The organism is Mesorhizobium sp. WSM2561 (assembly GCF_000513915.1).
In the GTDB taxonomy this organism is placed as follows: domain Bacteria; phylum Pseudomonadota; class Alphaproteobacteria; order Rhizobiales; family Rhizobiaceae; genus Mesorhizobium; species Mesorhizobium muleiense.
The window spans coordinates 112277-169177 of the sequence record NZ_AZUX01000006.1; the positions used below are offsets into that span (position 1 = coordinate 112277).

Genomic DNA, 56901 nt, shown 5'->3' on the forward strand with positions numbered 1-56901 from the left:
GGGTCGTGTGGGGCAGCGACTGGCCGGTCTGCACGCTAGGCGGCGGGCTTGCGACCTGGATTGCGGCGACGCATGCGCTGCTTGCCGGAGCAAGCATCGATGAACGGCAAAAGCTGCTCTCCGCCAATGCGAAGCGGCTTTGGCGTTTGTAGAGAAGTTAGCGAACTCTGCCTCAGCTCGGCGCCGGGCGCCGGAAACTCTCCAGAAACAGCCGATTAAGATCGGCGACGACGCGGCCCGCATCGTGCTTTTCGGTCAGGCCGAGATTGATGCGATCGGACGCCGCCTGCTGGAAGGCCATGTAGCCATCGTGGCGTGGCCTGACCCAGGCACCCTCGAGCGTGGCGCGGGTGTCCATGTAGAAATTGCCGGCGGCTGCATTGACGGCTGCATCGTCCCAGGCTGCGGCATGGCCGGGCTGGCCGCCGGCCAACGCATAGGGGCCACGCTGCACCTCGCCGCTGGCGATCCAGTAAGCGAAGTCGATGGCCTCTTGCGTGGCCTTCGAAAAGGCCGACACGGCAATGCCGGTTCCGCCGAGCGCCGACCCGACTACACCGGTGTCGCCGGCAGGCGGAATGTCGGCGAAGGCAAGGCGGCTGCTGCGGAATCCGGCGATGGCATAGGAGACATAGCCGTAGATCAGCGGCGCACAGGCGATCCGCGTGCCGGAGCTGGCCATTTCCTCCAGGACGTCGATCGGGTCCATGCCAAGGCAGGCCGGCGCCGCGATCTCGCGCATCATCTCGAAAACGCGGCTGCCGATGTCAGGGTTTACGTGGTCGCCAGGCTCTTCGACGGCGGGCCGGCCGAGATTGCCGGCAAGCGTGTAGAACATCATCAGCGAATGCGGCGGCCTCAGCGGCAGCAGCACGCGGCCTTGCCGCGCCAGATCGAGCACCTTGGCCCAGTTCGCCGGCGCGGCGGAAAGCATGTCAGGCCGCCACGCCTGCACCTGGGCGGCCGTGTCGATCGGAAACGCCCACTGCCGGCCTTGCCAGTTGTAGCTCGGATAGGACTGGCCGACGCTGCCCGCCGCCAGAGCGGCGCGCTCCGCTTCGCGGCCAGCGACATCGAGCGGCGCCAAACAAGTCTCGGCGGTGATCTGGCCGACATGCGGATGATCGATGACGATCAAATCGTAGGCGCGGGCCAGGTCCCCGACCGCAAACGATTCGAAGTCCTGCAGCGAGCGCTTGTCCCATTCGATAGTAACGCCGGTCTGCCGCTTCCACAGTCCCGAACAGGCGACCATCGGGTCGTAGCCGCGCGGATGGCTCCAGGTCATGCCTTTGAGCGTCACGTCGCTCACAGCCCGAACTCCTCGCGGATCTTTGCGCTGTGCTCGCCGATGCGCGGCGCCGCCCGCTCGACCTTGGCGCGGACGCCATCGACCCTCAGCGGCGAACGCGTGGTGAGGATCGAGACGTCATCCTCGCGCGTCACTGTCTGCAGCATGTCGAGCACCTGAAAGCCTTCGCTGGCCATCATTTCCGGCCAGGTCAGCACCCTGGCGCACCAGATGTCGGCGGGCTCGAGGATGGCAAGCCATTCGTCGACGGTTTTCGTCGCGATTGTTTGCGCAATGATCGCCTTGATCTCGTCGCGGGCGGTGAACCACGTCGACGGCTGATCGCGATAGGGCGCAAGCTGTTCGAGTTCCAAAAGGTCGGCCAGCTTCGGGATCGGCGTCATCGCGATCGCCAGATAGCCGTCCTTGGCCGGATAGACGCCGTAAGGCGCCGACAGATAGGCATGGGCGCTGCGCAAGTCCGATCGCCGCGGCAGGCGGCGGCCGTCATTGAGATGCGTGGTCAGCACCTCGAACTGGAAATCGACCAGCGCTTCGAGCAGGCTGGTCTCGACATGGCTGCCGTTGCCGGTCACGCCGCGTCGCACCAGTGCGGCAAGGATGCCTTGCGCGGCGGCGGCGCCCGCCAGCATGTCGGCAATCGCCAGGCCGAACGGCACCGGTCCCTGGTCCTCGTCGCCGTTCAGCCACATCACGCCGGAACGCGCCTGCGCCAGCAGATCCTGGCCGGGCCGCTTGACCCAGGGACCTTCCTCGCCATAGCCGCTGATCGAGGCATAGACCAGGCGCGGATTGATCTTGCGCACCGCCTCGTAGTCGAGACCCAGGCGCTCGATGACGCCGGGGCGGAAATTCTGGATCAGCACGTCGGCCTTGGCCAGCAGGCCGCGCAGCGACGCCAGATCCGCCGCGTCCTTGAGGTCGATGGCAAAGCTTTCCTTGGCCCGGTTGATGGCGTGGAAGATGGTGGAATCGCCGCCGATCTCGGTGTCACTGAGATAGAGCCGGCGCGACAGGTCACCGCCATCCGGTCGCTCGATCTTGATGACGCGGGCTCCGAGGTCGAGCAGCCGCAGCGAGCAGTAGGGCCCTGACAGGAACTGGCTCATGTCGACGACGACGAGCCCGGTCAGCGGCAATTCGGCAATGGCAGCCATCGCCTATTTCTCAGTCTTGCCGGCGAAATCGGCCGGAATCCGGCACTTCACCGTCTGCAGGTGCTCGCAATAAAGCACGAGTTCTCCTTCACCCTTGAAGACTTCATAGCTGGCGCGGATCAGCCCCATCGCCTTGTACTGGGTTTCGTGTCGAGATTGGATTGCACGATCGGTCCCGCGTTCGATCTTCTCTAGTGAATAGTATTTTCACATATGGGATTGCGTTTCAAGCGTGAACAGGCGAAATTTGCCGCTCCGCTGCGGCTGGGTGCCGGCGGAACAAGGGGGATTTCGATGCAGGACGCCTGTCTGGTCTTCGTCGGCAGCCTCAACCGCGAGGCGCCTTATTTTCAGGGCGCGCGCGGCGTTGGGCTCTGCGTCTACAGTTTCGACGAAGAGACGCTGGAGACGAGGAAACTGGCCGAGACGGGAGACGTCGACAATCCGACCTTCCTGTCGGTGACGCTGGACGGCTCCCATGTCTATGCCAATTCCGAAGTGTTCACCTGGCGCGAAGGCGTGGTCTCGGCCTACCGCTTCGACAGGCAAACCGGCACGCTTTCCTACATCAACAAGCAGCCGACGCTTGGCAGCATCACGGCGCACAATAACCTCACGCGCGACGGGACGAAGCTGCTGGTCGCCAATTATGGCATGGGCGAAGGCGGCCCCGATCGCTCAGTCGTGGTTTACGGACTGCACGACGATGGCGGCCTGACTGCGCCGTTGTCTAGCGTCGCCCATCGCGGAACTGGTCCCGACGCAGTTCGTCAGGAACGTCCCCATGCCCACAGCGTCACCGAGACGATTGCCGGTGGCGTGGCGATCGTCGCGGATCTCGGCATCGATCGGCTTGTCTCGTACCGCATCGGGCCCGACGGCGGCCTGACCAGACTGGCGGAGTCGGCGCTTGCGCCCGGCGCTGGGCCACGTCACGTGGCGCTGCATCCGGGCGGGCGCTTCGTGTTCGTTATGAACGAACTGGATTCGACGGTCGTCTCGCTTGCGCTGGACGAAGCGTCAGGCAGGCTCACCGAGATCGACGGTAAGCCGGCCGTGCCGGCCGCGGCGCGCGACGGCAATCATTGCGCCGACATCCAGATATCGCCCGACGGCCGCTTCCTCTATGGCTCCAACCGCGGGCATGACAGTGTCGCCGTGTTTTCTGTCGACCAGCAGACAGGCACGCTTGCGCTGGTCGACCATGCGCCATGTGGGGGCGCTACGCCGCGCAATCTGGCACTGACGCCCTCAGGTCGCCATCTCTTCTCGGCCAACCAGAACGCCGACCGCATCTCGATTCTTGCACGCGACGCGGCCACGGGGCGGCTGGCCGACACCGGGCGGTTTATCGAAATCGGCACGCCAATGTGCGTGAAGATCGTGCGTTGAAAGCCTTGGTCTCCCTTCCAGCAGCGAGGGCGTGCACGGTCCTGTGATTTCGGCTGAGCCATCAGCGTGGTAGCTTCCAGTCGTTCCGCTGCGGAGTCGTCATGCGTACCAAGCTGCTAGAAATCACCCTTGCTATGCTGCTGCTGGTTAGCGGCCCTTCAGCCGGCCACGCGCAAGTGGCCGAGCGGACGTCGCCTTCGGGCGGCGTTCTGTCGCTGCTCCCGCCGCCCCAGGTCTCAGATCATTCGATCGTGATCGCGGGGCGCACACTCAACTATCAGGCAAGGGCCGGCACGCTGTCGTTGCTATCCGGCAATGGCGACGTCACCGCGGAAATCTTTCATGTCGCCTACACGCTGCGTCCCGAGCCAAGCCGGGAACCTGATCCCCGGCGCCCGATCACTTTCGTATTCAACGGTGGTCCCGGAGCAGCTTCCGCCTATCTGCATCTTGGCGCGCTCGGTCCACGGGTGATGGCGACAGCGGCCGATGGAGGTTTTCTCCCACCGCCGCAGAGGCTTTTGGACAACTCGAACACCTGGCTCGACATGACCGACCTGGTCTTTGTCGACCCCGTCGGAACCGGTTACAGCCGCGAAGCACCCGGCACCGAAGCACGCAGCTTCTGGGGCGTCAATCAGGACGCCGCCGCGATGGGCGCCTTCATCCGGCTCTATCTGGCACAGGCGGGCCGCACAGCGTCGCCGGTGTTTCTTGCCGGCGAAAGCTATGGCGGGTTTCGGGCGGCACTGCTTGCCAAGACGCTTCAGGAAGATATCGGCGTCAGTCCTCGCGGCATCGTGCTCATCTCGCCAGCGCTCGAATTCACACTGGTGCGGCCCGACGAGTTCCAGCCGCTTCACTGGGCGCTTGAGCTGCCGTCGCTGGCGGCGGTGCGCCTGCGCAGCGAAAGCGTCACCGGTTCCGAGCTGCAGGAGCGGTTGGCCGATGTCGAACGCTATGCGCTTGGCGACTATCTCGTCGCGCTTGCCAGCGGACTCGAACAGGGCGGGCGTCTGGCGAGCCCGCGCGTTGCCGAAATCACCGGCCTGCCGCTCGAACTCGTCAAACGAAACTTTGCACGCGTTTCCACCGCACTCTTCGCCAAGGAGTTTGCGCGGGCAAGGGGCAATGTTCTCAGCGTCTATGACGGCACGATCGAAACGGCAGACGTTGCCCCGGAAAGTCCAAGGCCCAGCGGTCCTGATCCGGTGCTCGACCGAAGCGTGCCCGCGCTCACTTCCGCCTTTGTCAGCTATGTCAGGGAGGAACTGAAATTCCGCACCGATCTGAGCTATCGGCTTCTCAACCGTGAAATAAGCGGCAATTGGGATTACGGGACGAGCCCGACGCGTCAGGGCTATGCCGGCGTGATGGATGACCTTCAACAGGCGCGCGCGCTAAATCCCGGCCTCGGTGTTTTGATCGTCAACGGCTACACCGACCTGGTGACACCCTATATGGCGTCACGCTACCTTGTCGGCCAGGTTCCTTCGCTGCCCGGCGCAAAGCCCATCCGCGTCGAGCTGCTGGAAGGCGGCCACATGATGTATTTCAGGCCGGAGAGCCGGCGCACGCTGAGAGAGGCCGCGTCCGAGCTTTACCAAACGCCGAAATGAAACGGTTGAAGCGGGTAGTACAAGAGACAAATCCGCTTCGTCGCATGAGCGGCGGATGACGCAACATGAACCGGCGAGGCGAACAAGTCGATGACATCTCAGCCTGCAGAACTGACCTGGCTCAACCCGCCACCGCATCATGCTTTCGGCGACAGCACCGTGCATGTGCGGACCGGCAAGGAGACCGATTTCTGGCGCGAGACTTTTTATGACTTCTGGCGTGACAATGGCCACTTCCTCTACCGGCAGGTCGAGGGCGATTTCAGCGCCGAGGTCACCGTCAAGGGCGACTACAAGGCGCTCTACGACCAGGCCGGTTTGATGGTCCGGCTGAGCGAGACGCACTGGGTCAAGGCCGGCATCGAGTTCACCGACGGGCTCGCCTATTTTTCCGTCGTCGTCACCAATGATGCCTCCGACTGGTCGTTGGTCAGCATCCCGGCCGGTCCGGACGGCGTCAGGATCCGGCTGACCCGCCATGCCGAGACAATCCGCGTTCAGTATCTCGATGCCTCCGACCATCGCTGGAAGCCGGTGCGGCTCGCCTACTTCCCGCCCTCGAAAACAGTCGATGTCGGCATGATGTGCTGTTCGCCGCAACGTGAAGGTTTCGAAGTCACATTCAGCGATTTTTCAGTCGGCCCGGCGATCTCGAGGGAACTCCATGACTGACGCGTCTGTCAGCGGATCGGGGCGCCGCTTTCACAGCGGTATCGTTCCGACAGCCGAATTGCGCGGTCGAAGAAGCTACCGGGCATTCACCTCATCCCGGTCGAACTTGAAATCGCCGGGAAGGCGGCCGCGGAAGGCGCGAAGCCGCTTCAGCAATTCCTCGCGCGCAGGTTTGCGCGCGACTACTGCAGGAATACGGATAGCGAGGCTGTTGCCTCACTGGCGACCTTCATCAGACTCTCCGATGTATATGCGCTATGGTAGGAGCCTTGCGCAGGCGGCCGACCTCCTGGCCGGCCGATCCAGAAGCATCCGTCAGCCCGGATGCTTGAAAGTTTCGCCAAACCAGTTCCGCCACTTGGGCTCGCCCTCGGCGGCGCGCTGTTCGGCGTCGTCGCCATAAAGATACAGGGCCATGCTGGCGTTTGCGCTGCCATCGATATCATAGGTTCCGACCAGGGCAATGCCGGGAGCAGGTGCAGTCAGGCGCAGCGCGATGAAGCGCTGCTTGTCGTCCTGCCGCACGCGTTCGACTATGCCGGATAGTCTCTCCGGCTGCTGCGGGCCATTCCGCTGCTCGCCGACATTTGCGCCGGCCAGACCGAGCGTCTCGGTAAGCCGTCTCCAAATCGAGAGCTGGTCGGCCTTCGTGCTGGCCATCACGCTGAAGCTGGCGGCGTTTTCGCCGGCGAAATGCGAAAGGTAAATGCGCAGCACCTCGAAAAAGCCGGGCCAGCCGCTCTCGAATCCTTCCAACTGATCATCCCAATCGTCGGTCGAGGCAAACAGCGAATGGACCATGCGGACAACGCAACGATCACCCGACCGGCTGGTCACGGTGATCTCCGTTGCGACAGGCGGCGCGCCTTCGCTCCAGTCGCGTTCGACATAGCCGAAACGGAACGGCGGCTCCCAAATCGTCACTTCGCCGGTGGACGCGCCATTGGGACCGAAGTCGAAATGAAGCCTGCCGCCGACATGGTCGTCGATCGTGGTTTTTGTGAACCAGGCAGTGTTGCCGGGACCCGTCGCAATGGCCCGCCACACCTGCTCGGGTGTGCCGGGCGTGATGAACTCCATCTCGACCCAACGCTTTCCGGTTTCATCTTTCTTGATCGGCATGGGAACTCCTTTCAGGGTTTAGCGTCCTCACGGTCGGGGCCGGGTGCGGTACGACGCCACTACGAGCCGATGCGGCCGCCCGCCAAAGCTCAAGCATACTCATTTTCGTATTGACAAAATATTTTGTCAAGACGGGGCGCTGATGGCTGAAAGCGGCTATGGCGCGTCGTCGCCGGGTCGTGTGATCTGAGCGTTCGCAATCAAGCCGAATTCATGAAGAGATGGCGAACCTGAGACCGCAGAACTTTTAATGCAATGACATTGCAGCGCCTGGGCGTGAGTGTGCCATGGAACAGCCGTTCGGACGTCATTTGCCTGCCGGCCGCCAAACGCAGCGCTGACTTTCCGCCAATGGCATCGAGATTGGATCGAGCGTTGCTTTGATCGCAACAACCTGCGTGTCACCGTAAAAGCCTGATCCAAGCCTGAGGCAGGAGGAAGTTGATCATGGCCAGGATTGTACCCGTGCTCGATCTCAACCGGCTCGAACAGGGCGCATCGGAGCGTCGGACCTTTCTGTTCGATCTGCGCACGGCGGCCCGCGATGTCGGCTTCTTCTATCTCAGCGGCCACGGAATTTCGGGTGTGGAGATCGATGAGGTGCTCGACGCCTCGCGCCGGTTCTTTGCCTTGCCGGAAGCCGACAAGCTGGCCATCGAAATGGTCAGGTCCCCGCAATTCCGCGGCTACACGCGCACCGGTGGCGAACTGACCAGGGGCAAGGCCGATTGGCGCGAACAGCTCGACATCGGCGTCGAGCGCCGACCCGTCCCGCAAGGACTCCGCGTTCCCGCCTGGACGCGGCTGCAAGGGCCGAACCAATGGCCTTCGGCCCTGCCGCAACTCAAACCGGCACTGCTGGCATGGCAGACCAGGGCGACGGCGGTGGCAGTCCGCCTGCTGAAGGCCTTCGCGCTGTCGCTCGACCAGGCCGAGGATGCTTTCGATCCGATCTATTGCGGTGAGCCCAACCATCGCATGAAGATCGTGCGCTATCCCGGGCGCGACACAACCGGCGGCGACCAGGGCGTCGGCGCACACAAGGACGGCGGTTTCCTGACGCTCCTGCTTCAGGACGACAACAAGGGGCTACAGGTCGAATATGACGGAAGCTGGGTGAATGTGGATCCGATCCCCGGCACGCTGATGGTCAACATCGGCGAACTCCTCGAACTGGCATCGAACGGCTATCTCAGGGCAACGGTTCACCGGGTCGTGACGCCGCCGGCCGGTGTCGAGCGGATTTCCGTTCCGTTCTTCTTCAGCGCCCGGCTCGACGCAACGATCCCGCTGCTCACCCTGCCTGAAGAACTGGCTGCCGAGGCGCGCGGACCGGCGAGCGATCCGGACAATCCGCTGTTTCGCGACGTCGGCACCAATGTGCTGAAAAGTCGCCTGCGCTCGCATCCCGACGTGGCGCGCCGGCACTATGCCGATCTGCCAGAGACAAGGGTTGAGACAAGGGCGTCACCCGTCTGAACAGGTCGGAGCACATAGAACAGGAATTTTCGTCGTCGCCCCGGCTTTTGGAATTTTGTTCGTCGCCAATGCGCCCAAACAGGCTCAAACAGGGCAACACCGTTCGGCGGTTTCCTCCCATTCCGCTGGACGGCGTTCCCCTCTGAAGGTTGTAACCTTCTTTTGGCCGGGCCGTATTCGAGCCCGGCCATTTTTCCGCTCCATTGGCGAAGGCGTCAGGGCGATTCTTCAGGAAGCGTCGCGTCAAAGCAATTCGCGAGACGCGTTAAGTTCCTGCTTTTGTGCATGTCGTTATCCCAAACCGCTGCGCACCCTCGAGTCAGGCTCGAGGGCATGCTTTTGGGCGACATGCATCAGCCTCCCGCCAACGACAATCCGCGGGCGCGTTCGCACAGCAGGGCAAGCAATTCGCTGCGCCGCGCTTCCGCTGTGTCGACTGGCAACACGAAGCAAAGGGTCTTGCTGACGGCGCCGTGGCCATCGCGGATGGGCGCGGCCATGCACCACGTGAAGCGGTCGGCGAGGGCGGTGGTCTCGCTGAAACCTTGCTGGCGGGCGAGAGCGACATCGCTGAAGAATTCGGCCGGCGCAATGATGCGGTCGTCGGGAAGCTTGTAGTCGCCAGGCGGGATGAAGTCCTTCACTTCTTGCTCGCTCATATGGCCGAGCAGGAGCCGCCCGGACGCCGTCCACGGGATCGGCACCTCGACCCCGACATCGCTTGAAATCCGGAACGGGCCGGAAGAATCACGGCAATCGAGAACGATGTATTTGTTCCCGCGCAGGCCGCACAACTGCACGGTCTCGCCTGTCTCCGCGGCCATCCTGTCCAGCGTCTCTATGATGCGCCGATAGTGGGCGTTGTGATGCGAATAGGCCCAGCCGAACAGATGCATGGCCCGACCGAAATAGACGTAGCCTTCCGTCCCGACGTTTTCGAGCATTTCGGCTTCGAGCAGGCTGTTGACGATTTCGTAGGTGGTCGAACGCGGTGCGCTGATCATCTTGGCGATGTCGCCGACGCGCATCGGCGCGCGGTGCCGCACAAGCGCTTCCAGCAGCACGATCACGCGGTCGATGCCACGGCGGCGTTCGCCATTGCGCGGCCCGGCGCCGGCTTCCGTTTCGATCAGACCAGTGGCGCCATCGCTCATGTCGGCCGCATCCCCAAAAAAATCAATTCGGCCCTCGTCTCAAGACGCTTGAAAGATGTCAAGGCTCAGTCTAGCATCCCATTTGTCCGATATACAGACACATTGTCTGAAATATCAGACAATAATGAGCCTGGCGCAGACAGTTCTGACGAGAAAACGGGCGGTTTCCGGATGCGGCAACCGGAGGGTTTTCTCGTCCCGATCCCGCACGTCCGGCATAACCTCAGAAGGGAACAATCATGACGAAATCATCGTTTTTCGCATCCGCCAGTGCCCTTTGCCTCGGTCTCCTGCTGAGCTTCGGCGCCGATTCGCAGGCCAATGCCGCCGCCAAATGCATCAAGGGCGACCGCAAGGCGCCGTACACGATCGGCTGGGCCAACATCTATTCCGTGCCGACCTGGATGAAACAGACACAGGGCACCATCGAAGCCGAAGTCGAGACGCTGAAGAAGCAGGGGCTGGTCGACAAGCTTGTCGTGACCACGCCCAGGGCGACGCCAACGTCCAGATCCAGCAGATCCAGTCGATGATCGATTCCGACGTCGACGCCATCATCCTGATTGCCGGCTCGTCGACCGCGCCGGCGCGTGTGCTGGCGGACGCCTGCGCCAAGGGCATCGCCATCATCAACTTCGACAGCCTCGTCGACACCGACCAGGTCACAGCCAAGGTCAACACCGATTCCGCGCAGTGGGGCGATCAGGCGGCCAAGTTCCTGATCGACTCCATCGGCGGCAAGGGCAAGATTCTCGTCCTCAACGGCCCGGCCGGCGTTTCGGTCAGCGACGATCGGCGCAAAGGCGCTGACGCGGCGCTCAAGGCCCATCCTGAGGTGACGGTCCTTGCCGAGACGAATACACCCTATAATGTCGCGCCTGCACAGGAAGCCGTCACCAGCCTGCTGTTCGCCAAATCCGAGATCGATGGAATTCTGTCGCTCGGCGGCGCCTTGTCTGCGGGCGCGGTACTCGCCCTCGACAAACAGGGCCGCGAACAAGTGCCGATCACCGGCGAGAACGCCCGTCAGTTCCTCGAGCTCTGGAAGGAAAAGGGCCTCAAGAGCTGGGCGACCATGCAGCCGAACTGGCTCGGCGCCTTTGCCACCTACACCGCCGTCCAGGCGCTGGAGGGCAAGGATGTGCCGGCTTTCGTCAAGATCCCGCTGCCGGTGATCGACAATTCCAACATCGATCAGTACCTCGCCCGGGCGGCCGATTTTCCGGCTGACGGCTACATCTATTCGCCCTACGACGAGGAATTGTTCAAGAAGCTTCTGGCTGAACAATAAGCCTGGAAGGTCGCAGAAATTGGTGGCCACGGCTCCGCTTCTTGCCGCGCGGGGGGTGTCGAAATCCTTCTTCGGCAACCCTGTCTTGCGCGACGTTTCCATCGCTCTCCAGCCAGGCCGCGTGCATGCGCTGCTCGGCGAGAACGGCGCCGGAAAGTCGACGCTGATCAACCTGTTGTCCGGTGCCTTGCGCCCTGACGGCGGGGCGATCGAGGTCGATGGTCGCCCAGTGTCGCGCATGACCCCCGCCTATGCCCAACAGGCCGGCATCGCCGTCGTCCAGCAGGAACTCAGCCTGACGGCCAGCCTCTCCATCGCCGAGAACATCGGCCTTGGCGCCTATCCGCGCCGGTTCGGCTTGCTCGACTATCCCGAACTCGCCGTGCGGGCCAGGGCAGCATGCGATCTTGTCGGGCTTCACGAACCGCTCTCGATACCAGTCGGACATTTGTCGCTAGGCCGCCGGCAGATGGTGGAGATAGCCAAGGCGCTTTACCGCCGGCCGCGCGTTCTCATTCTCGACGAACCCACTTCGTCGCTTTCGGCAACCGAAACGAAAGTCCTGACGGACTTGCTGGAGAGGCTGCGCGGCGAGGGTATCGCTATTCTCTACATTTCGCACAGGCTGAACGAAGTCATGGCGCTGTGCCAGCATGTCACCGTCCTGAAGGACGGTACCTGCACGGCGGATCGCAGCCTGGAAGGAACCGACGCCGGCGGGCTGGTACGGCTGATGGTCGGCCGCGACCCCGGCGACCTTTTTCCACAGTGGCAGGCTTCGGCATCGGCTGCCAACGCCATCTCGGTTCGCAATTTTTCGGCCGGCCTGATGCGCGACGTCGATCTCGACGTCAGGACGGGCGAGGTGCTCGGCATTGGAGGCCTGGTCGGGCAAGGGCAGGAAGATTTGCTGCTTGGCCTTTACGGCGCCATTCCGGCCAGGACGGCATCCGCGACCGTCAACGGTGCTTCGGGTCTGCCCAGCGGTGTGCCGAAAGCCAACGCGCTTGGCCTCGCCTATGTCCCGGCCGACCGCAAGCGCGAAGGCCTGCACCTGATCCATTCGATCATCACCAACATGATGCTGCCCGCTTTCGCAAGACTGCCGGCGCTGAAGCTGCGCAGCCGCCGTGCCGAACGCGAGACGGCAAGAGGTCTCGCTGCCCAGCTTGGCATCAAGGGCGACCTCGACCGGCCGGCGCAGGCCCTCTCGGGCGGCAACCAGCAGAAGGTGGCGCTGGCGAAATGGATGCCGCACCACCCGCTTGCGCTTCTCCTCAACGACCCGACACGTGGCGTCGATGTCGAGACCAAGCGCGAAATCTACATGATGCTTCGCAACTTCGCCGCCGCCGGCAAGGCGGTCGTGCTGCTCAGCTCCGACACACCCGAACTGGTGCACCTTTGCGACCGCGTCGCGGTAGTCCGGGATGGCCACATCGTTGCCGTGCTCGAGCGCGGCGTATTGAGCGAGGAAGCGATCGTTTCCGCCGCGATGGGCGCCGAACAGCGGAAGGTGGCGGCATGAGCATGGTGGCATCGCCAAGGCAAGCCGGCGCTCTCTACTGGCCGGTTCAGCTGCGCCGCAATGTCGGTGTGCGCGGCCTATTCGCCGTGGTCATGGCGTTCCTCGTCGCCTACGGCTTCCTGTTTCCCGGCCTGTTGACCGCTTCCGGCTTCGCCAAATTCACCCAGAGCTGGTTTCCGCTGGCGCTGGTCGCCATGGCCCAGGCGATCCTCATGCTTACCGGCGGCATCAGCCTGGCCATCGGCGCAATGGTCAGCCTCGGCGCGGTGATCGCCGCGACGACGATGACTGGACCGCTTGGCGTAGCCGGCGGTGCCGCTGCGGTGGCGCTGACCGGCATCGGCATCGGTGGCGCGACCGGGTTCATCGTCGTAAAACTTCGCTTGCCTTCTATCGTGGTGACGCTCGCCGGCTCCTTCGTCATCGGCGGTGCTGCGCTGCTCATCCTGCCGCGACCCGGCGGCGCCATTCCGGAGTGGCTATCGGAACTGCTTGCCGGCAACACGCCCGCGGCTTTCGTGCTGATGGTGCTCATCGTCCTTCTGTGGAAACTCTATCTCGCCACACCGCTTGGCTTGAGCCTTTATGCCGCCGGCGAGAATCCGGTCGGCGCCTATCGCTCCGGCGTGCCGGTCGATGGTGCGCGGGTAGCGGCTTACGCGATCAGCGGTCTGCTTTGTACAGGCGCCGGTCTGTTCGTCGCCGCGCAAACAGGTTCGGGCGATCCGGTCATCGGCACGGCCTTCACGCTGAATTCCATCGCCGCCGCCGTGCTCGGCGGCATCGGCTTCCTCGGCGGTCAAGGCACGATGCGCGGCGCGCTTGCCGGTAGCCTGCTGCTCAGCCTGATGATCAGTGTCATGTTCTTCCTCGGCTTCACGCCGGTCGCCCAATATGTCGCGCAGGGCCTCATCATCATCGGGGCGGTCGCCGTCCCGCAATTCCGCAAGGTGCAGCAATGACAGCATGGAAAGAGACCGTGAGCGGCAGGCGCGCCCTGACGATCCTGCGCAGCCGGCCCTTTCTCACCCTGGCCATCGTCGCCGCGGTGTGGATCGCGGCGAGCTTCGTCTCGCGCGGCTTCGGCGCCTATGGCCACTTGCGCTATCTGGTCGAACTGGCCGCGGTCATTGGCCTGGTCGCAGCGGGGCAGACCTTTGTGGTCATCGCTGGCGGCATCGACCTTTCCGTCGCGGCGATCGTCACGGTGAGCGCCGTCAGCCTGCCGCTGCTGTCGTGGCAGGCGGATCCGACCGGGCTCACCGCCGTCCTTGCCGTCCTTGCGCTGACGACGGCAATCGGTCTGGTGAACGGGCTGGGCGTGGCGCTGTTGCGCGTTCATCCTATGATCATGACCCTGGCCATGGCGACATTCCTGCAGGGCCTGCTGATCATCATCGCCGGCGGCAGTGCCGTGACCGCCGAAAACCCGCTGGTGCGCTGGCTCGGCAATGCGCGGCCGGCCGGTATACCCGCTGGCGTGCTTTTGTGGGTGGCCGTCTCCGTGATCGTTCTGATCGCAATGCATGCCACATCCTTCGGCGCTCGGCTCTTCGCGATGGGCGCCAACCCGCTCGCCGCGACACTCTCCGGCGTTCCCGTCGCTTCGACCACCATGGTGGTTTACGGCATCAGCGGGTTCACTTCCGGGCTTGCGGGCGTGCTGGTGCTCGGCATGAACGGACAAGGCTATGTCGGGATCGGCGATCCCTATCTGCTCGCCTCGATTGCCGCCGTCGTGCTCGGCGGCACCTCGATCCTCGGCGGGCTCGGCACCTATGCCGGCACCATCCCCGGCGCCGTCCTGCTGGTCACGATCACGGCTCTGATCACCGTCGTCAACGCATCGCCCGGCTGGCGCAGCATCCTGTTCGGTTCGCTGATCCTGGGGCTGCTGCTTCTCTCAGGCCGGGAGCAGGCCCGCCGATGACATATCGTCCAGCCGGTAGATGCGCCTCGCATTGCCGAAGAACAACGCCGTCTGCTCGTCTGCGGAAAGCTCCCCGGCAATGGCCTTGAAGCTGTCATATACCCCATCGAACGACGCGTGCAGACCGGCCACCGGGAAGTCACTGCCGAACATCGCGCGATGCGTGCCGAAGCAGTCGATGCAATGCATCACAACCGGCTTCAGGCTGTCGAGCGTCCAATCATGATCGTAGGCGACCAGATCGGACATCTTGATCGCGACGTTGTCGCGCTCCGACAAAAGCCGAAGCGTTTCGCGCCACGCCCGCATACCGTCGGCGTCACGGTCGATCGGGCTGCCGCAGTGGTTGAGGACAAAGGGCTGGTTCGGATAGGCGGCTGCGAGCCGCGCGGCATCAGCGAGCTGGCGCGGAAACACCATGAGATCGAAGACCAGCCGATGGCCGGCAAGCAGGGACAGGCCGGCGCGCCAGGCCGGATCGTTCATGATACCGTCACGGGCCGCGAAACGGCGGGCAGGATCTGGATCCCAGCTCAGTATGTCGCGCACGCCGACGACACGTTCGAATGCCGCCTGCGCCTCGACCAGCGCCGGGGCTTGGCGGTTCGCCAGCGGAACGTGAACGACGTAGCGGGCCGCCACGCCCTGCGACTTGCCGAGCGTTTCAAGCCACCGCGTTTCGCCGACGCAGTCGTCCCCGGCCCAACCGGCTTCGACATGAACTGTGGCGACGACATTGTGCCGGCTGGCGTCGCGCAAATAATCCTCAGGAAGATAGTTTCGCCGCAACATGCCAAGCTCGCCCAGGCCGCCGCGCTCGCCAGCCGTTGTGGCGAGCCAGGGATGGCGGCCGAGGCCGAGATCCCAAAGATGATGGTGGGCATCGATGATCGGTCCGGAGTAAGGCTTTGACACGCATCTCTCTCATGCTGTGGCCGGCATCGGAAATCGATCCGGGCTTCATCCTGCGAAGGCGAAAGGACTAGCATCGGATGACCGAAAACTCACCCGTGCCGGCGCTCGCGACTCGTGAAAATTTCCTGCTCGACGATCGCATCCGCGGCGTGCCGCCCGGCACCTTCGGGCTGGACAGCAGACTTGTCACATCTCAGCGCTGGCATCCGGCTGATGGGCGCATGTCGTTGCCGGTGCTGACCCTCGACGAGGAGGCCTTCGTCGCCAATCGTGACCTGTTTCTGCGCTACGCGCGCGAACAGGGCGCCATGATCGCGCCGCATGCCAAGACCCCGATGGCGCCCGACCTTGCCCGATCGTTGGTTGAGGCCGGAGCATGGGGCACGACCGTCGCCGATGTCAGACAAGCTGCGGTGATGCTCAGGGCCGGCCTCACACGGCTGATCGTCGCCAACGAGGTTGGTGGATCAGGCGGTGCGAACCGGCTCGCGGCGCTGGTTGGCGCCTGGCCAGGCGTCGAGCTCTTCGTCTTCGCCGACTCTATCGCCGCCGCGCATGCGCTCGCCGAAGCTTGGCGGGGCAATGCGAAGCTGCCGCCATTGCGCGTGCTCGTCGAACTCGGTGCTGGGAGGGCAGGCGCGCGGACTACCGGTGAGGCCGAGGCGATCGCCGATGCAGTTGATGCCGCCGGCGGACGGCTGCTGATTGCCGGCGTTGCGACCTACGAAGGTGCCGCGGCGCAACCCGACCCCGGCCGCACCGAGGAGGTGATCTCGGCTCTGCTGGCGATGACCGCCGACATGTTCCTGCGGCTGCGCGCCCGCGTCGGCGGCGACGTGCCGCTGATCGTCACGGCCGGCGGCTCGGTGTTCTTCGACAAAGTGGTCGCCGCGCTTTCGCCCGCCGTTTCCGGGAACGGCAATGCGACGCTGGTATTGCGCAGCGGCGCCATCTTCTTCCACGACCATGGTGTCTATGATAGCTCGCTTGGCGCACTTGACGCCCGCAACGGCTTTGCGGTCGGCGGCGTCAGCGTTTCCGCACGAAATTCGTTTCGTCCGGCTGTGCGCCTGTGGGCCGAGGTGCTGTCGCGGCCGGAGCCCGGCCTGGCGATTTGCGGCATGGGCATGCGCGACGTGTCGTTCGATCAGGGCTTTCCGGTGGTGCTCGCGGTCTTCCGGACCGGCAAGCCGCTGGCGGAAGCGCGCGCCGAGGTCTTCAAGCTGAACGACCAGCACGTCTTCCTGACAATCGCGCCGAGCGACGACATTGCGGTTGGCGACATCATTGAGTTCGGCATCTCGCATCCCTGCACCTGCCTCGATCGCCATCGCATAATCTTCGGCGTCGACGCGGCCGGGCATGTCCGCCACGCCTTTCCCACCTACTTCGGCTGACCGGATCTTGCGGCGGCCCCAAGAGAACCTCGAAAGGATCCAATATGATCAAGTATTTCCAGTCCGGCTCCCGCATGTCGCAGGCGGTCGTCTATGGTGGCCTCGTCCACATCGCAGGCCAGGTCGCCGACAATCGCAAGGCCGGCATCGAAGGCCAGACCAGCGATGTACTCTCAAAGATCGAGGCGCTTTTGGTCGAGGCCGGCAGCAGCAAGTCGAAGCTTGTGGCGGTCAATATCTTCCTGCCGCAGATCGGCGACTTCGACGCCATGAACAGCATCTACGATGCCTGGGTGGATCCCCAACGCCTGCCGGCGCGGGCCTGCGTCGAGGCGCGTCTCGCCGATCCCGACCTCCGCATTGAGGTCACGGCGATCGCCGCCAGCTGAGTCTCCGCCATGCACACCGGCCTCACCCATACGCTCGACTTCGACCGGGACGGCAAGACATCAGGCCATCTCAGTTTGCCCTTCTCGACAGACCGTTCGCCTTATTTCCAGGTCAAGGTTCCGATCTGCCTCATACGCAACGGTGAACGGCCGTCGCTGCTTCTGATGGCCGGCAATCACGGTGACGAATATGAGGGCGAGCTGTCGCTGGCAAAGCTGATCCGCCGGCTCGATCCCAAGCAGATCAAGGGCCGCGTCACCATCCTGCCGATGTCGAACGCACCGGCGGTCATGGCCGCCAAACGCTGTTCGCCGCTCGATGGCGGCAATCTCAACCGAGCCTTTCCAGGCGATCCGTTGGGCACACCGACAAGCCGGCTTGCCAGTTTCCTCGAGACGGAACTGTTCCCTCGCCACGACGTCGTCTTTGACATCCATTCGGGGGGCACCTCGATGGAACATCTGCCTACAGCACTCGTCGAGCGCAATACCGATCCCGATCGCCACAGGCGCGGGGTGGAGCTGATGCGGACGCTCGGCATGCCGTATGGCTTCGTGGCAGACAATGGTCAGGCCTCGCCGACTTCGATGGGCGCAGCCCGCCGGGCTGGTGCCATTGGCATCAGCGGCGAATTCGGCGGCGGCGGCACCGCCACAGTCGATACGATGGCGATTACCGCTCGCGCTATCGACAATCTGATGGTCGCCGTCGGCGTGGTCGAGGCGCCGGTTCTTTCGCCGGGACCAAAGCCTTCAGCGCCGACGCGATTGCTCGCGCTTTCCCGGCACGGTCAGGGCCTCTACGCCACCCGCCGCGGCTGGTTCGAACCCGCCGTCAGGCTCGGCGACGGCGTGAGCGCCGGACAATTGGCCGGCTGGTATCACGACCTCGAACGGCTCGATCTTGCCGAGGAAGCCCTGCATTTCGCCGAAGGCGGTATCGTACTTTCGCGCCGGCTGCACACGATGTGCGAGGCAGGAGATTGCCTTTTGCAGGTCGCCGAACCGGTGGAAGGCTAACAGGGAACCAACTGGCGTTGCTCACGCGGCATTGCAGGAAACTGAGGATATTTCATGCAGCTTTCGATGTGGACCTATCCCTGGGACGTCCAGGATCTGGGCTTGGAGACGGTCGAACGCGATCTCGTCGAGCGCGCAGGGCTCAACATGATCAGTCTCGCGACCTCCTATCATGCCGGTCGCTTCCTGCAGCCGCGCAGCCCGCGCTGCAAAGCCTATTTCCCGGAGGACGGCACGATCTACTTCAAGCCAACCGCCGCGCGATGGGCCGATCTCGTGATCCAGCCCAAGGTGGCGGACGTAGTCACGGAAGGTGGCGACGTTCTGGCCGAACTCGTTCAACGGCGCGAGGCAGGCGGACTCCGAGTGTCGTGCTGGACGGTCTGCCTGCACAACACCCGCCTCGGCATGCTTTATCCGCAAGCCGTCACCCGCAACGCCTTCGGCGACCCCAATTATTACAATCTTTGTCCGTCACATCCGGATGCACGCGCTTATGTCCGTGCGCTGGCCGCGGATATCACCCATACTTACAAGCCGGACAGGATCGAACTTGAAAGCCCGTCCTTCATGGGCTTCGCCCACGAATATCATCACGAGAAGGACGGTGTCGGGCTGACGCCGGAAGACGACTTTCTTCTGTCGCTGTGCTTCTGTCCGTCCTGCCTCGCCCGCGCCGCTGCTGCCGGCATCGAAGGCCAGGCGGCGCGTGAGCTCGTCAAGCAGTGGATTGCCGAAGCGTGCGAGCGCGCGGTGCCTGAACGGCGCTTTCCCGAATTTCCCGCAAGTGGCCTAGACGCCTTTCTGCCCTGGCCGCAACTCCACGCCTATCTGTTGTGGCGGTTCGAGCCGGTGACCAGCCTTGTCGCCGAGCTGCGCGAGGTCGCCGATCCGGGGACACGTGTTCTCATCATCGACCTGAAAGACGGCTGGCTCGGCGGCTGCGATCTGGCAGCGCTCGGCAAGGTCTGCGACGGGGCGATCCTGTGTGCCTACGACATGCAGGCCGGCGACGTGACGAGCCTGATGGCGGCTGGCCGCACCGCGCTCGGGGCAGAGAAATTCCTCGGCGCCGGCTACCGGCTCTTTTATCCGGAAATGGCAGGCCCTGAAATTCTCGCCGCCAAGGTGAAGCCAGCGCTGGCGCCGGACGTCGACGGTATCAATTTTTACAATTACGGCCTTGTCCCCGCAGCACGACTCGATTGGGTGCGTGCAGCACGACCTGGCTGAACAAAACGATCCGTGTGCCGCAGTCGAAAGCGCGTCGCGGCCGAATGGACTCATGCGAGGCGCTTTAAGTCATTGTTATGCGTGACAGCGCTGTCCTGCCTCGCGACCTGTCATTTCCCTCGGCTCCATCACCTCGTGCTATCCAGGCGGGGCTGACGCGCAGCGAGCGAATGGACGCGATCGCCGGCCTCGTTCTGATACTGGCAGCCCTTAGCAAACACCCTGCTCGGAGCTTGAGGGGTGGCTGCCAGACCGACGATAGCCCGGTGTTACGCCAGACAGCGCAAAACACGTCGTCAGCGCGTGTGCCGCACAAGATAGGGTTCGACCAGGGCGCGTATTTCGGCAGCGGGCGCCGCTTCGCCGGCAGCACGCAGCGCCCGTTCGTAGCGTGCATAGTCGTCGACCGCGGCTTCGAAATCACCGCGCGACAGCCGCTCCCTGATCAGCGCCCTGCAGACGGGTCCGGCATCCGGATAGAGGTCCAACGCCCTCAGATAGGTCGAGCGCGCTTCCTGGACGTTGCCGGTTGTCTCCAGCCGCTGGCCGATTCGCAATCCAAGATCGATCAGATCGCGACGCACTTTTTCAGCGGCGGCGAGCGACCAGAAGCTGGCTCGCTCGTGCAGAAACAGCGGACCGGGGAATGCGAGGAACAGCGCTTCCGCTTCGGGTCGCAGCCCGGCCGCCTCGCCATTGGCTGTCGTCACGGATTTGAGCCGTCCATCCCAGTCGGCGAGGTCGACCCAGACCTTGTCCGACGCGAGGCGAAGCTTGCCTTCGCGCTGGACGATGAGGTCGATTCGCCCGAGCAGCTTGCGCAGCCGATGCAGCGCCTGCTCGCACGCCGCCCGCGCCTGATCGCCGTCGAGATCTGGCCACAGCCAGTCCTGAAGGGTCTCCAGCGAGCAGGTGTTGTCTTTCGAGATCGCCAGTACCCGCAGGATGTCGAGAGCCTTCGTCGGCGGCTTGGCGCCGAGATTAACAGGGTTACCATCGAGTTCGATCCGAAAGCCTCCGAGGACGTGGACCTTGAGCGGCCATGGCCAGGCCGTGGGCCGCCGTTGCGGTGCGTCCAATCGGCGTTCCCGGATAAGCGACCGGCAAAGCTTGGGCTCGATGCCGCGCTCAAGCGCATCGCCAAGCAGCTCGGCGAGCAATTCCGGAACGTTGAGAAGCACCATTGGCCAGGCGATGTCGCGCAGCGCCTCCATAAAGAGCTTCAGCCGATCGCCGTAGCGTGGACCCTGGTCCCACAGGCTCTCCAGCGCGGCCGCTGCAAGAACGCATATCTGGGTTCGCTTGCGGGCGCCGCCGTCCAGCCGCGGCAGCAGCTCGCTGAGTAGCGCGGCGGCTTCGCGCGGCTTCCTGTCGGCGAGCAGCACCTGGAACTTCGTGATGCAGTGGGCCCAGCGCTCGACCATCGGCTCGTTGGCGGCCTCGCTCGCCGCCATGAAGCGCTCGCAATCCTCATAGGCGGCCGCGAAATCGCCTTGCCTGGCATGAAGCGCGGCATAGCAATTGGCGACGATGGCGACCTGTGTGCTGAAACGACTGTCGGCGATCTCGGCGAGGCGCTCGACCACCTGGTCGAGCTCGGCAAAGTCGTTTCGGAACTTCATCTGCATCTGAAGATGATACAGGCCACCGAACTCCACACCCTTGAGCGACTCGCTCTCACCGATCGCGATCGCCTCCCGCAACGCCGCTTCGGCCGACGGGTAGGGAAAACCCCGTCTCTTATACGGGAAGTAGCGGCCGCTCTTGGCACCAAACTCGACCAGCCACATGCCGAGGACCCAAGGCAGCACCTCCTTGTCGGTCAAATCCTCGACAACGCTGTCGACGGCCTTGGTGAACAGATCGGCCCGCATGACCGATACCGAATGCTCGATCAGCGTTTCGCTGGCAAGCAGCCGTAAGCCGCTTGGGTCGTGCTCGGGATTTCGGGTCAGCCGCTCCAGCAGTTCCGTTTCCAGCGCCTGCCCGGCCGGGCTGTTGCGGTAGTAGTCGTCGCCGAAGTTCAACGCCCGCACCATGCCGATGCGCACCAGCATCGCTTCCTCGGAAGGCAGTTCCGGCAGGCCGCGCTCGATGATTTCGAACGCCCGGCGGGTCCAGGCCGAAAGACCCTCATAGGTGCGCCAACTGTCCGTCTTGACCAGAACCGCGCGCGACACCGTAAGACAAAGCCCGCGCTGATCGTCGGCCTCGCCAAAGGCATGCCATGCCTTCGACAGCCAGTGCTCTGCCGCGGCGTCGTTCGGCATGTGGGCCACGCCCAGCCAATAGAAATGCCAGCCATTCATGAACGCTTCCGGCAACCGGCCCACCCATTCGGTGAAGGTCGTTCGATGTCCCTGCGCCAGCACGGCCTCCGCCCGGCTCAGCATGAGCCCGCTCGCCTGGTCCCAGTCCTCTGCCTGCAAGGCGAGGTGTATGGCTTCGTCATATAGACCGGCGTCGGCGAGCACCTTTGCCGCCCTTTGTTTGAGCGACTTCTGCTCTTCTGCCGTCACACGCTGTGCGAAGCGTCGGTCGAGGAAGTCCCGCAAGAGGTCGTGCAGGTGGAAAACGCCGCGGCTGTTTTCCGTTCGCGTGACCAGCAATTGCCGCTGGTAGAGCCTGTCGAGCAGCTTGCCCGCTTCGCCCGACCCGATCATCACGTCCGCCAGTTCGGTGCTGATCTCGGGCAGCAGATTGAGTTTCAGCAGCATGTCCTGGTCGGCGGCGGGAAGGGAAAGGAAGAAATGGCGGCCGAGAACGTCCGACAGCGCGTTCTGCCCGCCGGCTGCTGCCCCGCTCGTTTCGTCAGGTCCGACCGCCGAGCCGTGATCGGCGAGGAGAACCAGCCCGATCGCCCAGCCGCGCGCCGCTTCGACATCGACTGGAAGGGCGCCGTCCTTCGAACGCAGCTTGACGAAATCGCGTGCTTCCGATGTCGAGAATTCGAGCGCCGATCGATCGATGACGGCCACTTGGCCCTTGAGGACGAGGTCGCCCAGTTCGTCGTGGGGCAGCGTGCGCGAGACGCAGATGCAGCGGACCGTGTCAGGAAGTTCACGGAACATCACGGAAAGCACCGCCCGGAATTCGGGCGTGTCGGCGTCGTGCAAGTCGTCGAGGACCAGAATGGTGCCGGGCTTCAACCGCGCAAAATACGCTCTGAAGAAGCGCCTGGCGAACTCCTTCGGCTGCTCGACATATTCGACCCCAAAGACCGGCAAGTTTCCAACTGCGGGTGAGGCGAGTGACTGCGCCAGATATTGAAAGAAGCGCGCGATATCCTGGTCGCCCTCGTCGATGCGGAACCACACATGCGGTGCCTCGACGCTTTCGAGGTAGTCGATGACCGCCGTCGTCTTGCCGTAGCCGGCCGGCGCGGCCACCCAGCATACGCTCGAACGCGATTTCAGGCCGATCGCTTCGAGAACGCGGTTCCGCCTCAATATCCTGGCGCTGCGCGGCGCCGCCAGCTTGGCGATCCTGCCTGTGCCCGAGAGCGGGCGCCTCGCATCGGCGTCAATGGCGTCTGGGGCGGTCATCGGGCTCCCGCTCAACCAATCATCGAGCGTCAGGTCGTGCCATGATGACCGTCCCGCAGCCCAGATTGACCTTAGGGTAGCGCAATCGTGCGACAATTCGTAGGGGCTTCGCAGATGAAGCGGCAACGGCCAAGTGCAAGCGTCGACTGGATGCCTGCGCGACCTCGAAATCAGGCAGCAGACGCGGCCGAATTGCGAGCGGCAATGAGCAACCGGTGAATCCCGCATTCCATCTTCGACAGTCCGCTCCAGCGGCCCGCGCGCGGATCGTCCGCACCGCCGCACGCGGATCGCTTACGGCGTTCGGCGTGCTGGCTCGCCGTACCAACTGCAAGCCGAGCATCCTGCTACGATTTGAGCGCACGCTGACGTTGCCGGTGCGAACGGCCGGTCGTTCAATCAGCCGGGACCCTTTCCTGTCGCTCTCCGCTGGCTTTTGCGATGAAGCTGCGCCAACCGCCATAGGCCGAAATGTCGATCGCTCGTGACAACCCGGCGGTTTCGACCAGGAAGCCCTTGGCCGATGTCCCGTCATCGAGCTCGATCGTGCCGATGCCAAGCGGCGGCGGGATCGCGGCCACGAAGCGTCCGAACGCGTCTGGTGAAAGCCGCCAAACCTCGACATCGATCGACGTCCCTTCGCCATCGGCAACACGCACGAGCCCCGGCTTCGGCACGGACTGGCCCGCGAGCGCATAAAGCTGATAGGAAGCAACCGTCCTGGCGGCTCTGCTCAATCGCGCGCCAAGCGCGCAGAGTTGGCCGTTGAGCGGCATTCCCGACAAATGCGCGCCGACAACCACGAGCTCGATCAGGTCGTCAGTAGGGTCGAAGCTTTTGGCGGTGAAGACAGGCATCGCCCAGCCTGTCGCGCCAAGGCCGAGACCGCTCGCCGCATGCAACTCGCTGGCCAGCGTCGCCGTCAGTGCATCCTTGCCGGCAGCGGCAAGCAAGGTAACGCTCATCGGCAGATCGTCGTCGCGCTTCCCGGTCGGCACGGCGATGCCGCACATGTCGAGCAGATTGACGAAGTTGGTGTAGGTGCCGAGCCGGCTGTTGGTGACGATCGGATCGGCCAAAACAGTCTCCAGCGAATAGTGCGTCGGCGCCGTCGGCAAGCAGAAAAGGTCGACCGAGGCGATGACAGGCGCGAGCCTGGCCTTGTGGGCCTGCAGCGCATAGAGGCCTTTGAAAGCATCCGCCGCGGAAAGCTTTCGCGCGCCGCCGATGATTGTGCGCGTCACCGGGTGCATGGCTGCTTCGTTCACGTCCATGAAATCCGCAATCGCCGCATAGCGCTCGGCTACCCAGGCGCCTTCGTAGAGCAGGTTGGCGGTAGCGTAGAAATCGCCGAAGGGAATTTCGATCAGTCTGCAGCCGAGCTGTTCCAGCGTCCGCAGCGCCGTTTCGAATCCAGCCTGCATGGCCACGTCGCCAAAAAATTCCCGGTCCGCTTTTGCGGGAACCCCGACGGTCAACACGGGTGGACGCGGACCAAGCGGCGGCGCCGCGATAGCGCGCGAATAAGGATCGACGTCATCTTTGGCCGCCGCGGCCCTGAAGACGCTGTAGGCGTCATCGACGGTGAGCGCGAAGACGGAGACGCAATCGAGCGTGCGGCAGGCCGGCACCACGCCGGTGGCCGACAGCGCGCCGACGGTCGGCTTCAGCCCGACGATGTTGTTGAGGCCGGCGGGAATGCGGCCGGATCCTGCGGTATCGGTGCCGAGCGCGAAAGAAAGAATGCCGTGCGCCGTCGCCACGGCCGAGCCGCACGAGGAACCGCCCGGCACCAGTTTCGGATCGATCGCGTTTCGGGGGACCGGATAAGGTGTGCGCACGCCGACGAGGCCGGTGGCGAATTGGTCGAGATTGGTTTTTCCGACGACCAGCGCGCCGGCCGCCCTCAGACGCGCGACGACGGTGGCGTCTTTCGCCGGCAAGTAGGCATATTCGGTGCAGCCAGCCGTGGTCGGCATGCCGGCAACATCGATGTTGTCCTTGACCGCGAACGGTACGCCCCACAGCGGCTTTGCCACGGGATCGAATCCGCCGAGTGCGTCGGCCTCGGCGAGCATTTCGGCCTTGCTCGCCAGATGGATGAAGATGCCTGGATCGTCCGCTTTCGCTATGCGCTGAAACACGGTTTCAATAATGGTAGCGGCCGACATGCCGGAGGCATAGGCCGCGTGCAGGCTGCCGATATCGAAGCGGATGTCGCTCATTTCGTCTCGTCCAGAATGACCACGGGCAGATTCCACTGGATCAGTACGACGCAGCCGTGTTTCGTCCACACCGAATGCTCGGTCCCGACCGGGTTCAGGATCACGCTTCCGGGAAGATAGTCGCCAGTCTCGTCGCTCTGGGTGCCTTCCAGCACAACGATGGTTTCCAGTGCGACATGACGATGGCGCGGCACGCCGGCGCCGGGCCGATAGTTCAGGATCGCGACGGAAGGTTCGGCCGGTCCGCCCTTGAGCAGCCAATGCACCGTGATGCCGTCGCGAAAATGCTCGAATGCCAGATCACGCCAGCCCCCATGGTTGAGAGCCGGGTATGCAATGTTAGGCATCGGCAATTCCTTTGAGCACCTGGTCCGTCATCGCCGTCCAGCCGACGATCGCGCCCTGCGCCCTGATCATGGCCAGCGCGGCCGCCTTGAATTCCGGAAAATAGCTTTCCGTCGCATCCTCCGCCAGCAGGCATTCGTAGCCGCGGTCGTTGGCTTCGCGCATCGTCGTCTGCACGCAGACTTCCGTCGTGACTCCGGCGAAGACGAGCTGCTGCACGCCCAGCCGCTTCAGGTCCTCGCCGAACCTGGTAGCGTAGAACGCGCCCTTGCCGGGTTTTTCGATGACGATTTCGCCAGGCAGCGGGGCCACCTCGTCGAGGATCGCCGTTCCCGGCTCGCCGACGACCAGCACGCGGCCCATCGGGCCGGCATCGCCAATGCGTATCGGCGGATTGCCGCGATTGCGCTTGGCCGGCGGCAGGTCCGAAAGGTCTGACCTGTGGCACTCCATCGTGTGGATCACCGGCAGGCCGGCGGCGCGAAATCCCTCGATCAGCCTTTTTACCGTCGGCACGATCGCCACCACCCGGCTGACGTCGTTGCCGAGGCTGGCCCCGAAGCCGCCCGGCTCGGCGAAATCGCGCTGCATGTCGATGACGACCAGCGCCATCGCCTCAGGCTTGAAGGCAAACGGAAACGGCAGCGCGTCGATCTCCGCCATCAGTGATGTCCCGCCATGTGCTCGCCGATCGTCTGCACACTCGCCTGTGCGATCGGCGTCTCATAGACCAGCGCGCCGTCGGACATGACGAAGATGCGGTCCGAGAGCTCCAGCAATTCGTCGAGGTCCTCCGACATCAACAGCACCGCGGCGCCGGCGTTGCGCGCCTTCATGATGCGCGCGCGGATTTCGGCGACGGCGGAGAAGTCGAGGCCGAAGCAGGGGTTCGAAATAATCAGCAGATCGACCTCGCCGGTCAGTTCGCGGGCGAGCACAGCGCGCTGGATGTTGCCGCCGGAGAGTGACGAAATCGGCGAGGCGAGCGAGGCTGTCTTGACCTTGAACTGCTCGACCAGCCGCGTCGCATAGTCCCTGATGGCGCTCATCCGGATCCAGCTTATCGGCTTGCCGGCCTCGTTCAGGTCGAAGGTCCGGAATGCCATGTTTTCCGCCACCGTCATCCTCGGCGCGCAGGCATTGCGCAACGGTTCCTCCGGGATGAAGCGCACATTGAGCGTGCGGGCCTCGGCGCGGCTGGCGCCGTAGGGCGTTCCCTTCACCAGAACGTCGCCGGCATCACGCGTACGCTGCCCGGCAAGGACTTCTAGAAATTCCTTCTGGCCGTTGCCGGAAATGCCGGCGACACCGACGATCTCGCCGGACTTCACATCGAGCTCGCCGATATTGATGGTTTTCAGGCCGGTGCGGTCGGGCGCCTTCAGTGCCTTCACCGTCAGGATTTGCCTGGCGCCGACCGGCACCGGAGCGCGGCTGTCGAGCGCGGCGATCGGCTGGTCACCGATCATCATCGCCGCCATCTGCTTGTGAGACAGCTCCGATACTTTCCCCGTTCCTGTCAGTCTGCCCTTGCGCAACACCGTGATGTCGTCGGCAAACGCCGTCACCTCGTGGAACTTGTGCGAGATCATCAGCACGGTGAGGTCGCCCGCCTTGGTCATGCCGCGCACAAGGCCCAGCACTTCCTGCGCCTCGCCGGGGGTTAGCACCGACGTCGGCTCGTCCAGCACCAGAAAACTGCGGCCGAGATAAAGCTGCTTGATGATTTCGAGCTTCTGTTTCTCGCCGGCGGCGAGTTCGGCCACCTTGACGTCGAGTGGCAGCTTGAACGGCATCCGCTGCATGAATTGGGCAAGTGCGGCGCGTTCCTTGCGCCAGTCGATAATCCCTGGCACCTTCTCGCGGGAAATGACCAGGTTTTCCGCACCCGTGAGCGACGGGACGAGGGTAAAATGCTGGTAGACCATGCCGAGGCCGAGCGCCGAGGCGTCCTTCGGACTGGCGATCCCGACCTCGCGGCCGTCGACCAGAATTTCGCCGGCGGTCGGGTGATAAAAGCCCATGATGCATTTGACCAGCGTCGACTTGCCCGCGCCGTTTTCGCCAAGCAGCGCATGAAACGATCCCGCCGGCACCTTGATGGAGACGTCGTCCAGCGCGGTGAAGGCGCCGAAACGCATGCTCATGCCGATCGTCTCGACGCCAACCGCTCTTTTGCCGCGATCACTCATGATCGAACCTCATGGCAACTGGGCGACGAAGGACGCCGAATTGGACACCGCGCCGAACACGCCGCCTTGCATCTTGATCATCTTGATCGCAGCGAGATGGTTGCCGTAGTCGGTCGCCCCGCAGCAATCCTCCAGCATCACGCATTCGAAGCCGCGGTCGTTGGCTTCGCGCATCGTCGTGTGCACGCAGACGTCGGTGGTGATGCCGGTCAGCACGATGTTTTCGATGCCGCGCCGGTTGAGGATCAGCTCCAGGTCGGTGGCGCAGAACGAGCCCTTTCCCGGCTTGTCGATGATCGGTTCGCCTTCGGCCGGATAGAGGTCGGGGATGATGTCCCAGCCCGGCTCGCCGCGCACCAGGATGCGCCCGCAGGGTCCGGGGTCGCCGATGCCGGCATTGATGCGGCGCGAGCGCCAGCGCTTGTTGGCCGGCAGGTCGGCGAGATCGGGCCGGTGGCCCTCTCGCGTATGAATGATGGTGTAGCCCTTCGCCCGCATGGCAGACAGCACCGATCTGATCGGTTCGATCGGCGCCCGCACCAGCGAGAGATCGTAGCCCATATGATCGACATAGCCGCCCGGCCCACAGAAATCGGTCTGCATGTCGATGATGATCAGCGCCGTGTTGTCGGGCCGAAGCTCGCCATTGTAGGGCCATGGATAGGGATCGGCATCGATGTAGCGCTGCGTGACCTCGGCTCTGGCGTTCATTGAGAAAAACTCCAGTCTGGAAACGTCATTTGGTGATCGACAGTTCGCCCGGCGCGCCGGCCAGCGAACGGCTCGGCGACGAGGTGGCGATCATGATGACGAGGGTGAGAATGTAGGGTGCGGCGTAGAACAGATAGTAGCCTTGCGTGACGCCGACCGATTGCAGCGCCGGCCCCAGCGCGCCGGCCCCGCCGAACAGCAGCGCGGCGGCAAAGCAGCCGAGTGGGTTCCAGCGCGCGAAGATGACCAGCGCCACTGCCATCAGCCCCTGGCCCGACGAAATGCCTTCGGTCCAGCTGCCGGGGTAATAGAGCGACAGATAAGCGCCACCGATTCCGGCCAGCGCGCCACCGATGCCGGTGGCGATGAGGCGCACCGTATTCGGGTTGAGGCCCATGGCGCGCGCGGCGTCGGAACTGTCGCCAACCACGCGCAGGATCAGGCCGGCCCGGGTGTTGCGGAAAGCCCACCACAGGAACACGGCAAGTGCTGCACCGATCAGGAACAGCACATTGACGTTGAGCGCCGCCTGCACCTGCGGAACATCGGACCAGCCGCCAAACGGGATGGCCGGCAGGTCGGGCGCCGAGGGCTGGATGAACGGTTTGCCGAAGAAGAAGGCGAGACCCGAGCCGAACAGCATCAGCGCAATGCCGATGGCGATGTCGTTAACGCCACGGAATCTGCAGATCCAGCCGTGGAACAGGCCGAAACAAAGACCGGCGGCTGCGGCGGCCAGCAGACCGAACCATGGTGAGCCGGTCATCACCGCGACGGCATAGGCGGTCATCGCGCCGAACACCAGTGTGCCTTCGAGACCGAGATTGATGCGCCCCGAGCGTTCGGTGATGGCTTCGCCCAGCGACACGAAGATGAAGGGCGTCGACACCCGGATGGCGCCGCCGAGCATGGCGAGCGGAACGCCCCAGAGGCCGATCTCGCTTGCGTCCATCAGGCAGTTCCCTTCAGGAGATCGGGCCTTTTCAAGAGATCGCCCCTCTGCCAGAGGTCGGGATTGAAAGCCTTGAAGCGGCCGTAGAAGGTTTCGCTGAACAGGATGACGACGAAGAGCATGCCCTGCAGCACCAGCACGGTGGCGTCGGGCAGGTCCATGCGGCGCTGGATCAGCCCGCCGGAGGCGTCGATGCCGCCAAGCAGGAAGGCGACCGGGATGATGGCGAGCGGATTGTGGCGGGCGAGGAAGGCGACCAGGATACCGGTATACCCATAGCCGGCGGCGAGCGAGGCGTTGGCGCTGCCTTGCACGGCGGCGACTTCCAGCATGCCGGCAAGGCCGGCAAAGCCGCCGGCCAGCGCGGTGAAACCGACAATCAGCGGTCCAACGGCAAGTCCCTGCACCTGGGCTGCCCTGACATTGCCGCCAGCAATGCGGGCGGCGAACCCCCAGCGGGTCTTTTCGATCAGCAGCCAGGACAGAATGCAGGCGATGATGCCGACGACCAGGCCCCAATGCACGTCCATGCCGGGAATGTTGCCGATGCGGTAGGCCTCAGCCAACGGCTCGGTCGACGGTTTGTTGAGCGAGGCGGGATCGCGCAGCGGTCCTTCCACCAGATGGTTCATCAGGGCGATGGCGATATAGGCCATCAAAAGGCTCGATATGGTTTCGTTGACGGCACGGTAGTGGCGTAGCGCGCCGACGGCACCGATCCAGATGCCGCCGGCGGCCAGGCCCGCCACGCCCATGATAAGAATAACGAAAAAGGCGGGGGCGCCGCTGGCGGCCACGCCCATGGCAGCCGCGGCAACGCCGCCCAGCACGATCGCGCCTTCGCCGCCGATGACGACAAGGCCGAGCCGGGCCGGCAGCGCCACGCAGAGCGCCGCAAGCAGCAAGGGTGCGGCCCGCGACAGCGAGTTCTGGACCGAGAACCACGAGCCGAAGCCGCCGCGCCACATCATTTCATAGAGCTGCGCCGGCGATTTGCCGACCAGCGCGATGAACAGGCTGAACAGGGCCATGCCGACAATCAGGGCCGCGAGCGGGATGACGAGGGCTTCCGCCCGCCGGGCGATCCATTCGAGCGCCGTCGGATAGCTTTTGGCGCCGAGCATCACTGGCACGCTCGCGCTGCTCACGGTGTCTGCCATGGCCCCCGTCTCCGATCCATGCTCAAGCGGTCGAGCCGACGACACCCTCGACGAGATAGTCCATGCTTTCCAGTTCGATCGCGGCTTCGACGAAGGTCTGGCCCTCGGTTGCGACGACGTCGCCCTTGTTGTTCTTCAACGGCCCCTTGATCACCGAAAAGCCGCCCTTCATCATTTCGGCGAGCGTGCCGTCGAACTGTGCGCGCGCCGCCTCGCTGACGGCGGGGCCGAGCGGGCTCATCTTGACGAAGCCGTCGGCCAGTCCGCCGCGCGTGAAATTGGGCAGCGGCTTGCCGGCCACGAGGTCGTCGACGAACATCTTGTAGACCTTCGCCCAGTTCCATTCCGCGCCGGTCAGGTATTTTTCGGGTGCCAGCGGGCTCTGATTGGCATGGTAGCCGCAGATGAAGGCGCCGCGCCCCGCCGCCGTTTCGACCACCACTTTCGGACTGTCGACATGGCAGGTGATGACGTCGGCACCCTGATCGACCAGTGCATTGGTGGCCTCCGCCTCCTTGACCGCCAGCGACCATTCGCCGGTGAAGATCACCTGGCAGGTGATTGCCGGGTCGACCGAGCGTGCGCCGAGCAGGAAGGAGTTGATGTTGAGCAGGACCTGCGGAATGGGCTTTGCCGCGACGAAGCCGATCTTCTTGGTCTTGGTGGCGTGGCCGGCGGCGACGCCGTTGAGATACTGGCCCATGCCGATATAGCCGAAATAGGAACCGGCATTCATCGGATGCTTGTCCTTGTTCCACATGCCGCCGCAATGGCGGAACTGCACGTTGGGGAATTTCGCGCACATGGCCAGCATGTGCGGATCGAAATAGCCGAAGGAGGTCGGGAAGATCAGCGAGGCGCCGTCGAGGTTGATCATCGATTCCATCGACTTCTGGACATCGACCGTTTCGGGGACGTTCTCCTCCTCGACCACGGAGATGCCCTCGATGGCCTTCAATGTGGCGGCACCCTCGGCATGCGCCTGGTTATAGCCGTAGTCGTCCTTCGGTCCGACATAGATGAAGCCGACAGTGACGGCAGCGGCGAACGCCCTGCTGATCGGGAATGACGCCGAGGCCAGGCCGAGCGCCGCTCCGGCGGCGGAGGCCTTGAGGAGATCGCGGCGGCTAAGCATGAATCTCTCGGTCATGTGAATGCTCCCTGTTGAACCCTTTGCGGGTCGATTAATTCTCTTCTCGTAAAAGTGCATGCAATCGCCGTGCCAGTTCAAAAGCTGGAATTTATCCAATTAAATCAGTTGACGGGCCGATTTGCCGTGCTCAAGCGAAAGGCAATTGCATACACTTTTTGCCTTTCAATTAGCCAGTTTGACATCTAGATTAAAATAGAGGCATAGAGGGCGCGCCCGAGTGGAAACTTCCGGCGGGCCACTTGCCGCACGCCGCGAAAAAGACTGACGGAGGAGAATTGTCGGGGAAGCGCAGCTTGATCAGGTCGGGCACGACCGTCGATCAGATGGTGAGGGCGATCGGTGACCGGATCGTCACCGGCTTCCTGCGCCCCGGCGAAAAACTCGACGAGGCTTCGCTCGCTGCCCGTTTCGATGTGTCGCGCACCCCCGTCAGGGAGGCGCTTGGCCGGCTGAGCGCCATGGGGTTGGTCGAAAGGCGGCCCAACCGCGGCGCGACCGTCGCCGTGGTGACGCAGGAGCATCTTGCCTCGATGTTCGAGAGCATGGCCGAGCTTGAAGCGATCTGCGCGCGGTTCTCGGCCGAGCGCATGACCGCCGGCGAACGCCGCGCGCTCGAATCCGAGCACCAGGCATCGGCGCGCCTCGTGCAATTGGGTGCGGAGGAGGACTACGAGTATTTCAACACCGAGTTCCACACTCGGCTCTATCGCGGCGCGCACAGCAAGCACATCTATGAACTGACCGTCATGACACGCAGCCGGCTGGCGCCGTTCCGGCGCGCGCAATTCATGCTGCCGGGGCGCCTGGCCAAATCCTGGCAGGAGCATGACGTCATCGTCACCGCAATCATGCGCGGTGACAGCGCCGCCGCAGGGCAAGCAGCCAAGGATCACGTCTCCATCGTCAGCGAGGCGAGCGCCGTCTTTGCCGCGGTCGACCCGATGAAACCGGCGGTGGATTCGATCGGGATGTCTTCCTAGCAATCAGGCAAACTGCCCAATCCGTCGGCGATGCGATGATTTTCGCGTCACTCGTGCGCACGCTCGAAGCCGCACAGCTCCACAAATGCCGGCCTTTTGGCACAATTAGGCTTGGCATGCTCCTTGCTTCGTTGATGGTGTGCAGAGCGTCTAGGGTTCCGGCCGCAACACAGCGGTGCTGGTCCAAGAGATGCGACCGCCAGGGATGCACTGAGGCATCCGGCGGAACACGGCGGGCCAAAATCCCGGGAGAACCCTGCACGGGTTTGCTGGCGCGAACCTCTCCCGGATGCGCGCTCGCAAACCCCAACATTAAGTCCGGTCGCAATCCGGATCGCGAACAGGGGTACGCAATGCTTCGCAAGCTGGCCGCAATCATCCTAGCCGCATCACTCAGCCTTCCCATCGTTTCCGCCGCCGGCGCGGCGCCCAAGAAAGACTTCAAGATATGCTGGTCGATCTATGTCGGCTGGATGCCGTGGGGCTATCTCTCCGATAGCGGCATCATGAAGAAATGGGCCGACAAAAACGGCATCAATGTCGAGATCACCCGCATCAACGACTATGTCGAAAGCATCAACCAGTACACCGCCGGCGGTTTCGACGGCTGTTCGATGACCAACATGGACGCGCTGTCGATCCCCGCAGGCGGCGGCGTCGACACCACCGCCTTGATCATCGGCGACTTCTCCAACGGCAATGATGCGGTGATCCTCAAGGACAAGGCAGCGCTCGCCGACATTGCCGGCCAGAAGGTCAATCTCGTCGAGCTCTCCGTCTCGCATTACTTGCTGGCGCGGGCGCTGGACACGGTCAAGCTCGCCGAGAAGGACATTACCGCCGTCAACACGTCCGACGCCGACATGGTCGCCGCCTATGGCACCAGCGACGTCACCTCGGTCGTTACCTGGAACCCGCTGGTTTCCGAGATCGTCGCCATGCCGGGTGCGCACAAGGTTTTTGATTCCGCGCAGATTCCCGGTGAGATCATCGACATGATGGTCGTCAACACCGAGACGCTGAAGGACAATCCGGCATTGGGCAAGGCGCTTGTCGGCGCGTGGTACGAGGTGATGGAGCTGATGACCTCCGACACGCCGGAAGGCAAGGCAGCCAAGGAGGAGATGGCCAAGGCGTCCGGCACCGACCTCGCCGGCTTCGACGCGCAGCTTGCCTCGACGGCAATGTTCTTCGACCCCGCCAAGGCGGTCGAGTTCACCAACGGCAGCGAGTTGCCGAAGACAATGGATCTTGTCCGCAACTTCCTGTTCAGCCACGGCATTCTCGGCACCAATGCGACGAGTGTCGACGTCGTCGGCATGAGCTTTGCCGATGGATCGACCCTGGGCGACGCCAAGAACGTCAAGCTGCGTTTCGATCCAGCGTTCATGGCTGAGGCGGCAACCGCAACTCCCTGACCCGACATGCTGGCCAAGGGAATGAGTGCCAGGGATGAAGCCTCCGCGACGGGCGGGGAGGGCATTAAGCGTCCTTCCCGGCCAAAGCCGAGGGTGCGCCTTCGCATGATCAATGCGAAGGTTTCGCGTGGCGGCGCCTTGTTCCTCGGCGGCTTGCCGTTCCTGTTCGCGGCGATCGCCTATCTGATCGCTTCGGCGCAACGACTGGCGGTCAATCCCAGCGACAAGCTGCTGCCTTCGCCGGTACAGATGTGGTCGGCCTTTCTTGACCTTGCCACGGTGCCGGACAAGCGCTCGGGCGACCTCATCCTGTGGGTCGACACCTATGCCAGTCTCCTCAGGCTGTTCGCGGGCGTGGGCGTTGCCACGGTCGCCGCGCTTTCGCTCGGCATTGCCATCGGCTTCATCCCGCGGGTGCGGGCGTTCCTGCTGCCCTTCGTCACCGTCGTTTGCGTCATCCCTCCGCTGGCGCTGCTGCCGATCCTGTTCATCGCGCTCGGCCTCGGCGAAACGGCCAAGATCACGCTGATCGCCGTCGGCGTCGCGCCGGTGATGGTGCGCGACATCGCCAACCGGGTGATGGAGTTGCCACCAGAACTGGTGGCCAAGGCGCAAACGCTTGGCGGCAACAGCTGGACCACGGTCTTGCGGCTGGTGCTGCCGCAGATCATGCCGCGCCTCATCACTTGCGTGCGGCTGGCACTCGGGCCGGCCTGGCTGTTCCTGATCGCCGCCGAAGCCATCGCCTCGACCGAAGGGCTGGGTTACCGCATCTTCCTCGTCCGCCGCTATCTCTCGATGGACGTCATCCTGCCCTATGTCGCCTGGATCACGCTGCTTGCCGTGATCACCGACTGGCTGCTGGTGCGGCTGTCGCGGGCAATCTCCCCTTGGGCGCATCCGGTGGAGGCCAGATGAGTCGCATCGTCGTTCACGGGCTGGAAAAGAGTTATGGCGATGCCCGCGTGCTCGAGCGGGTCAACGTCACCGCCGAAGCCGGCGAATTCCTGTCGCTGGTCGGCGCCAGCGGCTGCGGAAAATCGACGTTCCTGCGCATCCTGCTCGGCCAGGAGCAGCAGAGCAGCGGCGTCGTCATCGTCGGCGATGGCCCGATCGTGCCCGAGCCGACGCCACAGCGCGGCATCGTCTTTCAACGCTATTCGGTGTTTCCGCATCTGACCGCCATGCAGAACCTGCTGCTGGTCGAAGACTTTCGCTCGGGCGGGCCGTTTGGCCGCGTCTTCGGCGCCAGGCGCAGAAACGCCAGGCAACAGGCCGAGGCCATGCTGGCGCGGGTTGGCCTTGCCCATGCGCGCGACCTCTATCCGGCATCGCTTTCCGGCGGCATGCAGCAGCGGCTGGCGATCGCGCAGACCTTGCTCGGCCGTCCGCAGATCCTGCTCCTCGACGAACCGTTCGGGGCGCTCGATCCCGGCATCCGCGTCGAGATGCACGATCTGCTGACCGAGCTCTGGACCGAGCATGGCATGACGGTGGTGATGGTCACCCATGATATCGGCGAGGCCTTCAAGCTTGGCACCCGTGTGCTGGTCTTCGACAAGCTGCGCCACGATCCGCAGTTCCCGTCCGCTTACGGCGCGACGATCACCTACGATCTGAAGCTCGATCGCAAGACCCGGGCTTCCTCTCATCACTTGGCCAAGGTGGCCGCGATGGTCGGGACGACCCGGCCGGAAACAGCAATGGCGACGACGGCGTCGTAACGGAGAGTTTGAATGTCCAGAAATATCCCCGAACGCAGCCACCGCCGTGCAGGGCTCGTCGCCCGGGAGGCCAGGGAACGCTTTCACCACCCCGATTTCGACGCCCGCGGCACGCAGGGCTGGAAGTCGATCGAGGCCGAGGGCAAGCTGCCGGAAAGCGGCTGGCGCAAGGAGCAGCAATGGGCGCTCGACATGGGCCTGCCGGGGTCGGAGTCGATCGTCGACAAGTCGATCCCGACATTCGCGCGCGGCGAGCTGCCGCATTTCGCCGGCATCAACACCTTTCTCAAGGCGCCCTATGTCGAGAACGTCCGCGATGTCGGCAAATATGATGCTGCCGTCATCGGCATTCCTTTCGACAGCGGCACCACCTACCGGCCGGGAACCCGCTTCGGGCCGCAAGGCATTCGCCGCATCTCGGCGCTGTACACGCCGTACAACTATGAGCTCGGCGTCGATTTGCGCGAGCAGATGACGCTGTGCGACGCCGGCGACGTCTTCACCATTCCCGCCAACCTCGAAAAGAGCTTCGACCAGATCACCAAGGGCGTCAGCCATGTCGCCTCGTCCGGCGCGCTGCCGATCATGCTGGGCGGCGACCATTCGATCGGATTTCCTTGCGTGCGCGGCATTGCCGACGTGACCTCGAAGCGCATCGGCATCATCCACTTCGACCGCCATATCGACATCCAGGAAAAGGATCTCGACGAGCGCATGCACACCACGCCCTGGTATTGGGCGACCAACCTGCCGAACGTCTCGGCGACCAATCTCGTGCAGCTCGGCATCGGCGGCTGGCAGGTTCCCCGCTACGGCGTCGCCGAGGCGAGAAAACGAGGCACCAACGTGCTGACCATTGCCGACATCGAGCAGATGGGGCTTGAGAAGGCGGCGGAAATCGCGCTCGAACTCGCATGGAAGGACACCGACGCCGTCTACATCTCTTTCGACGTCGACAGCCTCGATTGCGGTTTCGTGCCCGGCACGGGCTGGCCTGAGCCGGGCGGCTTCCTGCCGCGCGAGGCGCTCAAGCTGCTTGGGCTGGTGACGGCACCCGGCATTTGCGGACTGGAAGTGGTCGAGGTCTCGCCGCCCTACGACACGTCGGACATCACCGCGCTATTCGGCGTGCGTGTCGTTGTCGAGGCGCTTGGCTCGATGGTCGCGTACGGCAATCTCGGCAAGCACAAATCGATCATCGACAAACCGGTGAGTTTTTGACCATGCACGATGACCACCACCACAATCATGGCCATGACGACGGCCACCATCATCACGGACCGAACGGTCATCATGACCATCCGCACGCCCCCGGTCACAATGGGCCCGCTGGCAAGCTGCTGCAATGGCAGACGCCGCATCTGCCGGACCAGGCTCACGAGCCGCCGGTTGATCCCGCATCGGTCGACCTCGACCTTGTCGAAACCGCCTTCCTCGAAGGCTTTGCGCGGGCGCCGGACCCGTCCAGCTTTCTGCGTCTGGCCGGCATACCGTTTGTCGGCGAGACGGCGGACGGCATGCGGCTTCATCTGCTCCGCGTCGAAACCGAGGATCTGGTCGATGTCGGCGCGGTCATGCCGCTCGTCGGTGGCACCGGCGTCGCCTATCACCCGTTGCCGGCGCGCCTGACATCGCACCGCCGCCGCCTCGCTTTCATCTATCATGATGGCAGTGAGCAAAAGCCTCTCGGCTTCGCCGCGGCGCGCGCTCTCGCGGACCGTTCCGCCGCTTCGCAGTTCGCCGTTCCCGGGTACTGAAACCAGAACCCGTCACTCTCATCGAACAGGTACAATCATGAAAACATTCGCAAGATTTGGCATCCTTTCAGCTCTCGCCGCCCTCACGCCGTCGCTGGCGTTTGCCCATAGCGGCGGCGCTCACGTCCACGGCTTTTTCGCTGGCCTCCAACATCCGCTCCTCGGCATGGACCATCTGCTTGCCATGATCGCGGTCGGCATCATCGGCGCTCGCGCCGGCGGGCGCAGCATTGTCCTTGTGCCGCTGGTCTTTGTCTCGGCCATGGTCGCAGGGGCCTTGCTTGGCATGGCCGGCATCGGCCTGCCTTCGCTTGAAACCGGCATCGCGCTGTCGCTTGTGGTCTTCGGCGCGATGGTCGGCCTCGCCAAGCCGCTGCCGCTGGCCGCCGCGGCAGCACTGACGGCCCTGTTCGGCCTCTTCCACGGCAACGCCCACGGCCTTGAGAGTCCCGAGAGCGCCGGCGGCATCGCCTACGCCGCTGGCTTCATGCTCGCCACGTCGATGCTGCATGCAATCGGCATTCTGTCCGCTGTCAAGCTGGCTCGTTGGCCGACGACGGTCCGCACCGCTGGAATCGCCACCTCGCTGGTTGGAATGGCCATGGCCGCCCAAGCTTTTTGAGACGTAGGCAGTCGGCGAACAGAACTGGAAAGCAGATGAGCCAGAAATGGTCGATAAGGCTGCGGCGCGTCCGCGATTTGCTGTACCAGATCCTGAAGGTCCGAGCCCAACGGCTTTGAGGGGCGCGGTTATCGCGTCCCTCCGATCTGCTTGACCGTCAGAACTCGAGCGCCTGCCTGAGCGCCGGACCGCTCCTGACACGCAGATCGAGGTCGGCCTCGATATGGTCGATGTGGTGCAGCATCAGTGCGCTGGCGCGTTCGGAATTGCCATTTTCCAGCGCCTCCAGGATATTCATGTGCTCGCTATGGCCGCAGCTCGAGACGCCCGAGCGGCCATAGAGCGCGATCACTAGCGATGACCGCGCCACCAGTTCTTCCATGAAGCGCTGGAGGATGGCGTTTCCGGCAACCGAAGCCAGCAGCAGGTGAAAATCGCCCGAAGCCTTGATTTCCGAGCGTCTTGCATTTGGTCCGCGTTCGGCAATGAAGCGGCCCTCTTCATCCAGCTGCGCCTTGAAGGCAGCGACATGGTCCGGCGTCATCCGCGCGGCTGCGGCAATCGCTATGCCGGGCTCGATCAGCCGGCGCGAAGCAAAGACCTGACGCGCTTCTTCCGGCGACGGGTTGGCGACGAAGGCGCCACGATTGCGCTCGGTCCGCACCAGGCCTTCGAAGGAGAGCATCTGCAGCGCCGCGCGCGCCACGGTGCGGCTGACATCGAATAAAGTGCCGACCTCGCCTTCCGACAGCTTGGTTCCGGGCGCCAGCCGGCGGTCGACGATCGCGTCGCGCAACTGGTCGCGGATCGCCTGGGCGCGATCCTCGTTGGCACTGTCGACAGCAGGGAAAGTCTGGTCGGCTATATTCATGATGGTGGTCCCTGCGCCTTTCTAACCTGAATCGGGTCGCTTGCACGAGGGACAAAGTGAATACGATGCCGAAAAAGATTGCATACGATTTTTGCGGGAATCGCCAGCGATCGCCTATAATTTGTGCATTCGTAGGCATGCCATTTCGAGGGGCGGCCGGAGGCAATTCTGATTTTCCCAAGGAATCAATCGTTTGAGGCCGATCTAGGCCAACTGGCATGCATGATGCTTTGCTTAAGTTGATTTAGAGAGGAAGCCGGATGTCCAAAGCCGCCGAAATCGACATCGTGTCCGTTTCGAAGATCTATGGCGCAACGACTGCCGTCGAAGACATCAGCTTGAAAATCCCCGCGGGAACCTATTGCTGCCTGCTCGGGCCGTCCGGCTGCGGCAAGACCTCGACGCTGCGCATGATTGCCGGGCACGAAAGCATATCGAGCGGCGACGTGCGTCTCGGCAACACGGTGGTCACCGACTTGCCGCCGGCCAGGCGCGGCACCGCCATGATGTTCCAGTCCTACGCGCTGTTTCCGCATCTCGACCTGGTCGACAATGTTGCGTTCAGCCTCAAGATGAAGGGCGTCGGCAAGGAAGAGCGCCGCGCCAGGGCGCTCGATATGCTGAAGCTGATGCAGATGGAGGGCTACGCCAGCCGCCGCCCGGCGCAGCTTTCGGGCGGACAGCAGCAACGCGTCGCTCTGGCCCGCGCGCTGATCACCGACCCCGAAGCGCTGCTGCTCGACGAGCCGCTATCGGCACTCGATCCATTCCTGAAGGTCCGCATGCGGGCGGAACTGAAGAAGCTGCAGACGTCGCTCGGCATCACTTTCGTCCACGTCACCCACAGCCAGGAGGAGGCGATGGCGCTCGCCGACCTGATCGTGGTCATGAATGACGGCCGTATCGAGCAGGCGGCGCATCCGCGCATCGTCTTCGAGCGGCCGGCCACCGCGTTCGTCGCCCGCTTCATGGGCGAGCACAACGTCGTCTCCGGCCGCGTCAGCGGCAGCCGCGACGGCATGGTTGTCTTCGATGTGCCGGGTGGCGCCTCGCTTGCGGCCAGCGGGCAGGGCAGGGCGATCGGCGAGCCGATCGATATCGCCATTCGCACCGACCACGTGCGGATCGGCGACCCGCCGGCCACCGGGCTCGGCTTCACCGGCATCGCCTCCAATATCGAGTATCGCGGCTCGACCGTAAAACTCTCGGTCAATGGCGCCGGCATCGAGGATTTTACCGTCATCGTCGACGACACCAGCTTCTTCGCCAAGCCGGTCGCCGTCGGCGACGCGGTGCCGATCGCCTGGGACGCCGAGGACGCGATCGTCCTTGGCGGTCTCGATTCCTGAACCAGAACCACCAATCAAAACAGGGGAACTGACATGACCAACACCACCGACAACAAGACAGGAATTTCCCGCCGCTCGCTGCTCAAGACCGGTGCTGCCGCCGTCGGTCTTGCCGCCGGTTCGGGTGCCATCACCGGGTTCCCGACGATCTGGGCGCAGAACCCGATCACGCTGCGCCAGTTCGGCACCGGCGTGTCGAACCTCAACGCCATTGCCGACAAGTGCAAGGCCGACCTCGGCATCACGCTGGAAATGACTGCGACCGATTCCGACGCCGCCGCCCAGCGCGCGGTGACCCAGCCGGACAGCTACGACATCGCCGACATCGAATACTGGATCGCCAAGAAGGTCTATCCGTCCGGCGTGATGCAGCCGATGGATGTCAAGAAGCTGAAATATTACGACAAGATCGTGCCGCTGTTCATCACCGGCAAGCTGACGCCCGACAGCGTCATCGCCCAAGGCACCGCGCCGCATACCGTCGGCTTCGTCGAGGCGCAGGACGCCAAGACCTTCGCCAAGCAGCCGACGCAGTGGATGACGATGGTTCCGACCATCTACAATGCCGATACGCTCGGCATTCGCCCCGATCTTGTCGGCCGCGACATCACCACCTGGGCCGACATCATGGATCCGGCCTTCAAGGGCAAGGCCGCCATCCTCAACATCCCGTCGATCGGCATCATGGATGCGGCGATGATCATGGAAGCCATGGGCAACATCAAATATGCCGACAAGGGCAACATGACCAAGGAGGAGATCGACAAGACGATCGACTTCCTGATCAAGGCCAAGCAGGACGGCCAGTTCCGGGCGTTCTGGAAATCGTTCGACGAGAGCGTTAATTTGATGGCTTCGGGCGAAGTGGTCATCCAGTCGATGTGGTCGCCGGCCGTCGCTGCGGTGCGCTCCAAGGGCATCGCCTGCAAGTACCAGCCGCTCAAGGAAGGCTATCGCTCGTGGGGCGGCGGCCTTGGCCTGGCGGCGCACCTCAAGGGCGCCGAGCTCGACGCCGCCTACGAATACATCAACTGGTACCTGTCCGGCTGGGTCGGCGCCTACCTCAACCGCCAGGGCTATTACTCGGCCGCCATGGATACGGCCAAGCAGTTCATGTCCGAGGACGAATGGGGCTACTGGGTCGACGGCAAGCCGGCCAAGGGCGATATCATGGCGCCGGACGGCAAGATCATGGAGAAGGCAGGCGCGGTGCGCGACGGCGGCTCCTTCGTCGAGCGCATGGGCAAAGTCGCCTGCTGGAACTCGGTCATGGACGAGGACCGCTACATGGTGAGGCGCTGGAACGAATTCATCGCGGCGTAGTGCCTTCTTGCCTTCTCCCCTTGTGGGAGAAGGTGGCCGAGCGAAGCTCGGTCGGATGAGGGGTGTTGGACGGATCGCCAACGCTGAGTTTCTTCCAACACCCCTCATCCGTCTTGCCGCTGCGCGCTAATCCACCTTCTCCCACAAGGGGAGAAGGGACGCAGCTCCGGCCGCCTCGCAGCCTACCGAGATGTTGATGACAGCAGTGCTCGAACGTCCTGGAATGATCGCCGCCAAACCCGCCGGGCGCCGCCGCATCTCGGTCGCCCGCCTCCTCCCCTACCTCCAGGCGGCGCCGCTGGCGCTGATCCTCGGCGCGTTCCTGTTGCTGCCGATCCTGATGATCGCCGTGGTCTCCTTCTGGGACTACGATTTCGCGGCGATGTATCCGGATTTCCTGACCATCAACTACGCCGACACGCTCGGCTCCTGGGTCACCTGGAAAACCTATCTGAACACGCTGAAATACGCTGGTATCGTCTGGGCACTGACGCTGTTCGTCGGCTTCTGGGTCGCCTATTTCCTCGCCTTCCATATCAGGACCACCGCCATGCAGATGGTGCTGTTCCTGGTCTGCACGGTGCCGTTCCTGACCTCCAACATCATCCGCATGATCTCGTGGATTCCGGTGCTTGGCCGCAACGGCCTGGTCAACTCGACGCTGGTTGAGATCGGGCTGATCCCGAAGCCGATCGAATGGCTGCTCTATTCCGAATTCGCCGTGGTGCTGGCCATGGTGCATCTCTACACGCTGTTCATGGTGACGCCGATCTTCAACACGCTGATGCGCATCGACAAATCGCTGATCGAGGCCGCGCGTGATGCCGGCGCGTCCGGCTGGCAGGTGTTGTGGAACGTCGTCATCCCGCTTGCCAAGCCCGGCATGGCGATCGGCACCATCTTCGTCGTCACGCTGGTGATGGCCGACTTTTCGACGGTGCAGGTGATGTCCGGCGGACAGAGCGCATCCGTCGCGCTGATGATGAAGAACCAGATGTCGCTGCTGCAATATCCGGCAGCGGCCGCCAACGCGGTCGTGCTGCTGGTGCTGGTGCTGCTGATGGTCGCCGGCATCCTGCGCATCGTCGACATTCGCAAGGAGCTATGAGGCGATGAGCCAAGACAAGCGCACCTTCGAATTCTACGTGCTGGCCGCCTTCTTCGCCCTTTTCGTGCTGTTTCTCTACGGCCCGCTTTCGGCGATCCTGATCCTCTCCTTCCAGGGCGAGAATGGCGGGCTGACATTCCCGCTGAACGGCGTTTCGCTGCACTGGTTCGCCAATCTGTTCGAGCGCCAGGCGGTCGGCGATTTCGGCGGCAGCTTCAAACGCTCCTTCATCCTCGGCCTGATGGTGATGATCGTCACCGTTGTCGTGTCGCTGCTCGCCGGTCTGGCCTTCCGGCAAAAATTTCGCGGCGCCACCGCTCTGTTCTATCTGGCCGTCGCCAGCCTGGTCGTGCCGTCGATCATCATCTCGCTCGGCATCGGCGTCGTCTTCCAGCAGATCGGCTTTCGTCCCGCCTGGTACACGTCTGCCTTCGGGGCGCATCTGACCTGGACCTTGCCTTTCGGCGTGCTGATCATGTTCGCCGTCTTCAACCGGTTCTCGCCGGCCTATGAGGAAGCCGCGCGGGACTTGGGCGCGACCTCCTGGCAGACCTTCGCGCATGTCGTGCTGCCGATGATCGCGCCCAGCCTGATCGGTGTCGGCCTGTTCGGCTTCACCCTGTCCTATGACGAGTTCGCCCGCACGCTGATGACCTCGGGCACGTTCAACACGCTGCCGCTCGAAATCTACGGCATGACGACGAATGTGACGACGCCGGTGCTCTATGCACTGGGCACCGTGACATCAGTATTTTCCTTCCTGGTGATTTTGGCGACGCTCGGCGCAATCGCCTATGTCGGCGGCCGTCGGCCGCGAGCTTGAGAGAACCGCAGTGCAGATCCTCGTCGTCAATCCGAACACCACCGCCAGCATGACCGAAACCATTGCAGCGGCGGCGCGGCTCGTCGCCGCCGCCGGAACGGACATCGTCGCCGTCACCTCGTCGATGGGACCTGTGTCGATCGAAGGCTACTACGACGAGGCGCTTGCCGTGCCGGGCTTGCTGGTCGAGATCGCCGCCGGCGAACGCTCGGGCGCGCAGGCCGCAATTGTCGCCTGTTTCGACGACACCGGCCTCGATGCGGCGCGCGCCATGGCCAACATTCCTGTCATCGGCATCTGCGAGGCAGCGCTCAGCACAGCCTCGTTCATCGCCCAGCGCTTCACCGTCGTCACCACGACCGAGCGCTCGCGCGTGCCCGTCGAAGCGCTGGTGCAGCGTTATGGCATGGCAGGACGGGCACGCGTGCGCGCTGCCGACATTCCGGTTCTTGCGCTCGAAGACCCAACCTCCGATGCAATCCTGAAGCTGCGCGGCGAGATCGCGCGTGCGCTTGAGGAGGATCGCGCCGAGGCCATCGTGCTTGGCTGTGCCGGCATGGCCGATCTCGCCGCCGCGCTGCAGCGGGAATTCGGCGTTCCGGTCATCGACGGCGTCGGCGCCGCGGTCAAGCAGGCCGAGGCCCTGATCGCGCTTGGCCTGTCGACGTCCAAGCGTGGCGCCTATGCAAACCCGCTGGCAAAGCCCTATCTTGGCGCATTGAAATCCTTCGCCCCCGGTACCGTAGCCGCCGAGTGAGGCAATGCGCCGAACGATCAGAACGCTCGCACTTGAAGACGTAAAAGTCCTTGTCGACTGGGCGGCAGCGGAGGGCTGGAATCCCGGTGTTGGCGATGCCGTGGCGTTCCATGCGGCGGATCCAGAGGGCTTCATCGGCGCCTTTGTTGATGGCGAGATGGTGGCCGGTATTTCGGCCGTCGCCTATGGCGACGATTTCGGCTTCATCGGTCTCTACATCTGTCGGCCGGACAGGCGCGGTGAGGGCCATGGCAAGGCGGTCTGGGATGCCGGCATGGCGCGGCTCGGCGACCGTACGGTCGGCCTCGATGGGGTCGTCGAACAGCAGGCCAACTACCGCAGCATGGGTTTTGCGCCGGTCTACCGGACGATCCGCTTCGTCGGATCGCCGAACGCTCCGGCAGCTGCCGACAGCGACATTCGCGTCATAGGCCCGCAAGCGGATGTCCTGGACTACGACAGCCGGTTCTTTCCCGCTCCGAGGCGATCCTTCCTGGAACACTGGCTGCGCCCGCCGCACGTCGCGCTGGCGATCGTCAGGGATGGCGCCATCAAGGGGTACGGCGTCGCCCGCCAATGCCGTGACGGTTGCAAGATCGGGCCGCTCTTTGCCAACAGCCTGGACGCGGCAAGCCGCCTGTTCGCGGCGCTCGCCAACGCCTCGGGGCCCGGAAATGTCCATCTCGACGTGCCCGAGACCAGCGGGCAATTTGCAGCTCGGCTGACGTCCGCCGGCCTCCAACCCGGTTTCGAAACGGCTCGAATGTACACGGGAAAACCGCCGCAGTTAGCGCAGTCCGGGGTCTTTGCGATAACGACCCTGGAGCTTGGTTGACTGGACGGCCCTAATACAGCGGCTTGGCCATGTGCCGGGGCGCCGGCCATTCGGTTGTGATCCCTGGCTGCACCGGCCGCTCGAGATAGGTCGACAGAACCACATAGCTTCGCGTCGAGGTCACGCCAGGCGTTTCGTAAAGCCGCGACAGCAGGCCTTCGAGCGCCCGCGTGTCCTCGGTGCGGACCTTGATCAGCATGCATGTGTCGCCGGCCACCGAATGAATCTCTTCGACTTCGGGGTGCTCGGAAATCGCCATCAGTTCGGGGGTCTTTCCCCAGCCCTTGGTGTCGATGTGCACGAAGGCAAGCAGCGGCTTGCGCACCGCCTTGGGATCGATGATTGCCGCGGTGTTGCGAATGGCGCCGCTGCGCCGAAGCCGCTTCACCCGTTCATGCGCTGCCGGCGGCGACAGGCCGACACGATCGCTGAGCTCGGCATAGCTGACCGTGGCGTCGTCGACCAGAACGGCTAATATTTTTCGGTCAATCGCGTCGACATCGCGGGCAGCAGGCCTGTTCTGCGGAATGCCATCTGTTTCTTCATCCATGGTGAAATTCCTTATTGATACAGAATTTAATACGGCGATTATCGTCGAATGACGAACAGTGATCAAGTCGCAACATTGACGGCAAGGCCGCCTATCCCGGCGCTCGCCTATCTGCTCACCGGATGCATCGCGGTGATCGGCTCGAACTCGCTGGTCCTCGGTCCGATAGCGCCGGCGGTGGCCGCGTCGTTTTCGACGAGCGTGCCGGCCGTCATGATCGCGTCCGCCGCGTTCGGGCTTGGCACGTCGGCAAGCGCCTTGTTCCTGGCCCGCTATATCGATCGGCTTGGCGCTCGCCGCATGCTGCAAGGGGCGTTGCTGCTGCTGGCGGTCGCGCTCCTCGCCAGCGCCGCCGCGCCGACGGTGACGACGCTGGTTGCGGCCCAGCTTGTCGCAGGCATCGCTGCCGGTATCGCCATGCCGGCAATCTATGCCAGCGCCGCTGCGATCGCGCCGCCTGGCCGCGAAAGCGGGACGATCGGTGTCGTGCTCACCGGATGGACCCTGAGCATGGTCGCCGGCGTCTCATTGTCGGCGGTGCTTGCCGATCTGCTGCATTGGCGCGCTGTTTTCGCGGCGGTCGCAGTGCTTGCGGCGCTCGCGTTGACCGGTCTTACGCTGACGTCGCTGAGCGATATCAGGAAAAGCGGCCCGGCGCCGACGCCGCTCGGCGCCTTGGCCGTGCCCGGCATAGTGCCGCTTCTGGTCGCCTGCGGCGCCTTTATGACCGCCTTCTACGGTGTCTATGGCTATCTTGGCGATCACCTTCACAATGGGTTGGGACGGCCGGTCAGCGCCAACGGCTTGGCGGCGCTCGCTTATGGCGCCGGCTTCGGCATGGCGGCACTGCTTGACGGCGTGATCGATCGGCTTGGCGCGCGACGTGTCATGCCGTTCGCCTATCTCCTCGTCGCGGCCGTCTATGTCGCGCTTGCCGCGGCAGGCAGTAGTTTCCATCTGACCATCGCAATGGTCGCTGTCTGGGGCCTTGCCAATCATTTCGGGCTGAACGTCCTGGTGATGCGCCTCTCGGCGCTCGATCCGGCGCGGCGCGGCACGATCATGGGTTTGAACAGCGCAGTGACCTATCTCGCGGTGTTTGTCGGCACCACCGCCTTCGGACCGCTTTATTCCACGTTCGGTTTTGCGGCATCGGCAATGGTCGCCGCGCTGCTCATGCTGGTTGCCGCTTCGGCGGCGGCGTGGCATTCGCCGCGGCCCGTGTAGTCGCGAAGCCACGCGGCGGCAGAGCTTGCGCTCCCGTCCTTTCCTTCGATAAATGCAAATGAAAGTGCCGCGCGTCCGGAAGCGCTGTATACGGGTATCCGGCTGTGAGCCTGTCTGGACAAGCGATGAACATGACGCTTGAAACCACCGCCGACCCTTCGCCGAAAGAACTCGCTTTTCTCGGGGAGGGGCTCAGCGCGTTCAACGACAGCGAAGTCGGTCCGGCCAACAGGAAGGTGCTCGCCGTGTTCGTGCGCGATGAGCACCGTGCGGTTGTCGGCGGCATCTCGGGATATACCGCCTGGGGCTGGCTCTATGTGCAATGGCTCTGGGTTGATGAGCGACTGCGCGGCCAGCGCATGGCCGGCAGGATGCTCGACGCAGCCGAACAGGAAGCCGTCGCACGCGGCTGTCATGGCGCCTTGATCGACACGTTCAATCCCCAGGCGGCCAAGGTCTATGAGCGTCAGGGATATCGGCCGTTCGGCGTGCTTCCCGATTTTCCCGTCGGCCGCAGCCGCGTCTTCCTGCAGAAGAAACTGCTGCTTGATTAGCCGGCAAGGCGTCCGCCGCGCATCGGCTGCGGCACACCGGTGGTGGTCGGAAAACTGATCGGCAGGCCCCTGAGCACGCGAACCGCAAGGAAGGCAAAGCACTCCGCCTCGACCGCGTCACCCTTCCAGCCGAGCGCCTCCGCCGGCACCGCTTCGACGCCGGCGCGGCTGGCGAGCATGGCCATGATCGTCGGGTTGTGGCGGCCGCCGCCGCTGACCACCAGTCGCTTTGGCCGGTGCGGCAGGAGGTCGAGCGCCTTGCCGACGGCCGCGGCGGTGAAGGCCGTCAGCAGCGCGGCGCCATTCTCAGCATTCAATCCCTCCGCCATGGCCGCGCCGAAATCGAAGCGGTCCAGCGATTTTGGATAGGGCTTGGCCAGGTAGGGATTCTGCAGGAGCTTGGCCAGCCGGTCTTCGTCGACGGTGCCGGTCCGCGCCAGCGCACCGTCGCGATCCATGTCGCCAAGTCCTTTCGCCTTGATGAAATCGTTCAGCGGCGCATTGGCCGGTCCGGTGTCGAAAGCGACGACATTGTCCTTGCTGTCCCACCAGGTGATGTTGGCGACGCCGCCGAGATTGAGCACCGCCGTGTCGCCGCTGATATCGGCATCGCGCAGCAGCGCGGCGTGATAGGCCGCCGACAGCGGCGCCCCTTGCCCGCCGGCGCGCATGTCGGCCGAACGGAAATCGTAGGCGACCTTGGTCCCCAGTATGGCATGCATCAAAGCCCCATCGCCGAGCTGGCGGGTCTGGCCGAGCCGGCTGGATTGCGGGGCGCGATGCAGCACGGTCTGGCCATGGAAGCCGACGACGCCGATATCGGCCATCGTCAGCCCGTAGCTTTCGACCAGGTCCTTGACCGCTGCTGACTGGGCGCGCGTCAGCGCTTCTTCGGCTTCGCGAAAGATCGCCGGTTCCGGTCCGGCAAAATTCCACGCCCTGGCCTGATCCAGCGTCTCCTCCAGCAGCGTCCGGATCGATCCGGGGTAGGGCGCCAGTGTGTAGGTGCCGAAATCCGCGATCCGCTCGCCGTCGGTCTTGATCAGCGCAACATCGATATTGCCGTCCAGCACGGTGCCGGTCATCAGGCCGACGGCCCAGATTGGTTCGCCACTTCTCGCAATCATCACGTGTTAGGCTCCGTTGGCGAGATCGCCGACCGATGGGCGAATCTCGATAATCCCGCTGTCGAAATGATGTGTCGGATGGATCCGTTTGGTGAGCAAGGTCTCGCATGCCCCTGCCTTTGTCGAAGTCGATCCATCCTGTATACTGGTATCCAGACAGCTCACGCCGTCTTTTCGCCGATCGCCTTTCGCAAAAACCCGCCCGCATTGTCGAGCGCCTTGCGCGCCTCTTCGATGCCCATCCCGGTGATCGTCACCAGTATCGCCAGCTTGACGTCTTTGCCGGTCTGGTCGAGCGCCCGTCGTGCCTGCTGCGCTGTGCAGCCGGTGGTCTGCATCACGATCCCGACCGCCCTGGCGACGAGCTTCTTGTTGCTGGGATTGAGGTCGACCATCAGGTTCTGATAGCTCTTGCCGATCCGGATCATGCTGGCTGTCGTCAGCGTGTTGAGAACCAGCTTTTGCGCGGTTCCCGACTTCAACCGGGTCGAGCCGGCGAGAACCTCGGGGCCGACAAGCGGAGAGATGGCAATGTCGGCAATGCCGGCAATGACCGACCTGGGATTGCAGGAAAGCGCCACGGTCGTTGCTCCCACCTGCCTTGCATAGGTCAAGCCGCCGATGACGTAGGGTGTGCGGCCGCTGACCGCGATGCCGACCACCACATCGTCGGCGGTCAACTTGATGCCCTGCAGTGCCTTGATGCCTTGTTGCGGGTCATCCTCGGCGCCTTCCACAGCCCGCACCAGAGCTTTGGGGCCGCCCGCGATCAGGCCGAGCACCATGTCCTCGGGCACGCCGAATGTCGGTGGACACTCCGAGGCGTCGAGGACCCCCAACCGGCCGCTTGTGCCAGCGCCCATATAGACAAGCCGCGCGCCTTTTTGAAACGCACCAACGATCCGGTCTACCGCGGCAGCAATTTGCGGAATGACCTTCTCGACGGCGGCCGGAACGCCGCTGTCCTCGTCATTGATCATGCGCAGGATATCCATGGTCGGCAGCAGGTCGATATCCATCGTCCTCGGGTTCCGGTCCTCGGAAACCAACCGCTCCAGCTCCGACATCAATTCCTGTTCGTTCATGAGAGTGCTTTCAAACTTCTTGTCATCGGCAACAAGTAATGTGATGCGGCGCCAGGCGTTGACCAGTGCCAGCGACTGGCATCGACAGGCTCGCCAGCCAAACAAATGTTGACAACATCATCTGTTGTTGGTCACAGTTCAGCATGAATTGCGCGGGCCGGGGTGAGGCAATGGACGACCTTGGAGCACAGGAACGGGCGGTGCTGGATCTCATCGCGGCGAACCCGTTCGCCGGCCAGCAGGATATAGCGACCGCGCTCGGCATTGCCCGCTCGACCGTCGCGGCCCACATCGTGCAACTCGTCAACAAGGGCTACATTCTTGGTCGCGGCTATGTGTTGCCGGCGTCCAAGCGCATGATCTGCATCGGCGGCGCCGTCCTCGACCGCAAGTACCACGCCAGGAAGGATCTGATCTTCGGGACGTCGAACCCGGTCGACGGCTATCGCAGCTTCGGCGGCGTCGCCCGCAACGTCGCCGAGAACCTTGTCCGCCTCGGCGTCGACGTGAGCTTCGTCTCGATTGTCGGCGACGACGAGACCGGCCGCTCGCTGGTGCGGCATCTGCGCGACCTCGGCGCCGACGTCAGCCAGGTGATCACCACAACGGAGCGACCAACGGCGGAATATGCAGCGATCCTCGACCTCAATAACGATCTCGTGCTCGGCATCGCCGACATGGAGATCTTCGATCTGTTTTCGCCATCCTGTCTCGACCGTTTCTGGCCGCATCTGGCTTCGGCGACGTGGGTGTTCGTCGACTGCAACCTGCCGGCCGCGACGATCGCAGCGCTGATGTCACGCAAGCAGGGCGCGCGCTTCAAGCTCGCCGTCGACACGGTGTCGTCGCCGAAATCGGCGCGCCTGCCGAAGGACCTGGCCGGCATCGATCTTCTATTCACGAACCATGACGAGGCCAATACGATGCTTGGTATCACCGATGCCGACAAGCGGCTAAAGCCGAAAGAGGCTGCGGCGGCGCTGCGCGCGGCCGGCGCCAGCGAGGTGATCGTGACCATGGGCGCGCACGGATTTGCGGTCGCGACCGAAGGCGGCGTGGCAACGATGCGTTCCGTCCCGGCCCGCGCCGTCGACATCACCGGAGCCGGCGACGCAATGATTGCCGGCACCATGTACAAGGTGCTTTCGGGCGATCCCGTGCTCGATGCAGCGCGCACCGGGGCGCTGCTCGCCACGCTGACCACCGAGAGCGAATCCAGCGTCCATCCCGACCTGTCGCCGCGCTTCCTCACCGCCGGCATGTACCGCATTCCCGCCTGAAGCCAGACGACCCTGAACGCGAGCCGAACCCTGAAAGCGAAATGACGATGAAACCTTCTCTTCTCCACCTGAACGACGAAGTCGCGGCAGCACTTCGTGAAGGCAGCGCGGTGGTGGCGCTGGAATCGACGATCATCACCCATGGCATGCCCTATCCGGCCAATCTGGAAACTGCGCGCGGCGTCGAGACCGTGGTGCGCGAGAATGGCGCCGTGCCCGCCACGATCGCGGTGGTTGCCGGCAAGATCAAGGTCGGGCTCGATGACCGGGAGCTGGAGCAGCTGGCAGCGGCAAAAGACGTGGTCAAGGCCTCCGGACGCGACCTCGCCGCCATCATGGTGGGCGGCGGCTCGGCCGGAACCACGGTTTCGGCGACGATGCGGATAGCTGCACTCGCCGGCATCGGCATTTTCGCGACGGGCGGCGTCGGCGGCGTGCATCGCGGCGCCGAAGCCAGTTTCGATATCTCGGCCGACCTGACCGAACTCGGCCAGACCGGCACGACCGTCGTCTGCGCCGGCGTGAAATCGATCCTCGATATTGCAAAGACGCTGGAATATCTCGAGACCCAGCGCGTGCCGGTGATTGCCTTTCAGAGCGACGACTTTCCGGCTTTTTATACGCGCTCCAGCGGACTTAAAGCCGATCACCGCCTCGATACGCCCGATGACATTGCGCATGCCATGCTGCTGCACGAGCAGATCGGCTCGGGCACCGGCATCCTCGTCGCCAACCCAATTCCGGAAGTGGATGCGCTCGATCCGGCCTTCATCGACGGCACGATCACGGCAGCGGTAGCGGAAGCCGAAAAAAGCGGCATCGGTCGCAAGGAACTGACGCCGTTCCTGCTCGCCCGCATCAACGAGCTTTCGCAGGGCCGCAGCCTGAAGGCCAATATCGCGCTGGTCCGCAACAACGCCGCGCTTGCCGCTCGCATCGCCGTGGCGCATGCGGGATTGAAGGACATTAAATAGCGGAACTTCCGGCCACAATCGCTGACCTGTCCAGCCGCTTTTCCAGCCGCGACAGGAACTCGGCAACCTTCTGTGACATGGGGCTCACTCGTTCGCCCTGGGCGCTTCGGCTTCGGCGCGAACCAGCTTGATGTCGGCTCCCGCCGCCCAGGCGCCGATATCTTCACGGCGCAATGCCGCCGCCATCATGTCCGGAAACAGATCCGGCGTGCAGGCGAAGACCGGAATGCCAAGTGCGGCAACCGAACCTGCCATTGCCGGATCGTAGCCGGGCCGGCCTTGGTCGGTCAGTGCCAGAAGCACGACGACATTGACGCCAGATCGAACCAGCGCCGCCAGCCGCCGCAGCAACTCTTGTCCATTGCCGCCTTCGTAGAGGTCGGTGATCAGCACCAGATGCGACTTGGTTGGCCGCTCGATACGGTCGGCGCAATAGGCGACGGCCTGGTTGATATCGGTGCCGCCGCCAAGCTGCACGCCGAACAGCACTTCGACGGGATCGCTGAGTTCTTCGGTAAGGTCGACGATGGCCGTATCGAAACAGACGAGTTTTGTGCGCACGACCGGCAGCGAGGCCATCACCGCCGCGAAGATCGAGGCGTAGACGACCGAGCTCGCCATCGAGCCGGACTGGTCGACACAGAGAACGACTTCGTCAAGATCGACCAGCCGGCGCTGCTTGCGCATGAAGCCAACCAGCTTCTCCGGCACGATAGTTTTGTGCTCGGGCTGGTAGTGGCGAAGGTTCGCCGAGATGGTGCGCTGCCAGTCGATATCGCGCGCACGCGGACGGTTGGTGCGCTTCGATCGGTCGAGCGCGCCGCGTATCGCCTCGGCGGTCTTCTGCTCCAGCTTCTGCATCAGCTTGGCGACGATGTCGGCGATGATCGTGCGGGCGATGTCCTTGGTCTTGGCCGGCATGACCGAGCGGAGCGAAATCAGGTCGGCGACCAGGTTGACGTCCGCCTCGATCGCCTTGAGGAACTCCGGCTCCATCAGCATCTGCTTCAGGTCCAGCCGTTCGAAAGCGTCCTTCTGGACAATCTGAACGACCTGCGCGGGAAAGAAGGAGCGAATGTCCCCCATCCATTGCGCAACGCGCGGTGCCGAGCGGCCAAGCCCGCCACGCCGCTTGCGCGGGTCACTGGCCGCCGCGCTGGCACCCTCGCCGTAAAGAGCATCGAGTGCCGCCGAAAGTCGTTTGTCGTCGCTGGAAAGTGCCGCCGACGTCTCGTCATCGGCGCCGATCGCCAGGCGCCAGCGGCGCTCCCCTCCGGCATCGGCAGTGAGTGGGCCGGGCTCGTTCATTTCGCCCTCGTCATCCATTGCCGTTTCCTCCCATCAGCAATGGTCCAAGCCGTTCCAGGTGTCGGCGCCATGCCTCGCCGCCATCCGGCGTCAGCGTCAGGCCAGCCGGCAAGCGCGCGGCGCGGCCGAGAACCGCTTCGATCAGCCGCCGGCGCTCCATGCTGTCGAGATTGGAAAAGACGCGGCGCAGCAACGGCAGGTGCGCGATGAAAGCATCTTCGTCGAGAGATTTGAGCCAGGAATCGACCGCGCCGCGCAGACCTTCGTCATAGATCAGCCGTTGACCGGCTGTGCTGAAAAAGCCCTCGAAGAACCCTGCCGCTTCAGTGACTGGCGTGCCCGGCGACAGGCGTCGCCCGAGCAGCCCGGCTGCGGCTTGGGCGGAAAGGCGGCCGGCCTCGTAGAGCAGGTGCGCGGCGCATCCGGCCAGCAGCGCCGTCGTACGCGACCCCTCGAGAACGGCAGTCAGCCCGTTGCGCCATCCGTTCAGCACGTCTTCCCCGGGCTCGACCAGCCTGATCGCCTGATCGGCCTTGCGCATCGCTCTAGCCAGCGTCGCGGCGGCCTGCTCATCCAGGTCGCGTGCCGCATAGGGAAGCGCGATCGCACCTTCGACGATCAGCCGCTCCATGAGGCCGGAAAGCCGGTTCGTCTCCGTATTGCGCGCCTCGCCATAGCGGATGATGTCGGCGAGCGGCGGCACCGAGGCCAGAATCTCCAGGCATTCGCTGCTGCGCGCCGCGCGCGCCTCCAGGGCCGCGAGACCGGCCGTCGATGCTTCCGACAGGCCTGCCGTGATGGCGCCCTGGACCAGTGCCGCAAGAGTATCGAGGGTTGCTGCGGCTTCGATCATCTGGATCAGGCGGCCGTTGGCAGCCTTTTCGATGGTCGGCCCGTAGATCAGGTTCTCCACCAGGCGAACGGCATATTCCGGCTCCCAGGCCAAGGTCCACCGCTCGCGGAAGGTGCCACGGCTGCGACCGGCGTCCGTCAGCTTGCCCCAATGCACACCAAGCACGTTCAGCCGATGCAGCAATGTCGAACGAAACAGCCCGCTGTCGCTTCGCAGGTCGACGGATAGTTCCCGCTCCAGCGCTTCAGGTTTCAGCCGCGCCGCCTTCTGGTTGCGCTGCAGATCCTCGATCAACGGCGCCAACGGCGTGTCGGGTGGAATTTCGCCAACGTCCGCACCTAGAAGCAGCTCGGCCTCGACCAGGGCCCACAGCAAGGCTTCGCCATTGAACAGAGCCGCAATTGCGGCGTCGCGCAATTCCTCAAACCCGGGTTTCGGCCGCTCGCGAATCGCGGCGAGCGTGCGGGCGAGCCGCTCCGCTTCGATCAGCGAAGCGGTCGAGACCAGGTGACCCTTCACCCGCAGCACCGCTGCAATCATTGCAAGCCACAAGGTTGCTGCATCGCGCCGGCCGCGCGTGCGCCAGAGATGCTTGCACCAGCCGGGTGCGACGACGCCCGCGCCATAGCCGTAGCCCAGCGCCAGACGCGGTCCCGTCCACGGCGCCCATGTCATCGTGCTCTTGCGCCTTGCAATCCCCTTAAGCAGGGCTTGATCGTTTTTCTGCATGTGTGTCGCCTGCAGTGCCGGCACATGCCACGCCCCGCAGACGACGGCGATAGGTCCGTCGAATTCCTTGCGCGCCGCAGCGATTTCGAGCCGCATATGCGCTTCGCGCTGGGCCTCGAACTGCGCGATCGAGGCTTCACCATCCCTCAGCGTCACCATCGCGTCGGAGATGGCGGCGAATATGGGGCCTGGTTCCGGATTCTGCTCGATGATGTCCGACCACCAGCTTTCGCCATCCTCATAGCCGGCGGCGCGGGCCAGCGTGCCTATCGGATCACGCCGATGCGGAGCCATATCATCACGCTCGCTTGCTTCCTTCGCATCGTCAGCGTCGACTTTTTCCGCGCCATCGGCCGCCGCTTCCGAGAAGCGCGCCGACGACGGCAGGTCGATGAAGCGCAACGCCGCCTTGTTGTCCACGGCCCAAAGGACCGCCTGATATTCCGGCGAGAACTCGGCGAATGGCCAGAAGCTTGTCGAAGCCGGATCCTCCTCCGGATAGCAAAGCAGTGCAACCGGCGGCTGCATCTGCGGGCGGGCCAGCAACGGCAGCAGCGCGGAGGCATCGATCGGCCCCTCGATCAGCACGGCGACCGGCTGCAAATCCTGCAATGCCTGCACAAGGCTGTCGGCGGAACCCGGCCCGTGATGGCGTATGCCGAAATAGGCGACCTCGCTGTGCCCCATGGCGCGTCAGATCGCTGCGTTCAAGGCCGCATAGTAGCCGGCGTAGTCAGGCCGCTTCTTGAGCACTGTTTCCAGATATTCTTCCAGCACTGCCTTGTCCTGGACCGGGTCTTTCACGATCGCCCCGACAAGGCTGGCGGCGAGACCTTCTGCGCCGAGCTTGCCGCTGTCGAACCACGCCGCCTGGCTCAGCCCGCCAACCATCGTTGCGATCGCCTCGGCGGTCGACAGCGAGCCCGAGGGCGTCTTCAGCGTCACCTTGCCGTCGGCGGTCGCACCGGACCGCAATTCACGGAAGATGGTCAATACCCGGGCTATCTCCTCGCCGACATTTTTCGGTACCGGCAGGTCGAGCCCGCCGGCCATCTCATCGACCCGCTTGGAGACGATCGCCACCTCTTCAGCCATGTCTTCCGGCAATGGCAGCACCACGACATTGAAGCGACGCTTGAGTGCCGAGGAGAGTTCATTCACACCTTTGTCCCGATTGTTTGCCGTGGCAATGATGTTGAAGCCGCGCTGGGCATAGATCGATGTGTTCAATTCCGGGATCGGCATCATCTTTTCGGAAAGTACGGTGATCAGCGTGTCCTGCACATCCGAGCCCATGCGCGTCAGTTCCTCGAGTCGGCAGAGCTTGCCGGTCTGCATGGCGCGGTACAGCGGCGTCGGCACCAATGCTTCCTGGCTCGGGCCCTTTGCCAGAAGTTGCGCATAGTTCCAGCCATAGCGGATCTGGTTCTCGTCGGTGCCGGCCGTGCACTGCACGATCAGCGTCGAGTCGCCCATGATGGCGGCGGCCAGATGTTCCGACACCCAGGACTTGGCCGTTCCGGGAACGCCGAGCAGCAACAGTGCGCGGTCGGTGGCGAGCGTTGCCACCGCGGTCTCCATCAGTCGGCGGCGACCGACATATTTTGGCGTTACCGGCGTGCCGTCACCGGCCTTCCCGCCCAGCAGATAAGTCAGCACAGCTTGTGGAGAGAGGCTCCAGCCGGCAGGCTTTTGCCTGTCGTCACTGCGCGCCAGCGCCTGCAATTCAGAGGCATAGGCCTGCTCGACCGGGA

General features: G+C 63.8%; 50 protein-coding genes, 3 pseudogenes and 1 riboswitch (2 of these 54 only partly in view). Of the genes and pseudogenes, 30 read left to right on the plus strand and 23 right to left on the minus strand.

Going from position 1 to position 56901, the window contains the following annotated elements; all coding sequences use genetic code 11:
* On the plus strand, positions 1 to 152 hold the final stretch of the coding sequence (locus M727_RS0109655) for an amidohydrolase (protein WP_027152510.1). 685 nt of this gene lie to the left of the window's left edge; the window shows 152 of its 837 coding nt (coding positions 686-837); its start codon lies off the left edge, out of view; it ends in the stop codon at positions 150 to 152.
* A gap of 20 nt (positions 153 to 172) precedes the next feature.
* On the opposite strand, the gene M727_RS0109660 is transcribed toward M727_RS0109655, so the two are convergent.
* The 3 genes and pseudogenes from M727_RS0109660 to M727_RS39810 all read right to left on the minus strand — a co-directional run.
* Positions 173 to 1288 (minus strand): extracellular solute-binding protein, encoded by a 1116-nt coding sequence (locus M727_RS0109660; protein WP_198032628.1) that lies wholly within the window; start codon positions 1286 to 1288, stop codon positions 173 to 175.
* 20 nt (positions 1289 to 1308) lie between these two features.
* Positions 1309 to 2469, minus strand: coding sequence for a CaiB/BaiF CoA-transferase family protein (locus M727_RS0109665; RefSeq protein WP_027152512.1), 1161 nt, complete (start codon positions 2467 to 2469; stop codon positions 1309 to 1311).
* A 3-nt stretch (positions 2470 to 2472) separates the two neighbouring features.
* Positions 2473 to 2607, minus strand: a pseudogene (locus M727_RS39810) (amine oxidase); the annotation flags it as partial.
* Positions 2608 to 2763: 156 nt separating this feature from the next.
* On the opposite strand from M727_RS39810, the gene M727_RS0109675 reads away from it, so the two are divergent.
* From M727_RS0109675 to M727_RS0109685, 3 genes are all read left to right on the plus strand, one after another.
* On the plus strand, positions 2764 to 3861 hold the full coding sequence (locus M727_RS0109675) for a lactonase family protein (protein WP_027152513.1): 1098 nt from the start codon (positions 2764 to 2766) through the stop codon (positions 3859 to 3861).
* 101 nt (positions 3862 to 3962) lie between these two features.
* Positions 3963 to 5480, plus strand: a complete 1518-nt coding sequence (locus M727_RS0109680; protein WP_027152514.1) for an alpha/beta hydrolase — start codon at positions 3963 to 3965, stop codon at positions 5478 to 5480.
* 90 nt (positions 5481 to 5570) lie between these two features.
* Positions 5571 to 6152: a DUF1349 domain-containing protein gene (locus M727_RS0109685; protein ID WP_027152515.1), complete on the plus strand. Its 582-nt coding sequence runs from the start codon at positions 5571 to 5573 to the stop codon at positions 6150 to 6152.
* 315 nt (positions 6153 to 6467) lie between these two features.
* Here the strand turns inward: M727_RS0109685 and M727_RS0109690 are convergent, their stop codons facing one another.
* Positions 6468 to 7274 carry an SRPBCC domain-containing protein gene (locus M727_RS0109690; protein WP_036261963.1) on the minus strand — a complete coding sequence of 269 codons (807 nt, stop codon included), beginning with the start codon at positions 7272 to 7274 and terminating at the stop codon, positions 6468 to 6470.
* A 447-nt stretch (positions 7275 to 7721) separates the two neighbouring features.
* Between M727_RS0109690 and M727_RS0109695 the strand changes: the two genes are divergently transcribed.
* Complete coding sequence (locus M727_RS0109695; RefSeq protein ID WP_027152517.1) at positions 7722 to 8753, plus strand: isopenicillin N synthase family oxygenase; 1032 nt, start codon at positions 7722 to 7724, stop codon at positions 8751 to 8753.
* 353 nt (positions 8754 to 9106) lie between these two features.
* Here the strand turns inward: M727_RS0109695 and M727_RS0109700 are convergent, their stop codons facing one another.
* Positions 9107 to 9907, minus strand: coding sequence for an IclR family transcriptional regulator (locus tag M727_RS0109700; RefSeq protein WP_051505575.1), 801 nt, complete (start codon positions 9905 to 9907; stop codon positions 9107 to 9109).
* A gap of 239 nt (positions 9908 to 10146) precedes the next feature.
* On the opposite strand from M727_RS0109700, the pseudogene M727_RS36165 reads away from it, so the two are divergent.
* The 4 genes and pseudogenes from M727_RS36165 to M727_RS0109720 all read left to right on the plus strand — a co-directional run bounded on the left by M727_RS36165 (position 10147) and on the right by M727_RS0109720 (position 14656).
* Positions 10147 to 11198: pseudogene (locus M727_RS36165) on the plus strand (substrate-binding domain-containing protein).
* 19 nt (positions 11199 to 11217) lie between these two features.
* Positions 11218 to 12726 carry a sugar ABC transporter ATP-binding protein gene (locus M727_RS0109710; protein WP_036261966.1) on the plus strand — a complete coding sequence of 503 codons (1509 nt, stop codon included), beginning with the start codon at positions 11218 to 11220 and terminating at the stop codon, positions 12724 to 12726.
* Positions 12723 to 13688, plus strand: a complete 966-nt coding sequence (locus M727_RS0109715; RefSeq protein ID WP_027152520.1) for an ABC transporter permease — start codon at positions 12723 to 12725, stop codon at positions 13686 to 13688. The genes M727_RS0109710 and M727_RS0109715 overlap by 4 nt, the downstream gene beginning before the upstream one ends.
* Complete coding sequence (locus M727_RS0109720) at positions 13685 to 14656, plus strand: ABC transporter permease (protein ID WP_156941509.1); 972 nt, start codon at positions 13685 to 13687, stop codon at positions 14654 to 14656. The genes M727_RS0109715 and M727_RS0109720 overlap by 4 nt, the downstream gene beginning before the upstream one ends.
* On the opposite strand, the gene M727_RS0109725 is transcribed toward M727_RS0109720, so the two are convergent.
* Entirely contained in the window at positions 14630 to 15571 is a 942-nt protein-coding gene (locus M727_RS0109725; protein ID WP_027152522.1) for an amidohydrolase family protein, read from the minus strand. The two genes, M727_RS0109720 and M727_RS0109725, sit on opposite strands and share 27 nt — an antisense overlap.
* 77 nt (positions 15572 to 15648) lie before the next feature.
* On the opposite strand from M727_RS0109725, the gene M727_RS0109730 reads away from it, so the two are divergent.
* The 4 genes from M727_RS0109730 to M727_RS0109745 are packed head-to-tail and all read left to right on the plus strand — an operon-like array spanning position 15649 to position 19610.
* A complete protein-coding gene (locus M727_RS0109730) occupies positions 15649 to 16968 on the plus strand; it encodes an alanine racemase (RefSeq protein ID WP_036261968.1) in 1320 nt (439 codons plus the stop codon).
* 44 nt (positions 16969 to 17012) lie between these two features.
* Entirely contained in the window at positions 17013 to 17357 is a 345-nt protein-coding gene (locus M727_RS0109735) for a RidA family protein (protein WP_036261971.1), read from the plus strand.
* Positions 17358 to 17366: 9 nt separating this feature from the next.
* Entirely contained in the window at positions 17367 to 18377 is a 1011-nt protein-coding gene (locus M727_RS0109740) for a succinylglutamate desuccinylase/aspartoacylase family protein (RefSeq protein ID WP_027152525.1), read from the plus strand.
* A gap of 54 nt (positions 18378 to 18431) precedes the next feature.
* Positions 18432 to 19610 (plus strand): hypothetical protein, encoded by a 1179-nt coding sequence (locus M727_RS0109745; protein WP_027152526.1) that lies wholly within the window; start codon positions 18432 to 18434, stop codon positions 19608 to 19610.
* Positions 19611 to 19906: 296 nt separating this feature from the next.
* Here the strand turns inward: M727_RS0109745 and M727_RS0109750 are convergent, their stop codons facing one another.
* From M727_RS0109750 to M727_RS0109790, 9 genes are all read right to left on the minus strand, one after another.
* Positions 19907 to 23155 carry a helix-turn-helix domain-containing protein gene (locus M727_RS0109750; protein WP_027152527.1) on the minus strand — a complete coding sequence of 1083 codons (3249 nt, stop codon included), beginning with the start codon at positions 23153 to 23155 and terminating at the stop codon, positions 19907 to 19909.
* Between the two features lie 395 nt (positions 23156 to 23550).
* The gene (atzF, locus tag M727_RS0109755; RefSeq protein WP_027152528.1) at positions 23551 to 25380 is read right to left on the minus strand and encodes an allophanate hydrolase; all 1830 of its coding nucleotides are present in this window, start codon (positions 25378 to 25380) and stop codon (positions 23551 to 23553) included.
* On the minus strand, positions 25377 to 25727 hold the full coding sequence (locus M727_RS0109760; RefSeq protein ID WP_027152529.1) for a cupin domain-containing protein: 351 nt from the start codon (positions 25725 to 25727) through the stop codon (positions 25377 to 25379). Before M727_RS0109760 ends, atzF begins: the two co-directional genes overlap by 4 nt.
* Complete coding sequence (locus M727_RS0109765; protein WP_027152530.1) at positions 25720 to 26388, minus strand: isochorismatase family cysteine hydrolase; 669 nt, start codon at positions 26386 to 26388, stop codon at positions 25720 to 25722. The genes M727_RS0109760 and M727_RS0109765 overlap by 8 nt, the downstream gene beginning before the upstream one ends.
* The gene (locus M727_RS0109770; protein ID WP_027152531.1) at positions 26388 to 27917 is read right to left on the minus strand and encodes an ABC transporter ATP-binding protein; all 1530 of its coding nucleotides are present in this window, start codon (positions 27915 to 27917) and stop codon (positions 26388 to 26390) included. Before M727_RS0109770 ends, M727_RS0109765 begins: the two co-directional genes overlap by 1 nt.
* 9 nt (positions 27918 to 27926) lie before the next feature.
* A complete protein-coding gene (locus tag M727_RS0109775) occupies positions 27927 to 28628 on the minus strand; it encodes an isochorismatase family cysteine hydrolase (protein ID WP_027152532.1) in 702 nt (233 codons plus the stop codon).
* Between the two features lie 25 nt (positions 28629 to 28653).
* On the minus strand, positions 28654 to 29580 hold the full coding sequence (locus tag M727_RS0109780) for an ABC transporter permease (RefSeq protein ID WP_027152533.1): 927 nt from the start codon (positions 29578 to 29580) through the stop codon (positions 28654 to 28656).
* Positions 29580 to 30704, minus strand: a complete 1125-nt coding sequence (locus M727_RS0109785; protein ID WP_051505583.1) for an ABC transporter permease — start codon at positions 30702 to 30704, stop codon at positions 29580 to 29582. Before M727_RS0109785 ends, M727_RS0109780 begins: the two co-directional genes overlap by 1 nt.
* Before the next feature lie 58 nt (positions 30705 to 30762).
* Positions 30763 to 31890, minus strand: a complete 1128-nt coding sequence (locus M727_RS0109790) for a BMP family ABC transporter substrate-binding protein (RefSeq protein WP_027152535.1) — start codon at positions 31888 to 31890, stop codon at positions 30763 to 30765.
* 296 nt (positions 31891 to 32186) lie between these two features.
* Between M727_RS0109790 and M727_RS36170 the strand changes: the two genes are divergently transcribed.
* The 7 genes from M727_RS36170 (at position 32187) to M727_RS0109825 (ending at position 38394) form a co-directional block, all read left to right on the plus strand.
* Positions 32187 to 32873: a GntR family transcriptional regulator gene (locus M727_RS36170; RefSeq protein ID WP_036261975.1), complete on the plus strand. Its 687-nt coding sequence runs from the start codon at positions 32187 to 32189 to the stop codon at positions 32871 to 32873.
* A 139-nt stretch (positions 32874 to 33012) separates the two neighbouring features.
* Positions 33013 to 33127, plus strand: a riboswitch (guanidine-I (ykkC/yxkD leader).
* Positions 33128 to 33226: 99 nt separating this feature from the next.
* Positions 33227 to 34291, plus strand: coding sequence for a putative urea ABC transporter substrate-binding protein (locus M727_RS0109800; protein ID WP_027152536.1), 1065 nt, complete (start codon positions 33227 to 33229; stop codon positions 34289 to 34291).
* A gap of 105 nt (positions 34292 to 34396) precedes the next feature.
* Positions 34397 to 35209: an ABC transporter permease gene (locus tag M727_RS0109805; protein ID WP_036261977.1), complete on the plus strand. Its 813-nt coding sequence runs from the start codon at positions 34397 to 34399 to the stop codon at positions 35207 to 35209.
* A complete protein-coding gene (locus tag M727_RS0109810; protein WP_027152538.1) occupies positions 35206 to 36015 on the plus strand; it encodes an ATP-binding cassette domain-containing protein in 810 nt (269 codons plus the stop codon). The genes M727_RS0109805 and M727_RS0109810 overlap by 4 nt, the downstream gene beginning before the upstream one ends.
* A 12-nt stretch (positions 36016 to 36027) precedes the next feature.
* On the plus strand, positions 36028 to 37236 hold the full coding sequence (locus M727_RS0109815) for an agmatinase family protein (RefSeq protein WP_027152539.1): 1209 nt from the start codon (positions 36028 to 36030) through the stop codon (positions 37234 to 37236).
* Positions 37237 to 37238: 2 nt separating this feature from the next.
* Entirely contained in the window at positions 37239 to 37772 is a 534-nt protein-coding gene (locus tag M727_RS0109820; protein ID WP_027152540.1) for a hypothetical protein, read from the plus strand.
* A gap of 37 nt (positions 37773 to 37809) precedes the next feature.
* Positions 37810 to 38394: a HupE/UreJ family protein gene (locus M727_RS0109825; RefSeq protein ID WP_027152541.1), complete on the plus strand. Its 585-nt coding sequence runs from the start codon at positions 37810 to 37812 to the stop codon at positions 38392 to 38394.
* Between the two features lie 157 nt (positions 38395 to 38551).
* Here the strand turns inward: M727_RS0109825 and M727_RS0109830 are convergent, their stop codons facing one another.
* The gene (locus M727_RS0109830) at positions 38552 to 39265 is read right to left on the minus strand and encodes a GntR family transcriptional regulator (RefSeq protein WP_027152542.1); all 714 of its coding nucleotides are present in this window, start codon (positions 39263 to 39265) and stop codon (positions 38552 to 38554) included.
* A gap of 260 nt (positions 39266 to 39525) precedes the next feature.
* Between M727_RS0109830 and M727_RS0109835 the strand changes: the two genes are divergently transcribed.
* The 6 genes from M727_RS0109835 to M727_RS0109860 all read left to right on the plus strand — a co-directional run bounded on the left by M727_RS0109835 (position 39526) and on the right by M727_RS0109860 (position 45460).
* On the plus strand, positions 39526 to 40614 hold the full coding sequence (locus M727_RS0109835; protein WP_027152543.1) for an ABC transporter ATP-binding protein: 1089 nt from the start codon (positions 39526 to 39528) through the stop codon (positions 40612 to 40614).
* A gap of 33 nt (positions 40615 to 40647) precedes the next feature.
* The gene (locus tag M727_RS0109840) at positions 40648 to 41937 is read left to right on the plus strand and encodes a PotD/PotF family extracellular solute-binding protein (RefSeq protein WP_027152544.1); all 1290 of its coding nucleotides are present in this window, start codon (positions 40648 to 40650) and stop codon (positions 41935 to 41937) included.
* Positions 41938 to 42160: 223 nt separating this feature from the next.
* Positions 42161 to 43045: an ABC transporter permease gene (locus M727_RS0109845; protein ID WP_245268522.1), complete on the plus strand. Its 885-nt coding sequence runs from the start codon at positions 42161 to 42163 to the stop codon at positions 43043 to 43045.
* Between the two features lie 4 nt (positions 43046 to 43049).
* The gene (locus M727_RS0109850) at positions 43050 to 43868 is read left to right on the plus strand and encodes an ABC transporter permease (protein ID WP_027152546.1); all 819 of its coding nucleotides are present in this window, start codon (positions 43050 to 43052) and stop codon (positions 43866 to 43868) included.
* A complete protein-coding gene (locus M727_RS0109855) occupies positions 43840 to 44625 on the plus strand; it encodes an aspartate/glutamate racemase family protein (protein ID WP_051505576.1) in 786 nt (261 codons plus the stop codon). Before M727_RS0109850 ends, M727_RS0109855 begins: the two co-directional genes overlap by 29 nt.
* 4 nt (positions 44626 to 44629) lie before the next feature.
* Positions 44630 to 45460 (plus strand): GNAT family N-acetyltransferase, encoded by an 831-nt coding sequence (locus M727_RS0109860; protein WP_027152548.1) that lies wholly within the window; start codon positions 44630 to 44632, stop codon positions 45458 to 45460.
* Positions 45461 to 45470: 10 nt separating this feature from the next.
* Here M727_RS0109860 and M727_RS0109865 read toward each other — a convergent pair whose 3' ends face one another.
* Positions 45471 to 46010 carry an Lrp/AsnC family transcriptional regulator gene (locus M727_RS0109865; RefSeq protein WP_027152549.1) on the minus strand — a complete coding sequence of 180 codons (540 nt, stop codon included), beginning with the start codon at positions 46008 to 46010 and terminating at the stop codon, positions 45471 to 45473.
* 48 nt (positions 46011 to 46058) lie between these two features.
* Here M727_RS0109865 and M727_RS0109870 point away from each other — a divergent pair, with 48 nt between their 5' ends.
* Together M727_RS0109870 and M727_RS0109875 are read left to right on the plus strand one after the other, a co-directional pair.
* The gene (locus M727_RS0109870) at positions 46059 to 47237 is read left to right on the plus strand and encodes an MFS transporter (RefSeq protein WP_027152550.1); all 1179 of its coding nucleotides are present in this window, start codon (positions 46059 to 46061) and stop codon (positions 47235 to 47237) included.
* A gap of 125 nt (positions 47238 to 47362) precedes the next feature.
* The gene (locus M727_RS0109875; RefSeq protein WP_027152551.1) at positions 47363 to 47791 is read left to right on the plus strand and encodes a GNAT family N-acetyltransferase; all 429 of its coding nucleotides are present in this window, start codon (positions 47363 to 47365) and stop codon (positions 47789 to 47791) included.
* On the opposite strand, the gene M727_RS0109880 is transcribed toward M727_RS0109875, so the two are convergent.
* From M727_RS0109880 to murQ, 3 genes and pseudogenes are all read right to left on the minus strand, one after another.
* Positions 47788 to 48918, minus strand: coding sequence for an anhydro-N-acetylmuramic acid kinase (locus tag M727_RS0109880; RefSeq protein ID WP_036261983.1), 1131 nt, complete (start codon positions 48916 to 48918; stop codon positions 47788 to 47790). The genes M727_RS0109875 and M727_RS0109880 overlap by 4 nt on opposite strands.
* 6 nt (positions 48919 to 48924) lie before the next feature.
* Positions 48925 to 49063 (minus strand): annotated as a pseudogene (locus tag M727_RS42990) (esterase); the annotation flags it as partial.
* Between the two features lie 16 nt (positions 49064 to 49079).
* Complete coding sequence (gene murQ, locus M727_RS0109890) at positions 49080 to 50003, minus strand: N-acetylmuramic acid 6-phosphate etherase (RefSeq protein ID WP_027152553.1); 924 nt, start codon at positions 50001 to 50003, stop codon at positions 49080 to 49082.
* Between the two features lie 170 nt (positions 50004 to 50173).
* Between murQ and M727_RS0109895 the strand changes: the two genes are divergently transcribed.
* Together M727_RS0109895 and M727_RS0109900 are read left to right on the plus strand one after the other, a co-directional pair.
* Complete coding sequence (locus M727_RS0109895; RefSeq protein WP_027152554.1) at positions 50174 to 51283, plus strand: carbohydrate kinase; 1110 nt, start codon at positions 50174 to 50176, stop codon at positions 51281 to 51283.
* Between the two features lie 47 nt (positions 51284 to 51330).
* Positions 51331 to 52257, plus strand: a complete 927-nt coding sequence (locus M727_RS0109900; RefSeq protein ID WP_027152555.1) for a pseudouridine-5'-phosphate glycosidase — start codon at positions 51331 to 51333, stop codon at positions 52255 to 52257.
* Positions 52258 to 52341: 84 nt separating this feature from the next.
* Here M727_RS0109900 and M727_RS0109905 read toward each other — a convergent pair whose 3' ends face one another.
* The 3 genes in view from M727_RS0109905 to M727_RS0109915 are tightly spaced (at most 6 nt apart) and all read right to left on the minus strand, a layout consistent with a single transcriptional unit that may run on beyond the window.
* Positions 52342 to 53583 carry a VWA domain-containing protein gene (locus tag M727_RS0109905; RefSeq protein WP_027152556.1) on the minus strand — a complete coding sequence of 414 codons (1242 nt, stop codon included), beginning with the start codon at positions 53581 to 53583 and terminating at the stop codon, positions 52342 to 52344.
* Complete coding sequence (locus M727_RS0109910) at positions 53576 to 55834, minus strand: DUF5682 family protein (protein ID WP_027152557.1); 2259 nt, start codon at positions 55832 to 55834, stop codon at positions 53576 to 53578. The genes M727_RS0109905 and M727_RS0109910 overlap by 8 nt, the downstream gene beginning before the upstream one ends.
* Before the next feature lie 6 nt (positions 55835 to 55840).
* A protein-coding gene (locus M727_RS0109915; protein WP_027152558.1) for an AAA family ATPase crosses the window boundary here: on the minus strand, positions 55841 to 56901 show its 3' portion. The gene runs 19 nt beyond the window's last position; only the last 1061 of its 1080 coding nucleotides appear in the window; its start codon lies beyond the right edge, outside the window — the gene reads right to left on this strand; its stop codon occupies positions 55841 to 55843.

Bases quoted from the DNA above. Each gene is read 5' to 3' on its own strand.
- M727_RS0109850 (WP_027152546.1), top strand. From the start codon at position 43,050: ATGAGCCAAGACAAGCGCACCTTCGAATTCTACGTGCTGGCCGCCTTC.
- M727_RS0109860 (WP_027152548.1), top strand. From the start codon at position 44,630: ATGCGCCGAACGATCAGAACGCTCGCACTTGAAGACGTAAAAGTCCTT.
- M727_RS0109855 (WP_051505576.1), top strand. From the start codon at position 43,840: ATGTCGGCGGCCGTCGGCCGCGAGCTTGAGAGAACCGCAGTGCAGATC.
- M727_RS0109665 (WP_027152512.1), bottom strand. From the start codon at position 2,469: ATGGCTGCCATTGCCGAATTGCCGCTGACCGGGCTCGTCGTCGTCGAC.
- M727_RS0109870 (WP_027152550.1), top strand. From the start codon at position 46,059: ATGACGAACAGTGATCAAGTCGCAACATTGACGGCAAGGCCGCCTATC.
- M727_RS0109685 (WP_027152515.1), top strand. From the start codon at position 5,571: ATGACATCTCAGCCTGCAGAACTGACCTGGCTCAACCCGCCACCGCAT.
- M727_RS0109780 (WP_027152533.1), bottom strand. From the start codon at position 29,580: ATGGACGCAAGCGAGATCGGCCTCTGGGGCGTTCCGCTCGCCATGCTC.
- M727_RS0109760 (WP_027152529.1), bottom strand. From the start codon at position 25,727: ATGCCTAACATTGCATACCCGGCTCTCAACCATGGGGGCTGGCGTGAT.
- M727_RS0109905 (WP_027152556.1), bottom strand. From the start codon at position 53,583: ATGGATGACGAGGGCGAAATGAACGAGCCCGGCCCACTCACTGCCGAT.
- M727_RS0109765 (WP_027152530.1), bottom strand. From the start codon at position 26,388: ATGGCGGAGATCGACGCGCTGCCGTTTCCGTTTGCCTTCAAGCCTGAG.
- M727_RS0109745 (WP_027152526.1), top strand. From the start codon at position 18,432: ATGCAGCTTTCGATGTGGACCTATCCCTGGGACGTCCAGGATCTGGGC.
- M727_RS0109810 (WP_027152538.1), top strand. From the start codon at position 35,206: ATGAGTCGCATCGTCGTTCACGGGCTGGAAAAGAGTTATGGCGATGCC.
- M727_RS0109700 (WP_051505575.1), bottom strand. From the start codon at position 9,907: ATGAGCGATGGCGCCACTGGTCTGATCGAAACGGAAGCCGGCGCCGGG.
- M727_RS0109845 (WP_245268522.1), top strand. From the start codon at position 42,161: ATGATCGCCGCCAAACCCGCCGGGCGCCGCCGCATCTCGGTCGCCCGC.
- M727_RS0109720 (WP_156941509.1), top strand. From the start codon at position 13,685: ATGACAGCATGGAAAGAGACCGTGAGCGGCAGGCGCGCCCTGACGATC.
- M727_RS0109675 (WP_027152513.1), top strand. From the start codon at position 2,764: ATGCAGGACGCCTGTCTGGTCTTCGTCGGCAGCCTCAACCGCGAGGCG.
- M727_RS0109815 (WP_027152539.1), top strand. From the start codon at position 36,028: ATGTCCAGAAATATCCCCGAACGCAGCCACCGCCGTGCAGGGCTCGTC.
- M727_RS0109830 (WP_027152542.1), bottom strand. From the start codon at position 39,265: ATGAATATAGCCGACCAGACTTTCCCTGCTGTCGACAGTGCCAACGAG.
- M727_RS0109875 (WP_027152551.1), top strand. From the start codon at position 47,363: ATGAACATGACGCTTGAAACCACCGCCGACCCTTCGCCGAAAGAACTC.
- M727_RS0109825 (WP_027152541.1), top strand. From the start codon at position 37,810: ATGAAAACATTCGCAAGATTTGGCATCCTTTCAGCTCTCGCCGCCCTC.
- murQ (WP_027152553.1), bottom strand. From the start codon at position 50,003: ATGAACGAACAGGAATTGATGTCGGAGCTGGAGCGGTTGGTTTCCGAG.
- M727_RS0109865 (WP_027152549.1), bottom strand. From the start codon at position 46,010: ATGGATGAAGAAACAGATGGCATTCCGCAGAACAGGCCTGCTGCCCGC.
- M727_RS0109695 (WP_027152517.1), top strand. From the start codon at position 7,722: ATGGCCAGGATTGTACCCGTGCTCGATCTCAACCGGCTCGAACAGGGC.
- M727_RS0109805 (WP_036261977.1), top strand. From the start codon at position 34,397: ATGATCAATGCGAAGGTTTCGCGTGGCGGCGCCTTGTTCCTCGGCGGC.
- M727_RS0109895 (WP_027152554.1), top strand. From the start codon at position 50,174: ATGGACGACCTTGGAGCACAGGAACGGGCGGTGCTGGATCTCATCGCG.
- M727_RS0109690 (WP_036261963.1), bottom strand. From the start codon at position 7,274: ATGCCGATCAAGAAAGATGAAACCGGAAAGCGTTGGGTCGAGATGGAG.
- M727_RS0109790 (WP_027152535.1), bottom strand. From the start codon at position 31,890: ATGACCGAGAGATTCATGCTTAGCCGCCGCGATCTCCTCAAGGCCTCC.
- M727_RS0109900 (WP_027152555.1), top strand. From the start codon at position 51,331: ATGAAACCTTCTCTTCTCCACCTGAACGACGAAGTCGCGGCAGCACTT.
- M727_RS0109785 (WP_051505583.1), bottom strand. From the start codon at position 30,704: ATGCTCGGCGCCAAAAGCTATCCGACGGCGCTCGAATGGATCGCCCGG.
- M727_RS0109680 (WP_027152514.1), top strand. From the start codon at position 3,963: ATGCGTACCAAGCTGCTAGAAATCACCCTTGCTATGCTGCTGCTGGTT.
- M727_RS0109880 (WP_036261983.1), bottom strand. From the start codon at position 48,918: ATGATTGCGAGAAGTGGCGAACCAATCTGGGCCGTCGGCCTGATGACC.
- M727_RS0109800 (WP_027152536.1), top strand. From the start codon at position 33,227: ATGCTTCGCAAGCTGGCCGCAATCATCCTAGCCGCATCACTCAGCCTT.
- M727_RS0109840 (WP_027152544.1), top strand. From the start codon at position 40,648: ATGACCAACACCACCGACAACAAGACAGGAATTTCCCGCCGCTCGCTG.
- M727_RS0109660 (WP_198032628.1), bottom strand. From the start codon at position 1,288: ATGACCTGGAGCCATCCGCGCGGCTACGACCCGATGGTCGCCTGTTCG.
- M727_RS0109835 (WP_027152543.1), top strand. From the start codon at position 39,526: ATGTCCAAAGCCGCCGAAATCGACATCGTGTCCGTTTCGAAGATCTAT.
- M727_RS0109910 (WP_027152557.1), bottom strand. From the start codon at position 55,834: ATGGGGCACAGCGAGGTCGCCTATTTCGGCATACGCCATCACGGGCCG.
- M727_RS0109820 (WP_027152540.1), top strand. From the start codon at position 37,239: ATGCACGATGACCACCACCACAATCATGGCCATGACGACGGCCACCAT.
- M727_RS0109750 (WP_027152527.1), bottom strand. From the start codon at position 23,155: ATGACCGCCCCAGACGCCATTGACGCCGATGCGAGGCGCCCGCTCTCG.
- M727_RS0109770 (WP_027152531.1), bottom strand. From the start codon at position 27,917: ATGAGTGATCGCGGCAAAAGAGCGGTTGGCGTCGAGACGATCGGCATG.
- M727_RS0109735 (WP_036261971.1), top strand. From the start codon at position 17,013: ATGATCAAGTATTTCCAGTCCGGCTCCCGCATGTCGCAGGCGGTCGTC.
- atzF (WP_027152528.1), bottom strand. From the start codon at position 25,380: ATGAGCGACATCCGCTTCGATATCGGCAGCCTGCACGCGGCCTATGCC.
- M727_RS0109775 (WP_027152532.1), bottom strand. From the start codon at position 28,628: ATGAACGCCAGAGCCGAGGTCACGCAGCGCTACATCGATGCCGATCCC.
- M727_RS0109715 (WP_027152520.1), top strand. From the start codon at position 12,723: ATGAGCATGGTGGCATCGCCAAGGCAAGCCGGCGCTCTCTACTGGCCG.
- M727_RS0109730 (WP_036261968.1), top strand. From the start codon at position 15,649: ATGACCGAAAACTCACCCGTGCCGGCGCTCGCGACTCGTGAAAATTTC.
- M727_RS0109740 (WP_027152525.1), top strand. From the start codon at position 17,367: ATGCACACCGGCCTCACCCATACGCTCGACTTCGACCGGGACGGCAAG.